This is a genomic window from Kiloniella spongiae (assembly GCF_001026905.1).
Taxonomy (GTDB): Bacteria; Pseudomonadota; Alphaproteobacteria; order Kiloniellales; family Kiloniellaceae; genus Kiloniella; species Kiloniella spongiae.
On record NZ_LAQL01000022.1, the window covers coordinates 1 to 46664 of the forward strand.

45 protein-coding genes and 1 pseudogene are annotated in these 46664 nt (G+C 43.6%); 25 read left to right on the forward strand and 21 right to left on the reverse strand.

Features of this window, described 5'->3' with window-relative positions:
• Positions 1-160: 160 nt before the first annotated feature.
• Genes WH96_RS19915 through WH96_RS19930 form a run of 4 tightly spaced genes read right to left on the reverse strand, consistent with a single transcriptional unit; the run spans position 161 to position 2781 of the window.
• A complete protein-coding gene (locus tag WH96_RS19915) occupies positions 161-1087 on the reverse strand; it encodes a methylenetetrahydrofolate reductase (protein WP_047766006.1) in 927 nt (308 codons plus the stop codon).
• Between the two features lie 45 nt (positions 1088-1132).
• Entirely contained in the window at positions 1133-1438 is a 306-nt protein-coding gene (locus WH96_RS19920; RefSeq protein WP_047766007.1) for a virulence factor, read from the reverse strand.
• A gap of 10 nt (positions 1439-1448) precedes the next feature.
• Positions 1449-2066 carry a DUF1638 domain-containing protein gene (locus tag WH96_RS19925; protein WP_047766008.1) on the reverse strand — a complete coding sequence of 206 codons (618 nt, stop codon included), beginning with the start codon at positions 2064-2066 and terminating at the stop codon, positions 1449-1451.
• A gap of 22 nt (positions 2067-2088) precedes the next feature.
• The gene (locus tag WH96_RS19930; RefSeq protein WP_047766009.1) at positions 2089-2781 is read right to left on the reverse strand and encodes a corrinoid protein; all 693 of its coding nucleotides are present in this window, start codon (positions 2779-2781) and stop codon (positions 2089-2091) included.
• Between the two features lie 379 nt (positions 2782-3160).
• Between WH96_RS19930 and WH96_RS21630 the strand changes: the two genes are divergently transcribed.
• Entirely contained in the window at positions 3161-5986 is a 2826-nt protein-coding gene (locus WH96_RS21630) for an ATP-binding protein (RefSeq protein ID WP_156176875.1), read from the forward strand.
• 13 nt (positions 5987-5999) lie between these two features.
• On the opposite strand, the gene WH96_RS19940 is transcribed toward WH96_RS21630, so the two are convergent.
• Positions 6000-6965: a DMT family transporter gene (locus tag WH96_RS19940; protein WP_047766010.1), complete on the reverse strand. Its 966-nt coding sequence runs from the start codon at positions 6963-6965 to the stop codon at positions 6000-6002.
• A gap of 113 nt (positions 6966-7078) precedes the next feature.
• On the opposite strand from WH96_RS19940, the gene WH96_RS19945 reads away from it, so the two are divergent.
• The gene (locus tag WH96_RS19945; protein ID WP_047766011.1) at positions 7079-8017 is read left to right on the forward strand and encodes a LysR substrate-binding domain-containing protein; all 939 of its coding nucleotides are present in this window, start codon (positions 7079-7081) and stop codon (positions 8015-8017) included.
• Between the two features lie 20 nt (positions 8018-8037).
• On the opposite strand, the gene WH96_RS19950 is transcribed toward WH96_RS19945, so the two are convergent.
• Together WH96_RS19950 and WH96_RS19955 are read right to left on the reverse strand one after the other, a co-directional pair.
• Positions 8038-8880, reverse strand: a complete 843-nt coding sequence (locus WH96_RS19950; protein WP_281175867.1) for a ferredoxin--NADP reductase — start codon at positions 8878-8880, stop codon at positions 8038-8040.
• Between the two features lie 448 nt (positions 8881-9328).
• On the reverse strand, positions 9329-10294 hold the full coding sequence (locus WH96_RS19955; RefSeq protein WP_047766012.1) for a glutathione S-transferase C-terminal domain-containing protein: 966 nt from the start codon (positions 10292-10294) through the stop codon (positions 9329-9331).
• 161 nt (positions 10295-10455) lie between these two features.
• Between WH96_RS19955 and WH96_RS19960 the strand changes: the two genes are divergently transcribed.
• Positions 10456-11361: a LysR substrate-binding domain-containing protein gene (locus tag WH96_RS19960; RefSeq protein WP_047766013.1), complete on the forward strand. Its 906-nt coding sequence runs from the start codon at positions 10456-10458 to the stop codon at positions 11359-11361.
• Positions 11362-11390: 29 nt separating this feature from the next.
• On the opposite strand, the gene WH96_RS19965 is transcribed toward WH96_RS19960, so the two are convergent.
• On the reverse strand, positions 11391-12095 hold the full coding sequence (locus tag WH96_RS19965; RefSeq protein WP_047766014.1) for a DUF899 domain-containing protein: 705 nt from the start codon (positions 12093-12095) through the stop codon (positions 11391-11393).
• 372 nt (positions 12096-12467) lie between these two features.
• Here WH96_RS19965 and WH96_RS19970 point away from each other — a divergent pair, with 372 nt between their 5' ends.
• The 4 genes from WH96_RS19970 to WH96_RS19985 all read left to right on the forward strand — a co-directional run bounded on the left by WH96_RS19970 (position 12468) and on the right by WH96_RS19985 (position 16399).
• Positions 12468-13028 (forward strand): YcgN family cysteine cluster protein, encoded by a 561-nt coding sequence (locus WH96_RS19970; RefSeq protein ID WP_342667259.1) that lies wholly within the window; start codon positions 12468-12470, stop codon positions 13026-13028.
• Positions 12943-13737: a hypothetical protein gene (locus WH96_RS19975; protein ID WP_162200179.1), complete on the forward strand. Its 795-nt coding sequence runs from the start codon at positions 12943-12945 to the stop codon at positions 13735-13737. Before WH96_RS19970 ends, WH96_RS19975 begins: the two co-directional genes overlap by 86 nt.
• A 268-nt stretch (positions 13738-14005) precedes the next feature.
• Complete coding sequence (locus WH96_RS19980) at positions 14006-15676, forward strand: formate--tetrahydrofolate ligase (protein ID WP_047766015.1); 1671 nt, start codon at positions 14006-14008, stop codon at positions 15674-15676.
• Positions 15677-15805: 129 nt separating this feature from the next.
• Positions 15806-16399, forward strand: coding sequence for a DUF1415 domain-containing protein (locus WH96_RS19985; protein WP_047766016.1), 594 nt, complete (start codon positions 15806-15808; stop codon positions 16397-16399).
• Between the two features lie 7 nt (positions 16400-16406).
• Here the strand turns inward: WH96_RS19985 and WH96_RS19990 are convergent, their stop codons facing one another.
• Genes WH96_RS19990 through WH96_RS20000 form a run of 3 tightly spaced genes read right to left on the reverse strand, consistent with a single transcriptional unit; the run spans position 16407 to position 20841 of the window.
• Positions 16407-18182 carry an SLC13 family permease gene (locus tag WH96_RS19990; RefSeq protein ID WP_047766017.1) on the reverse strand — a complete coding sequence of 592 codons (1776 nt, stop codon included), beginning with the start codon at positions 18180-18182 and terminating at the stop codon, positions 16407-16409.
• A gap of 56 nt (positions 18183-18238) precedes the next feature.
• Positions 18239-19543 carry a glycosyltransferase family 87 protein gene (locus WH96_RS19995; RefSeq protein ID WP_047766018.1) on the reverse strand — a complete coding sequence of 435 codons (1305 nt, stop codon included), beginning with the start codon at positions 19541-19543 and terminating at the stop codon, positions 18239-18241.
• Positions 19544-19545: 2 nt separating this feature from the next.
• Complete coding sequence (locus WH96_RS20000; RefSeq protein WP_156176876.1) at positions 19546-20841, reverse strand: glycosyltransferase family 87 protein; 1296 nt, start codon at positions 20839-20841, stop codon at positions 19546-19548.
• A gap of 302 nt (positions 20842-21143) precedes the next feature.
• On the opposite strand from WH96_RS20000, the gene WH96_RS20005 reads away from it, so the two are divergent.
• The gene (locus WH96_RS20005; protein WP_047766020.1) at positions 21144-21602 is read left to right on the forward strand and encodes a deoxycytidylate deaminase; all 459 of its coding nucleotides are present in this window, start codon (positions 21144-21146) and stop codon (positions 21600-21602) included.
• Positions 21603-21612: 10 nt separating this feature from the next.
• Positions 21613-21993 (forward strand): VOC family protein, encoded by a 381-nt coding sequence (locus tag WH96_RS20010; protein ID WP_047766021.1) that lies wholly within the window; start codon positions 21613-21615, stop codon positions 21991-21993.
• 10 nt (positions 21994-22003) lie between these two features.
• On the opposite strand, the gene hutI is transcribed toward WH96_RS20010, so the two are convergent.
• The 3 genes from hutI to WH96_RS20025 all read right to left on the reverse strand — a co-directional run bounded on the left by hutI (position 22004) and on the right by WH96_RS20025 (position 24530).
• On the reverse strand, positions 22004-23233 hold the full coding sequence (hutI, locus tag WH96_RS20015) for an imidazolonepropionase (protein ID WP_047766022.1): 1230 nt from the start codon (positions 23231-23233) through the stop codon (positions 22004-22006).
• A 229-nt stretch (positions 23234-23462) separates the two neighbouring features.
• The gene (locus WH96_RS20020; RefSeq protein WP_047766023.1) at positions 23463-23891 is read right to left on the reverse strand and encodes a DUF983 domain-containing protein; all 429 of its coding nucleotides are present in this window, start codon (positions 23889-23891) and stop codon (positions 23463-23465) included.
• 45 nt (positions 23892-23936) lie between these two features.
• On the reverse strand, positions 23937-24530 hold the full coding sequence (locus WH96_RS20025; protein WP_053006170.1) for a pentapeptide repeat-containing protein: 594 nt from the start codon (positions 24528-24530) through the stop codon (positions 23937-23939).
• Between the two features lie 398 nt (positions 24531-24928).
• Between WH96_RS20025 and WH96_RS20030 the strand changes: the two genes are divergently transcribed.
• Both WH96_RS20030 and WH96_RS20035 read left to right on the forward strand, forming a co-directional pair.
• Positions 24929-25354 (forward strand): response regulator, encoded by a 426-nt coding sequence (locus tag WH96_RS20030; RefSeq protein ID WP_156176877.1) that lies wholly within the window; start codon positions 24929-24931, stop codon positions 25352-25354.
• Positions 25355-25381: 27 nt separating this feature from the next.
• Positions 25382-25708, forward strand: a complete 327-nt coding sequence (locus tag WH96_RS20035; RefSeq protein ID WP_156176878.1) for a PilZ domain-containing protein — start codon at positions 25382-25384, stop codon at positions 25706-25708.
• 89 nt (positions 25709-25797) lie between these two features.
• On the opposite strand, the gene WH96_RS20040 is transcribed toward WH96_RS20035, so the two are convergent.
• Entirely contained in the window at positions 25798-26586 is a 789-nt protein-coding gene (locus WH96_RS20040; RefSeq protein WP_047766026.1) for an amino acid ABC transporter permease, read from the reverse strand.
• Between the two features lie 254 nt (positions 26587-26840).
• Between WH96_RS20040 and WH96_RS21635 the strand changes: the two genes are divergently transcribed.
• Positions 26841-27521: a cupin domain-containing protein gene (locus WH96_RS21635; RefSeq protein WP_053006171.1), complete on the forward strand. Its 681-nt coding sequence runs from the start codon at positions 26841-26843 to the stop codon at positions 27519-27521.
• A gap of 82 nt (positions 27522-27603) precedes the next feature.
• Here WH96_RS21635 and WH96_RS20050 read toward each other — a convergent pair whose 3' ends face one another.
• Positions 27604-28194 (reverse strand): sigma-70 family RNA polymerase sigma factor, encoded by a 591-nt coding sequence (locus WH96_RS20050; protein WP_053006172.1) that lies wholly within the window; start codon positions 28192-28194, stop codon positions 27604-27606.
• Between the two features lie 438 nt (positions 28195-28632).
• Here WH96_RS20050 and WH96_RS20055 point away from each other — a divergent pair, with 438 nt between their 5' ends.
• Positions 28633-29331: a DUF4126 domain-containing protein gene (locus WH96_RS20055; RefSeq protein WP_082130614.1), complete on the forward strand. Its 699-nt coding sequence runs from the start codon at positions 28633-28635 to the stop codon at positions 29329-29331.
• Position 29332: 1 nt separating this feature from the next.
• On the opposite strand, the gene WH96_RS20060 is transcribed toward WH96_RS20055, so the two are convergent.
• Positions 29333-30151, reverse strand: coding sequence for a phosphodiesterase (locus tag WH96_RS20060; RefSeq protein ID WP_047766027.1), 819 nt, complete (start codon positions 30149-30151; stop codon positions 29333-29335).
• A 33-nt stretch (positions 30152-30184) separates the two neighbouring features.
• Positions 30185-30826 carry a MarC family protein gene (locus WH96_RS20065; protein ID WP_053006173.1) on the reverse strand — a complete coding sequence of 214 codons (642 nt, stop codon included), beginning with the start codon at positions 30824-30826 and terminating at the stop codon, positions 30185-30187.
• A gap of 267 nt (positions 30827-31093) precedes the next feature.
• Between WH96_RS20065 and WH96_RS20070 the strand changes: the two genes are divergently transcribed.
• Both WH96_RS20070 and WH96_RS20075 read left to right on the forward strand, forming a co-directional pair.
• Positions 31094-31423, forward strand: coding sequence for a DOPA 4,5-dioxygenase family protein (locus WH96_RS20070; protein ID WP_047766028.1), 330 nt, complete (start codon positions 31094-31096; stop codon positions 31421-31423).
• A 139-nt stretch (positions 31424-31562) separates the two neighbouring features.
• Positions 31563-31784 carry a hypothetical protein gene (locus tag WH96_RS20075; protein ID WP_047766029.1) on the forward strand — a complete coding sequence of 74 codons (222 nt, stop codon included), beginning with the start codon at positions 31563-31565 and terminating at the stop codon, positions 31782-31784.
• A gap of 62 nt (positions 31785-31846) precedes the next feature.
• On the opposite strand, the gene WH96_RS20080 is transcribed toward WH96_RS20075, so the two are convergent.
• Positions 31847-32185: a hypothetical protein gene (locus tag WH96_RS20080; RefSeq protein WP_047766030.1), complete on the reverse strand. Its 339-nt coding sequence runs from the start codon at positions 32183-32185 to the stop codon at positions 31847-31849.
• Positions 32186-32335: 150 nt separating this feature from the next.
• Positions 32336-32890, reverse strand: a complete 555-nt coding sequence (locus tag WH96_RS20085; protein WP_053006174.1) for a GNAT family N-acetyltransferase — start codon at positions 32888-32890, stop codon at positions 32336-32338.
• A 434-nt stretch (positions 32891-33324) separates the two neighbouring features.
• Here WH96_RS20085 and WH96_RS20090 point away from each other — a divergent pair, with 434 nt between their 5' ends.
• The 8 genes from WH96_RS20090 to WH96_RS22800 all read left to right on the forward strand — a co-directional run bounded on the left by WH96_RS20090 (position 33325) and on the right by WH96_RS22800 (position 40437).
• On the forward strand, positions 33325-34632 hold the full coding sequence (locus tag WH96_RS20090) for an ABC transporter substrate-binding protein (RefSeq protein ID WP_053006175.1): 1308 nt from the start codon (positions 33325-33327) through the stop codon (positions 34630-34632).
• 72 nt (positions 34633-34704) lie between these two features.
• Positions 34705-35565 carry a carbohydrate ABC transporter permease gene (locus tag WH96_RS20095; RefSeq protein ID WP_047766031.1) on the forward strand — a complete coding sequence of 287 codons (861 nt, stop codon included), beginning with the start codon at positions 34705-34707 and terminating at the stop codon, positions 35563-35565.
• A gap of 2 nt (positions 35566-35567) precedes the next feature.
• On the forward strand, positions 35568-36398 hold the full coding sequence (locus WH96_RS20100) for a carbohydrate ABC transporter permease (RefSeq protein WP_047766032.1): 831 nt from the start codon (positions 35568-35570) through the stop codon (positions 36396-36398).
• 4 nt (positions 36399-36402) lie between these two features.
• The gene (locus WH96_RS20105; RefSeq protein WP_047766033.1) at positions 36403-37293 is read left to right on the forward strand and encodes a helix-turn-helix domain-containing protein; all 891 of its coding nucleotides are present in this window, start codon (positions 36403-36405) and stop codon (positions 37291-37293) included.
• Positions 37290-38714 carry a mannitol dehydrogenase family protein gene (locus WH96_RS20110; RefSeq protein WP_047766034.1) on the forward strand — a complete coding sequence of 475 codons (1425 nt, stop codon included), beginning with the start codon at positions 37290-37292 and terminating at the stop codon, positions 38712-38714. Before WH96_RS20105 ends, WH96_RS20110 begins: the two co-directional genes overlap by 4 nt.
• A complete protein-coding gene (locus tag WH96_RS20115; RefSeq protein ID WP_047766035.1) occupies positions 38702-39718 on the forward strand; it encodes an ABC transporter ATP-binding protein in 1017 nt (338 codons plus the stop codon). The genes WH96_RS20110 and WH96_RS20115 overlap by 13 nt, the downstream gene beginning before the upstream one ends.
• A gap of 326 nt (positions 39719-40044) precedes the next feature.
• On the forward strand, positions 40045-40257 hold the full coding sequence (locus WH96_RS20120) for a LexA family protein (protein WP_082130615.1): 213 nt from the start codon (positions 40045-40047) through the stop codon (positions 40255-40257).
• A 6-nt stretch (positions 40258-40263) separates the two neighbouring features.
• Positions 40264-40437, forward strand: coding sequence for a Y-family DNA polymerase (locus WH96_RS22800; RefSeq protein WP_281175868.1), 174 nt, complete (start codon positions 40264-40266; stop codon positions 40435-40437).
• A gap of 154 nt (positions 40438-40591) precedes the next feature.
• Here WH96_RS22800 and WH96_RS20130 read toward each other — a convergent pair whose 3' ends face one another.
• The gene (locus tag WH96_RS20130) at positions 40592-40819 is read right to left on the reverse strand and encodes a type II toxin-antitoxin system HicB family antitoxin (RefSeq protein WP_156176879.1); all 228 of its coding nucleotides are present in this window, start codon (positions 40817-40819) and stop codon (positions 40592-40594) included.
• Positions 40820-41534: 715 nt separating this feature from the next.
• On the opposite strand from WH96_RS20130, the gene WH96_RS20135 reads away from it, so the two are divergent.
• Both WH96_RS20135 and WH96_RS22705 read left to right on the forward strand, forming a co-directional pair.
• Positions 41535-42164, forward strand: coding sequence for a hypothetical protein (locus tag WH96_RS20135; RefSeq protein WP_156176880.1), 630 nt, complete (start codon positions 41535-41537; stop codon positions 42162-42164).
• Positions 42161-46664, forward strand: a pseudogene (locus tag WH96_RS22705) (hypothetical protein); the annotation flags it as partial. The gene WH96_RS20135 and the pseudogene WH96_RS22705, both read left to right, overlap by 4 nt.

Here is a 46664-nt window from a genome sequence, read left to right on the forward strand (position 1 = left end):
ACGGGTCATATCGGTGCGTCTCCGGTAAAGTAGGGCTTATTGACTAAGCCGTATGTTCTAAATTGTGTACAGGACTTATATCAGAATTGCTTCTGCCGAATAGTCCTTTCAGGTAACTATTCGGCTATAGAAGCGACAAAATCACAAAGTTTGAGCAATATTATCCGATATCGCGATTTATTTTGAAGCCTTTGCCTTTGGGATCAACAGTGAAGTCTCCGTCGGTAACAGCATAGCTCCATGCTGCCGACTTCTTCATGCCACCCAATGGATACATGTGAACTTTCTTAATGCCACAGGTCGGGTCTTCTGCGTGATAGCGGGCAAGGTCCATAACCAATTTGTCGGGGGCGTTAACCGTCATCAGTTTGGCGATGTTTTTTGCCTGACGAGTCAGAACGCGCATGGAGGACCCAATGCCACAAGCTTTTGCATGGTTCATCAATGTTTTTAGAGTTGCAAGGCCCGGTACGCCAAGGTGTATGGGAAGTTTGTTGCCTTCAGCTTGGATTTTTTTATCCCAGGCTATGATTGGTTCAGCTTCAAAGCAGAACTGTGTTGCGATGTACATGTAGGCATCGGTTTGCTCTTTGAAGGCATTTTTCCAGGCTATAGCTTCGCGCAAACCTGCTTCGTTGATGTCAGGGCTTCCTTCTGGATGACCCGCAACGCCAATTGATTTGATGCCGTATTTGTCAAAGAGGCCTGTTTCCATTAACTGCATAGAGCTTTCAAACTCGCCAAGCGGTTTATCAACGGCACCGCCAAGTGCAACAGCATGTTCAATACCAACTTCGCCTTGCAGGGTTTTGAGATATTCTTCAAAGTCGTTCCGAGAGCGAATAGAGCGTGCAGCAAAGTGTGGAAGGGGAATGAAACCTTCATCTTTGAGGCGTTTTGAAGTTGAAACCGTATCCGCAAAATCAGAGCCGGGCAGGAAGGTAACAGCAATTTCTGTCCCGGGGCGAAGATGCACACGATAATCGGGTGTCTTTGACGCTGATCCTGGTGTCGTTTCAATTGTAAAACCAGTCATGAAGTCGATGATTTGTTGTTTAACGACTTCTGGATTGAACTCTGTACTCATCTCATTAAACCTAAATGGGCGTTAGTCTTTAGCGTAACTGGCGACTTAACTATCGTTGGAAAGGCCGCCGTTTTGAACGAGGGCATCTAGTTTTTCATCGGTATATTCGTTTTCGATCTTTGTTGCCATAGCTTGTGCTTCGGCATCCAGATCATCCCCACAATCTGTGGGATCACTTCTGCGCCAGTGTTCCAAATATGAATCACTGTCTTTTAGTTTTGCTTTCATTGCTGCGCGGTCGATTGCTTTTTCAAAGCGTTCGTGCAGTTGAATTTTAGCGTTTTTACGCCCTGCTTTAACGATAATCTGAGCAGGGATATCCCGCCAATAAACAAGTGTTAACTTGGCCAATGTAAATCTCCTAGTTGATGGCAGACATAAAGCTGCTCAACTCGCCGTATCCCGTGAATTTGTAGTGATATTCCAAGCCAATTTTTTCGGCGGCCAGTTTTGCCAGCTTTTGAAGTCCCGGGTCTTCTGTCTGAGCCAGATACACGAGCTTTGTGTAGTTGCCGAAATACATGGGTAAAAGTTCAGGGTGTTTAGCGATACCCATTCCTTCCATGATCAAGGTATCGAAATGTCTAACGAGATAATCTGTTAGGTAAAAGCATGTGATGTCATCCTCATGCATTTGATCAAAGGCACCAAGGCCGGTGAAAAAAGCATAACAGTGAGCGCCATCAATACGTTTGACGCCTTCTTCTTCCAGAACTCTGTCCAGCTCGCCACCTGTGCCGCAATCGCCATAAACGACAACAATATTTCCGTAAACATCTTTGTTTTCTTGGATTTTGCTGCGTACGCCCTGCGGAATTTTGTCTGGCGTATTGTGCCAGATTGCCGGAAGACAGGTAATGTCGAGATGATTCCAGCTATTTAGTTTATTGAGGGCAATGATTTCTCTGGCAACGGCACCACAAGCGATAAGGAGAGTTTTGCTCTCCTTATCGTTGATGTGGGCGTTTATATCGGACATTGTCCTGAACTATTCAGCTTTATTAAGCTTGGTTGTGGCGACGTTGCATGGCTTCTTTTGCCATTTCAACGGCGACAGCAGCATCTCGGCAGTAATGATCTGCGCCAATAGCTTCACCAAAAGCTTCGTTGAGCGGCGCGCCGCCAACCATAACGACATAATCGTCACGAATGCCTTTTTCCTTCATGGTGTCGATAACGACTTTCATGTAAGGCATTGTGGTTGTCAAAAGCGCGGACATGCCCAAAATATCTGGTTTATGCTCTTCGAGTGCTTCAAGATAGTTTTCTACCGGATTGTTGATACCTAGATCAATTACTTCAAAGCCGGCACCTTCCATCATCATGGAAACAAGGTTTTTCCCGATGTCGTGGATGTCGCCTTTAACTGTACCGATAACCATTTTACCAAGTTTTGGTGCGCCTGTTTCAGCAAGTAGAGGACGTAAGATGCCCATGCCGCCTTTCATGGCGCCAGCAGCTAGTAGAACTTCTGGTACAAAAAGAATACCGTCGCGGAAATCTACGCCGACAATACGCATGCCTTCAACCAAAGCTTTGGTCAAAACATCATATGGAGCCCAGCCGCGTTCCAAAAGAATATTAACGCCTTCTAGAACTTCGTCTTTCAGACCATCATAAAGGTCATCATGCATTTGCAAGACAAGTTCGTCATCATCAAGCGCGCGAAGGTCTAGATCATCTTCTTCAGACATGTCCGTATTCTCTCATACCAAGGTTATATTCGTCGGGGGAGCGATTATGCGACGCCACATATTCTATTCGCAGGACCCCATCTATAACATACATATAACGGTAAAAATTCCACTTTGCATGTTCGATATGCGACGCTCATTTTTCCTTTGACGAAATAATGACAAACAATTGTTTGAAACGTCATGATATTGTAACTCAAATCATCGCATTTTTAACTATTTAATAAGTCTTGATCTATAAATGTGGTCCAGCCGAAAAGAGACCGCGTATTTAGAGGTGAAAAATGCGCGCGTATATCGCAGTACAAACATCGATGTTATGGATGCTGTTTTGTAACGGTATTTATAGTGTGGTTGCAGTTAGAGTGAGGTGGGGGTTGTGATCAAGGGCGACAGGGGACTGTCTGGAGGCAGTGACGATCTGGATGGCATAAAGCATAGGGGAGTTTCCAGAACCCTTTCGGTACGCAGGTTGCGTATTCGGGCAATTCAGCTGAACGTAGCTGCTTGTATTTTTTCCGCTCTGTTAATTGGTCTGTGGGTAAACAGTACTTATCAGGATGTTTCAAACGAGATTGACGATCAGGTTCATACGGCCTTAAATCGTATTGCTTCACCTTTAACGCTTTTTCTTAAAAATATTGATGATGAAATCCCTCTGCATAGCCGACGCTCGGGATTTAACAATGTGCAGCTTTTGTCTGTTCTGAATTCAAATGGGGATGTTATTCTTGGGGATGAGGCTATCCCTCTGCCCCCGGAATATAGCTTGCAGAAACTGATTGAAACTGTTGACGCGCGAAATGTGGCATCAATCAGCTTACCTTTTATGATACAGAATGAATGGTATGCAACAGTCTTACGCACGATAAAAAGCTCTGGTGTTGAGGGGAGGTCTTATGTCGCATCGACTTTCCGCGTTCATGATTTCATGGCGCGATGGGCGGTGCTGGGGTTACCCAAAAAATCTATGGTTTCTATCCAGACAGATGATGGCCGGTTATGGTTGGATGATACTTTTTCTAGAGATCTGATTGGGCGAGAGACACCTTATTTACTCTCTAATCTTGCCGCGAAAGGAGCTGAGCAGGGAAATGTCTCTGTTTGGGATCTGGATGGTGTTCAGCGGATTGTGATGGGGCAGGGGATTGATCATTTTGGACTGTCCGTCGTTATTGGAATTCCGGCTGATTATATCGAAGTTGTCTGGCGTGATCGTTATTCTGCATCGGTTGGCTTTGCATTGGGGGCCAGTCTGGTTCTAATCATCGCTCTTTATTTAGGAGGGCGAATTTTCGTAACAACCGCACAGCGTCGGGATGGTGCTGTGCTGGCGTTAAAAGATAGTGAACGCAGGTTTCGCGATATTGCGGGGGCGGCAACTGACTGGTTTTGGGAAATGGGACCTGATCTGCGCTTTACCTTTGTGTCCCAGCTTCAGGAGTGGAACCTGTTGGGTAAATCTTTTAGTGATGTTAAGGGGGATGGCCTGACTGATGAGAGCTTCTTGAAGGTTCTTAAATCCCGTTCTTCTTTTAGGGATCTGGAGCTTGTGGTGCCTGATCTTGCTGGTGTGTCCCGCATATTACGCTTAAGTGGCGTACCTGTTTTTGATAAAAAGGGCGAGTTCAGAGGTTACAGGGGCGCGGGGAGCGACATTACTGAGCGCATAAAAGAGCAAGAAAAGATGGCAACAGCTCACGCGCGGTTGTTCCGTGCGTTTGAAAGCTTTTCCGGTGCCGTAACTCTCTATGACGAAAATGACAAGCTAGTCGCCTTTAATCGCCGCTTTCAGGAAATTTTCTTCCCAGGACGCCCGATGGCAATTCGTGTGGGGATGACCTATGAAGACGTCTCAATTTCCTATGTGAATACCGGGCAGGACCCGCTGAGCGTTGAAAAGCGCGAAAGTTATATAAAAGCCATGATGTCACGCCGGGGGAAGCGGAACAGGGAGTTTCAGTTTGCTGAAGATTCCTGGTTGAAGATTACGGATCATAAAACACCGGAAAATGACCTTTTCACTGTTTATACTGATATTAGTGACTATAAAGCCCGTGAGGCAGAGCTTATGGACCTTAGCCGTGAGAATCATCGTTTGGCTGCGGCGGTAAGTTCTACGGATGCCGGGGTTATTATTGCTGATGCTCAGGATGAAAATCGTCCCATTATCTATACAAACCCTGCTTTTACGAAGTTAACGGGTTATACAAACAAGGAAATACCTTATCTTCATTCCGGTTTTTTACAAGGTGATGGTACTGATCCTCATGTCCGGGATGTTCTGGAGAAGAGCTTGAATGAAAATCGCCATGCCCGTGTTGATATGCTGAATTACCATCGGGATGGTCATACGCTTTGGAATCAAATTGACCTTAGTCCTATTTTTGATGATGAGGGGGAAATCCAGTATTTCGTGTGTGTGATGCAGGATATTACCGAGCAAAAGGAAGTTGAAAAAGAACTCACCGTTCTCAAAGAAAGCGCCGAGCTGGCAAATAGGGCTAAATCAGAGTTTATGGCCTTGATGAGCCATGAGTTGCGAACACCGTTAAATGCGATTTTAGGATTTTCTGAAATTCTTGCTGGTGAAATGTTCGGTCCACTCGGTAGTCCGCGATACAAAGACTATGCGCGGGATGTAAATGAGTCAGGTACGCATTTGCTTGAACTAATCAACGACATTCTGGATCTGTCGAAAGCAGAAGCCGGGAAAATTGAACTTCACGAAGAATATTTCGACATTAACAATGTTGTTCTGCGTTGTAATAAAATGCTGTCAGGCCGCGCCGAACAGGCAAGTTTGAGCGTATTGTTGCAGCTCGATTCCGGGCTGCCCGGTCTTTGTGGTGATGAGCGTCGCATCAAGCAAGTGCTGATCAATCTGATATCCAACGCAATCAAGTTTACTTTACCGGGTGGGGCGATAACTATTACAACACATATATCTGATCGCGGGTTAGAGTTGTCTGTTATGGATACAGGGATCGGCATGTCCGCAAGTGAAATCCCAAAAGCTCTGGCGCCGTTTGGTCAGGTTGATTCCAGCTTAAGTCGGAAGCATGAGGGGACTGGTTTGGGCTTGCCACTTTCCAAACGATTGACGGAATTGCACGGGGCTCAGTTCCTGATTGAGAGCGCGCCTAATGCGGGGACAACTGTAACTCTGGTCTTTCCTGTTGCGGCGCAAAGATTAACAGCTTAAAATTTGTGCCTGTTTATTCCAGTATTAGCGTGATAATCCCCGCAGTAATCAGTGCGATTCCAATAAGTTCTTTACGTGTAAGGCGTTCTTTAAAAAAGAGGTAGCCGATTATAAGGGTAAAGATAAGCTCGATCTGCCCTAAAGTTCTGACGTGTGCCGCGTTTTCTAACGTCATTGCTGCAAACCACCCCGCAGAGCCCAGCATACCTGTTAAGCCGATCCAGATAGCTGCTTTCCAACTTTGAAGAACTTTTAGGAATACTTTTGGGGCCGTACTTAGTATATAGGCACCCATTATAAGTGTTTGAAACCCGGTGACCCAAACTAAAGTGTAGGCAGACTGAATAGCAAATCTGCTATCGTCCAACGATAGGGATGCGGCACGATATGATACCGCGGATATTGCAAACAGCCCACCGGCTACAAGCCCAGGTAAAATACTTCTGTCTGTTGTGATGATGCGGGTTATTTGGGTTATCAATGCTGTAATGGTGGAATTTTGGGTTGAGGTTGAGCCGGAGATTGCTTGCTCCTTTTTTTTGTAGAGAGCAAATACGCCAACTAAGCTTATGATTATACCTGCTATCGCTTGAACAGTTAAACTGTCTCCTAAGAGGACAAAGCCAAACAAAGCAGTCTGGATGGCTTCTGTTTTGGTTAGGCTGGTTCCGACAGCAAAGTTTCTTTGTCCAAATAACCAGACAAGAACAAAGGTTGCCAGTATTTGGGCAATGCCGCCGATAGCACCATAGCTTAGGAACCATGTATTGATCGTTGGAAGTGCATTCGTACCAGCTGTATCAGGGCTTTGGACGTGAAGCAAAATGACAAGATATATCCAGGAAAAAGGCACGGCATAGAGAAAACGTGCGTAGGTCGCGCCAGTTGTATCCAGTCGCCCTTTGAGATGCTTTTGCAGAGCGGTTCGAATATTTTGAAAAAGCGCAGCGGCGATTGTGATAGGTATCCAAAGTTCCATAATATAATCTGACGTTAAATATTTTCTTATAATGGTTTTCTGTTATTGATAAGATGCCCTTGTTTTATCTAAAGCAAATTCGAATTTATGATGGATATATAAGAAAATCTAATATGAACGGCTATAATCCCCAATACCCTTTGCTTGCCATGCGTGTTTTTGAAGCTGTGGCTCGATTGGGCAGTGTATCCCAGGCTGCTTCCTCTTTGGGGGTGACCCAGCCAGCTGTTAGTCAGCAGCTGCGTAAGTTGGAATTATATGTTGGAGGCAGTTTAACAGAGCGTGTTGCTATGGGGATAGCATTAACGCCGCGCGGAGAAAGGCTTGCTGAACGCTTGAGCGCTGGATTTCGATTGTTGCAAGAAGGGATGGAGGAAGCATCCGGCAGGGGGCAGGTAACTCTTGCTGTGTTAAATAGTTTTGCTCAGCGCTGGCTCATACCCAGGATGTCTGATTTGCAGCAAAAACACCCCGAGATTGATTTGAGATTGGTTACGCGAGCGACTTTACCTGATCTGAGGCGTGCTGACGCTGACTTGGTGATTGCACCTGAGGTGCTGACAGGCAAGAAGGAAGCTACGGCAAAGGATGAGAAAATATTTTTTATGCCTGATGACGCGTGGATTGTTCTGGCGCCAGATTTACAAAAGAAAAATCCTATCAAAGAGGCTGCCGATATCTCAACCCATACATTAATCAGGGTAGAGGAGAGCCCTCGTGATCAGGACTGGCAATCCTGGATGTGTCAATCTGGGCTGGAAGATATTGAACCTGTCGCATGGCAAAGCTTTATGAACTCCAGCCATGCTCTGGAGGCTGCCGTGGCCGGTGTCGGTATCGCGATTGGTCATCGGGCTATGATTATGGATGCGGTAATCTCTGGACGCCTTGTCTTACCGCTCTCAATGTCTATCGGGAGTGATATGGCCTATTATCTGCGTGTGACGCAAAATTCTTCAGGGAATGCACAGTGCAGAATTGTTAAAGACTGGCTGTTGGTACAGGCGCATGAAGGCAAGAAAAAAGACGGTATTTTCACACCGCCTTTCTAATCAATCAAGATGGTTGATGCTTAACCTACGAAAGCTTTCTCAACGACGTATTCCCCTGGTTTGCTATTGGCACCTTCGCTGAGGCCCGCTTCTTCGCAGAGTTCGGCGCAGGATTTAAGCATTTCCATGGAACCGCAGATCATGACACGATCTGTTTCAGGGTTCAAAGCTGGTACTTCCAGGTCTGTTGTGATTTTCCCAGAGCGGAAGAGTTCGGGAATTCTGCCGCGGCGAATGAAATCTTCGCGCGTTACAGAGTTGTAGTATCTCAATTTTTCGGAAACCATCTCGCCAAGAAACTCGTGCTCATACAGGCTGGAAACGAGTTCTTCACCGTATTTTAGCTCTTCTTTATAGCGGCAGCTGTGGATCAGGATGACTTCTTCGAATTTGTCGTAAGTTTCGGGATCACGGATAACGCTGGCAAAAGGCGCAAGTCCTGTACCTGTTGACATCATATAGAGACGTTTGCCGGGAACCAGTGCATCAAGAACCAGCGTTCCTGTTGGCTTTTTACCCAACAGTACCATGTCGCCAGGCTTGATATTTTGCAGGCGTGATGTGAGCGGGCCGTTTGGAACCTTAATTGAATAAAGCTCGATTGTTTCGTCCCAGGCAGGGCTTGCAATGGAATAGGCACGCAGAAGTGGTTTGCCGTCAACCATAAGACCGATCATGACAAACTCACCTGTGCGGAAGCGGAATGCAGCAGGGCGCGTGATCTTGAACGAAAACAACGAGTCTGTATGATGGGTAACGGATAAAACAGTTTCGCCAGTTACCGATTTTGGTAACGGCTTTTCAGTGGTCGCCATGATATCGCCCGGTGTTGGATCCGCTATTGCCAATTGCTCAACAGTCATTAACTGCTCCTGCTTCCTTACTATGACAGCATGGCCTGTGAAAGCCATTGCTTCAAATTCATTCATCAGTGGCTGGGTTAACTAATGCCCATCCGTGAATAAGCACTTTCATATCTGCCTTAGGATTGAGGCATTTATTTGGTGCTTATTGGCGTGTCGACTGTTTTTGTCGATCACAACCTATAATCTCGCCTAAGGTGTCATGTAATTTTGGACGAGTATGTAGCATACATATAGTGTTTTGCATATTACATTTAAGTTTGATTTAACACAGTTCGCAGTAATATCAAGAATAATATCCTATAAAATTGTGTTATATTATTTGTATCTAGGTTAATTTATTGATTTAATTGTGAAAAAAACAACACTAAAAATAATGTTATTTTGTTCTTGCTCAGTGCGATAAATCGTAGCACTTGCGGGTTTTTTTGATGTAATCTGTGATTCGTTAGCTTCTGTTTGCCTTTAAAGTATCTCTTTCGTGTGGTGTCTCCCAATCAAGATCCGGCATAATAGGGATGATGTTATGAGGATTGTTCGTCGTATCATTTTGGTAACTGGCTGCAACGATTGTTGGAATGTCCACTATGCCAGAGATTGATCGGGTTTGGTAAAGATCTCTCGTGTAGGCCCATAAATTTGGATAGTCCACCAATCTTCTTTTTATGCATCTGTGCAGGGTGTAATAAACCAGATCAAACCTGAGCAGTGTTGTGAAGAGTTTCCAATCAGATGCTGTCTGATCGGGACCAAAAAGAAACCGCTTTTCCGTGAGTATCTGTTCCAACCTGTCCAGTGTGTGGAAGACAAGTGCAACTGCTTGATTATAAGCATTTTGGCTTTGGGCAAAACCTGCTTTGTATACGCCGTTACTCAACCCGCTATATATCCAGCTATCCGTGAGGGACATTTCTTTACTGAGTGAGGGTGGATAATAAGTCAAAGGATGTTGATCTTCTGTTTCGACCTTATCTAACGCATGCATGATTTGAGATGATTCATTGGAAATGATCTGTTGAGACAGGCTATCCCATAAAACAGGAACTGTTGAGCGGCCCGTATAGTCGGGATCGCTTAAGGTGTAGAGTTGATGTAGATGACATATTGCGAACTGCGATCCGGGTATATCCCATGTTGCGCCGCCGTTTATTGCATAGCCTTCCAAGCGGGGACCATGAGCGATGTGTAGGGGGATAAGGTTATCCAGTTTTTTAAGGCGACGCATTAGCATGGGTCTTTGTGACCATTGGCAACTGTTCGAGCCGATAAGCCAGTAACGGCCTGGAAAGGTGGCTATGTTTTCAATAACGTCTTTAGCTATTTCACCATTATATTTGCTGTCTGGGCGAATATATGCACCGTTATGAATGATGTCATCTTGGTCAGTCCATTCGCCTTTGTATAGCATGCCCATTTGATTTTCCTTATCTCTTAATATCTCATTGTATCTATTTGATATTAAATAATATGTTTGAATTTGTTTTGTGGGTTTTTCTTGATGTAACTATTCTTTTATCGGATTTTGAAAATTTTTACTGTTCACAAAATAGTTCCTTTTGGTCTATAAAATAATCCATGAAGAATTTACCTTTAAATGCCATACGGGCTTTTGCTGCTGTGTACGAGACAGGTGGTATAAGGCCAGCTGCGAGATTGCTTGAGATTACACATTCGTCGATCAGTAAACATGTTCAGGAACTAGAGGCCTGGATTGGTGTATCGTTGATTGATCGCGAACAGGGGGTGAGGACGATTAAGTTTACCCCTCAGGGGGAGGATATCGGGCGCGTTGCTCTGGAGAATCTCAATGATATGGCAAGTGCTGTTGAGGCTGTTCGGGAAAGTAAACAGGGGAATGCTGTCACGATTTCAACAACTCCGTCGTTTGCAGCGCGATGGTTGCTTCCAAGATTACAGGACTTTAATGCGACCTTTCCATGGATAGAGCTGTCTATTGTTGTTGACCAGAAATTAAATTTTGCTGCTGATCATGGGGCCGATCTTGCTATTCGAATGGGGCAGGGTCCATGGGATGGGTTGGAATGTACGCCGTTGATGGATGAACAGCTTTTCCCGGTGATGAGTACATCCTTATGGCTGAAGGTTGGCCGACCTACAGAGCTATCTGCCTTGGAGGAACTGCCTCTGTTGCATGATCGTGATCCGCAGGCAAGTTGGCAGCGCTGGCTTTCCGAGCAAGATAGTTTGGATTTTGATACGCGCTCTGGTCCGCGTTTTGCGTCGTCTGATTTGGTGCTGAGGGCAGCGGTACAAGGTTTGGGGGTTGCGCTGGCACGGGGACGTCTGGTCGAAGATGATCTGGCAACGGGGTTGCTTATTAAGCCGTTTGAAGGAAAAGAGGCAATGCTTGCTCAAGCTTATTGGTTGCTTCACCCCAAAGGTAAGAAGAAGTCGATTGCCATTGCAAAAGTCATAGAATGGTTAAGCATGATGTCCGAGCAGGAATTACACGGATCCTGAAAGGGTTCTGAATCCGTGATTGATTTCTGTTATTCATAGCGATCATGGTGTCTTACCCATGACATAGTGCCACCTTCCGGTGTTTCATTGCGTCCATAGGGTGTTAGATCAATGTAGTGGTATGTGCCATTGAGCATGTCCAGACCACGGCTATATGTCGAATAGCTGTGGTATATTTTTCCGTCTTCTCCTTTGACGAACACACTGATTCCGGGGGCATCGTTGATGGGAAAAGTGGTTTGTCTGTAGTTATAGGTAATTTCGTCGTCGGGCTTATGGTTGTCTCCAAAGCTGACGCCAAAATCTTCGCTAAAGGAACTTCTGTAGGAAGAGACAAAATTGAAAGACCAGTTAAGACGGGATTTGAATTTTGCAAGCTTCTCAATTGGTGCCCTTGCAATAGATACGAAGGCGATGTCTCGGGCTCTTAGGTGGCAATCAATGCCTTCAAAGTTATCCGCCCATAGGGAACAGCTTACGCACCCATTTTCCCATTCCGGGTCAAACATAAAGTGATAAACGATTAACTGTGTCGAGTTGCCAAAAAGATCGGAAAGACTTACCGGACCGTTTTCAGATTTAAAGGTATAGGCTTGGGTAACTTCGACCCAGGGAAGTTCCCTGCGCTTTGCATTTAATCTATCTCTTGCCTGAGTAAGCGCTTTTTCATCTTTGAGGAGTTTCTTGCGCTCAACCAACCAATCCTCTCGTGAAACAATTTTCTTGTGTAGCATAAATCAGCTCCTGAAATATTACTTAACTTATTGGTTAATTATTTGGGATTGATATTCGCTCGTCAAGCATAACTTAACCAATAGGTTAATTAGGTCGCCGTTTCGTATTCAATATCGTCTCAAGGCGTGATGCATAAGAACAGGGGGAGGACAAAAGGGAACAGGGTAAAGAGGAATAGAGTTCTAAATATCAAACACTACGCAACTAGCTGTCTCATCTTAACTGAGATCCTTATATGCGAGCATGAAAACAAACATATGTAAGTGTCATGGCGGCAAGTCCAAAACATTTTTAATTTACATAAGATTTGTTACTTTAAATTTAATTATCTAAATATGCGTAAAACAGTATGCCTTAATAGGGGCATGAGATTGTTACACCCGATAATTATAAAAAGCATGTTACGTCGTATGGTGAGAGAAAAAGAAGAGCAGCCTTTTTGGGAAACCAAAAAGTTAACGGAGATGACATCTAAGGAGTGGGAGAGCCTCTGTGATGGCTGCGGCAAGTGCTGTCTTGTGAAGTTGGAAGATGCTGATACGGAAGAGATTGTCGATACGGATGTTGTATGCAAACTTTTGGATCTTGGAACGTGCCAATGCAGTTTATATGAGACACGTCATCAATATGTGCCTGACTGTATCAAGGTTACAGCTGATAACATCGAAACATTGAGCTTCATGCCGCCGACCTGTGCTTATCGTTTGTTGCACGAGGGAGGAGAACTTCCCTGGTGGCATCCTTTAATTACAGGAAACCCCAATTCTGTTCATGAAGCCGGGGTATCTGCCTTGGATAAGGTCGTATCTGAAACAGACGTTGAGGACGCAGATCTGGAAGATCATATTGTGGAATGGCCTCAAGATCCCAGCCCTCCCGAACCTTGGGTTCATTATCCAAAGAACCAGCACGGGGACCTGCAAGGGGAATAGTACGCTGAAGCTTGATGATATTACGGACGATCTTTCGAATAGTGGTTTTGTGTTCAGGGGTATTTTCCATCCCGGGCCGGAAGATCAGGTGCCAGATTTATCCTCTGGGCAGTCAACTTTATCTGTAATTATGGTTGGCAATATTGGTTCCGGCGATTTTTGGGACTCTTTTAAGCGGTCGGATGAATTTCTGGATGCTGTCTCTGATCCTATGGATAACTGGACCAAACGAACTGTTGGACCAATAGCTGCAAAGGCCGGAGGGGAGGCGCTTTTCCCTTCTGATGGCCCGCCATATCATCCTTTTCAGAAGTGGGCTTCCCGGGCAGAAGCCTTGTTCTCAAGTCCAATCGGTCTTTTTATCAGTTCAGATTGGGGTACATGGCACGCGCTCCGCGCTGCGATTTTGCTTCCCGAAGCAATAGAGTTACCAGCCCCAAAATCGGAAGTATCCAGTCCTTGCCTGAGTTGTGAAGATCAACCCTGTCTGAAAATCTGCCCAGTTGATGCTTTTGGTGAGGAGCATGGATATGACTATTTGGCCTGCGCTGATCACGTGGCATCAAAAGCAGGGACATCATGTGCCACAAAGGGGTGCCTTGCACGCAGGGCTTGCCCGGTTGGGCAGCAACATACGCTTCGTTCAGAGCATGCTACTTTTCATATGTCAGCTTTTATTAATGAGCGGAAGCGAATGGGGGAGATTTAAAGATCCTAAGGAACAATAATTTTTAGCTTTAACGCTAAATATTTTTTTATTTCAGTGGTTTATGCTTATATTTCGATGTGTGTTTGATGAGTGAGTAGCAAGCGTGATTTGAAATCCATATGCTATGATAGTATATTACGAATGCTAAAACGGCCTGATTTCGGTGTTTCTTGGTGACGGAGTGACGCTCTTACGATATCTCCAAAAGAAAACCCCAGTTAATGTCTCTTGAAATTTTGTTACCGATACGTAGGGAGGGCTAAGCCCCATGGCCAAGAGTGATATTGAGATTGCCCGCGAGGCAAAGATGCAACCAATTACTCAGGTTGCCGAGAAAATTGGAATTCCTGCTGACCAGTTGCTTCAGTATGGTCCAAACAAAGCAAAACTGTCTTTTGATTTCATTAACTCCATTCAGGGAAACAAAGACGGTAAATTGATCCTGGTGACAGCGATCAACCCGACACCAGCTGGTGAAGGTAAAACAACAACGACCGTTGGTCTGGGTGACGGCCTTAACCGTATTGGTAAAAAGGCAATCATGGCACTTCGTGAGCCATCACTGGGTCCGTGTTTTGGTGTTAAAGGTGGTGCTGCTGGTGGCGGTTACGCCCAGGTTGTTCCAATGGAAGATATCAATCTACACTTCACAGGTGACTTCCACGCTATTGGTGTTGCGCACAACCTTCTGTCTGCTCTTTTGGACAACCATATCTATTGGGGTAACGAGCTGGGTATTGATTCCCGTCGTGTTCAGTGGAAACGTGTTGTTGACATGAATGACCGTGCATTGCGTGCGATTACCAACTCTATGGGCGGTGTTGCCAATGGCTATCCACGTCAGGATGGTTATGACATCGTAGTTGCATCCGAGATTATGGCAATCTTCTGTCTTTCCAAAGACCTGAACGACCTCTCTAACCGTCTTGGTGACATCATCGTTGCTTACACTCGTGAGAAAAAGCCAATATATGCACGTGATCTAAAAGGTCCTGGTGCGATGGCTGTTCTGTTGAAAGATGCTATTTCACCGAATCTGGTTCAGACGCTGGAAAACAATGCTGCCTTTATTCACGGTGGTCCTTTCGCGAACATTGCGCATGGTTGTAACTCTGTGATCGCGACAAAAACTGCTCTTAAACTTGCTGATTATGTTGTTACTGAAGCTGGTTTTGGTGCTGACCTCGGTGCCGAGAAGTTCTTTGATATCAAATGTCGTAAAGCCGGTCTGAAGCCGGATGCGGTTGTTATCGTTGCTACTGTTCGTGCGTTGAAAATGCACGGTGGTGTTGCGAAAGCGGATCTGGGTGACGAAAATGTTGATGCAGTGACCAAAGGTTCTGAGAACCTTGCGCGTCACATTGCCAACATCAAGAAATTCAAGGTTCCAGCTGTTGTTGCTATTAACCAGTTCATCACAGATACAGATGCTGAGATCGCTGCTATTTCTGCTGCTTGTGAAGCTTTGGGTGCAAAAGCAATCATAGCCAGTCACTGGGCAAATGGTGGTGCTGGTACTGAAGAGCTGGCGCACCACGTTGTTGAGCTTGCTGATTCTGGTGTTGCAGACTTTACACCGCTTTACCCTGATGAAATGCCGCTATGGGAAAAAATCGAAACCATCGCGACAGAAATCTATGGTGCAAGCGAAATCATCGCAGACGCTTCTGTGCGTAAGCAGATTGCTGAGCTTCAGGAAAACTACGGCCACTACCCAGTTTGTATGGCAAAAACACAGTACAGCTTCTCGACTGATCCTTCCCTTCTGGGGGCACCATCAGGTCACGCTGTTCCTGTTCGTGAAGTTCGCCTTTCAGCAGGTGCTGGCTTCATCGTGGTTGTTACTGGTGCGATCATGACAATGCCGGGGCTGCCACGTCAGCCTGCTGCGAACAACATCTATCTGAATGACGATGGGCAAATCGAAGGTCTGTTCTAAGCGATCAGAAATAAATATTAAAAGAGGCGGTCTTTATGGCCGCCTTTTTTGTAGCTGTCTTTTGGCCTTGATAACCATGTTTTCAGTTGTGACTAGGCAAGGCGTACGATTGGTTCTATAACTCCGGATATGTCTCAACTATATCCTTCTTATAAAATTGCTAATGCTCTGGAACTCACACGACTGTGGGTCGATGCAATGGTAATCGGACAAAACCTTTGCCCGTTTGCTGCCCCGGAACGAAGCCGTGGATCTGTTCGGTATGTGACTGTTGAAGAGGGAAAACTCTCCGCAGCGATGAATGGATTTCTAAGGGAGCTTTTATTTCTGCAACAAAGTTCTGAGGAAGAGGCTTCAACGTCGCTTATCGTTTTTCCAAAGGGATTTGACGATTTTGAAACCTTTCTAGATCTATTGGACACTGCTGAAGATGCTTTGATTCAGGCAGGTGTTGAGGGATTATTTCAGTTGGCCAGTTTTCACCCCAATTATCAGTTTGCGGATCTTCCCGTAGAAGACATCACTAATTGGACAAACAGGTCTCCTTTCCCCGTGCTTCATATCATTCGCGAAGGACAGATGGGTCGTGTGCTCGATAGCTACAAATCGCCGGATGAAATTCCAGAAAAAAACGTGGCTTTGATGCAGGAGTTAGGTGTTAAAGGGCTGATAGAACGTTTTCCTCCGTTTCAGGATTACATCAATCAGTACCCTAAGCTATAGCAAGTTACTATAGAGGCCAGAAGAATAGAATTGCTGGTACAGAGATAGTGACAACCAGTATCTCCAGGGGTAATCCCATTCGCCAATAATCGCCAAACCGATATCCGCCAGGTCCCATAATAATCGTATTATTCTTATGCCCGATTGGTGTCAGGAAGGCACAAGAGGCGGCGACAGCGACACCCATTAGAAAAGGATCAGGTGACGCGCCAATAGCATTGGCAACATCTAACCCTATGGGGGCGGCAATTAGGGCTGTTGCCACATTATTAAGAAAGTCTGATAGGGTCATGGTTACAACAATTAAAACGGTCAGAATAGCCCAATGAGGCCAACCTGCTGTTTGGGCGACGATTAATTCTGCGATGAGTTTGGTGCCGCCAGAATTCTCCAAGGCGATCCCGAGAGGTATTAGCGAGGCCAGAAGCACAATGACTTTCCATTCGACGCTTTCGTAAACTTCTCGTCCAGAAACTACACTGAGTGCGGCAAAGGCGATAACACAGCCAGCCAATGCGACGGGAAGATAGACCAAGCCAGCGACTGATAAAGCAATGGCGCCGAGGAACAGGCCTATCGCCAGTGAAGCTTTTTTACGTTGTATGACCGAATGCTGTTTTTCTGCAAGCGGAAGGACGCCAAGCCAGCTCATGACCTCTGTTAAGCGATCTTCAGGGCCGAGTAGAAGTAGCATGTCACCGCTTTCGATTTTTAGCTTTCGAACGCGTTCGCGAAAGCGTTTACCTTGTCTGGAAGCGCCTAGAAGGGTAACCCCGTGCCGCGAGAGAAGTCTCAGGCTATTACTTGATCTTCCTTCTATTCTTGCTCCTTCAGGTACAATGGCTTCGGCAAGCTTTAATGATGAACTGGTCAAACCGTGCTCATGCTTCTCTTTACCTGCAAAATCCAACTGTGCTCCGCCTAAAAAAGCTTCGATAGATTTGGGGTCACCCTCAAGAACCAGATGATCATCTTTTCGAATTTCTTCGTAACGTGCAAAACCCGGTAAACGCCTTCCGCGTCTAACCAACCCAAGTACAGTAATATCGTGCTCGTTGGCGAGGGGATATAGCTGGTTCATGGTAAGGCCAATAGATTTTGAGTCTTCGGGAACTTGTGCTTCGGCAACAAATAGATCTGTGTCTTCGTCGTTACGAATGCTTCCGACAGGTTCTCTTTGGGGGATGAGGCGCCAGCCAATTAAGGCAACAAACACAATACCTGCAAAGGCAACACATAAACCCACAGGGGCAAAGTCAAACATGCCATAGCCTTCACCAAGAACGCGTTCACGATACTGCGCGATGACAATATTCGGTGGTGTTCCTATTAGGGTGATCATGCCCCCTAAAATAGTTGCAAAAGACAATGGCATCAGGCTGAGGGCAACGGCTCGTTTTGCTTTTTCTGCGGCTTCCATATCCAAAGACATCAAAAGAGCCAGAGCAGCTACGTTATTGATGATAGCAGATAAAGCCGCGCCAACGACTGACATGATCCCGATGTGCAGGGGAAGGGGGCGATTAGAGGATAATACAACGCTTGAAATCAATTCGACAGCCCCTGAATTGATTAGGCCGCGAGAGACAATCAGGACGAGCGCAATAATGACCACAGCGGGGTGACCGAAGCCCGAAAATGCTTCGTCAGGTGTTACAAATCCCGCGACAACAGAAATAACAAGTGCTCCGAAAGCTACGAGATCATACCTGATCTTCCCCCAAATCAAGAGAACAAATACGGATCCAAAAAGGGCAAAGAGGAAAGTTTGATCTGTTGTCATCTTATAGGCCAAGTTAAGTTGAGTGATATGTTGAATGGATATCTAAATTGAAGGTATTATTGTATGTTTTTTGAACTTTGAATATCAGCTTTTCTTTGTGTCAAACTCTTGAAAACAGAAAAGCCAAATAAGAAAATTATGGGCGTTGAAAGTTGTAGAATGGGGGCAGAAATCTGGTATTTATCATACAGCAATATTTGAGCAATCGATATAAAACCGCTTAAAAAGCAAATCAGCCAGGTTAATGAAATGTAAGATAATATAACAGGAGCCTGGGTTCTTAGAGAGTCCTGGTAATTTAAGATAATTGCGGCTGGAAGTAATAGAAGCATCAGGTCGTAGTAAAATAGATGGGGGCTAATCAATATCCCCCATATAAAGGTTATCGCCATGGCAAGATCCCACCTTTGGATGTCTTCTTGCCATTCCATAGTACGCCAAAGTTTGTACAAAAGGAGGATAGTTGTGCCAGAAACCGCGTAGGTAGCTATGTTGGCGAGATCAGGCGCTATAGTATCCAATAAAAGAACAAAAAAACCGAAGAAAGAATGTACGCCCCAAGTCGGATAGCCATCTGATCGCAAGAAACCTGGTAGTTGAGGGCTGACTTCTATGTATGCCAACATTGCGTCTGGGGTAAATAAAAAGCCGATACCAATACACATTGCAAGTGATAATCCCCCGCCGAGTAGTGATTTCCAACGCCATTTAAAAAGAAGTATTAATGCCAAAGCTATTGCTAGTTGCGGCTTAAATGCGAGTAGTCCGAGATAACTGCCTGCTTTAAAATCATGACCTTTTCTTAAGGATTGAAAACACAGGACGTAGAGTAAAAGAATTATGGGAGTAGCTTGGCCGTACATAAACCATCCGAGAGTTGGATAGAATAGAAAGCAACAACCAAGGAGTTTTGAGGTAGAAAAGCGCTGTAAATATACGAGCTCCTGGCGCAGGATGTGTATGGAATAAACGAGGAGCGAAAAGTTAAAGATTTGCCAAAGAAAGAAGCCATATATGTATGGAAGTCTGGCAAAGGGGCTATAGAATATGGCCATGAAAGGCGGGTTTATAAACGGAGCGTACCCAGTAAATTCGGTGCTTATTAGAGAGTGCTGGAATTTCTCTTGATTAGGGAAAAATAGTCCAGATTCTATAAAATATGTTTGTTTAAGTATACCTTGGTTGAAAAAGGTACCTCCGGTATAAAAGGCCAAAAAATCACCACCAAGGACACTACCTGATGCAGTGATTAATCCTTGTGAATACAGAATGGTGAATAGGTAATAACCGATGGTTAAGGCAAGCATGATGAGTGGGACCCAAAGCATATGTTCCTTGATGTATTTGCCTTGCAAAGGCATTATCAAGTTTCATGTTTTGGGAGACACTTAGCTGGGGTCTCGGCGAGGGTTCCAGAAGGTGACATTACCACTTTATATAGAAGATACCCCCAGTATAAGATGACGGGAGTGATTATTTGGAAGGATATCTCAGGTAGCTTTATTAGCTTCATGATTTCTAACTGCGCTACCGAAATTTGACTGCCGAGGTAAGTAGATATGTATAGTACGATTATCCATAAAATGATCTGATTATTTTTAGAGTATATATAGTGAATGCGTTGCACTACGATTGATATAGGGAGAAGTAATAGCATTAGATCATAATAAAATAAATGGGGGCTGATAAGAATTCCCCAGCTAAAAGTCATTGCCATGGCTATATCCCACTGAGTTTTGTTCTCTAGCCATTTTGTGTTTTTCCAGAGTCGTAAAAGTAAACTTAACGTCCCTAATGTTAACGTAGCAGTCAAAATATTACTAATTGCTGGATTAAGGCTGTCGAACAAAAGTACGGAAAAACCAAAAAATGAACTAATTCCCCATGTTGGATAGTAGGTGGATCTAATGAAATCTGTAAGTGATGGGCTTATTTTCAGAAAAGCTTGCATTTCGTCGGGCATAAAGAGATAGCTATAACCAAGTATTAGCGATACAGATGTGATTCCACCAAGGAGAGATCGCCAACGCCATTTAATGAGCAGTACAAATGCTAAGCCAATAGCCAACTGTGGTTTGAAAGCTAGCATGCCAAGAAAAAAGCCAGCGCTAAACTCGTTCCCATTTCTTAGGTTTCTATAACAAAGGCAATACAGTACTAATACGATTGGAGTTGCTTGGCTGTACAAAAAACAAGCGATTGTAGGGAAAAATAAAAAACACCCCAAATATACCTTATAAGAAGGCAAGTTTTTAAACCATGTCAACTCACTCTTTATTATTTGTGATGCAATAAAGAGTGCTAGCAGGTTAAAGATAGTCCAGGCAATGTAAGCGGGAACATAATCAAGCCAGGAAAATGGAACATATATAAGGGCCGCAAAGGGTGGATTAACAAAAGGGCTATGAGCTAAAAGATCTGGTCCTATTAATTGTTGTTGAAAATCTAATTGATTAGGAAAATATATTTCTGGTGCCTGGCCGAACCCACTATGAAGATAGGCCAAATCATAAATAGTTTCCAAAGTATCATTAAGATAAAATACGCCACCTGTGTAAAATGCTAGAAAGTCGGCACCTAGGGGAACTTTGAAATAAGTTTGCAGCCCTGTGCCAGCTATAATACTGATTATATGAAATGTTAACGTGAGCACAGCCATGATCAGGCTGTAATTTAATGCTCTTTTTTTTAGGGCCAGCGTAAGCGGGTATTGGTAAAACAAAATAATGCCACGGTTGGAATATCTGATAGTTAGTAAATACGATGAATTGGTTAATTTATACTAAATCTGTATTGGCCAGTTGTGATAAGGATTTTCCAGAGAGAAGAGGGCTTTTATATCGTTTAAAAAGGATACACATTCTTATAGTTTTGGTCTTTCGTGATCGGTGGCAAAAATATTAAAGCTGTTGGCTAATTATTTTTGATAAAGCTCTGTCCATAAGCATAAAAGGAGAGGAAATGTCAGCAAAATGGGATACACGTTATTTAAAGTTAGCGCGTGAAGTCGCAACTTGGTCCAAGGATCGTTCTACACAGGTTGGGGCCGTAATTATTCTTGAGGATAATACGCCTGGGCCCTACGGTTTTAATGGTTTTCCCCGTGCTGTTGATGATGATGCTGATGAACGCCACGCGCGCCCGTTGAAATACGATTGGACAGAACATGCTGAACGCAATGCAATTTTTCATGCCGCGCGTGTTGGTGTCAGGTTAAGTGGTGCTTCTATTTATGTGACTCATTTTCCTTGCTCTGACTGTTCCAGAGCAATTATTCAAAGTGGTATTAAAGAAATTGTTGTGGATGCGAAAAGCAAAGATGACCCTGATTTTGCCGAGCGTTGGGGGGAAATCCAAACTCAGGAAGTTATGTTGAAAGAAGCATCTGTTAGCTGGCGTTTCGCTGTCGTTAGTTATTGAGTGAGGGGCGATGAAGAAGGTCACGGGAGTAAACCACATTACATTGGCTGTTAAAGACCTGAATAAGTCTGTCCTGTTTTATCGCGATGTTCTTGGGCTTGAGTTGAGAAAAAAATGGTCTGGCGGAGCTTATCTTGAAGCTGGATCTTTCTGGATTTGTCTCTCACATGATGCTGTTGCACGGGATACGCTGCACCCCGATTACACGCATATAGCTTTTAGCGTTGAAGAAAACGATTTTTTGCCCTTTTGCCAGCAACTCAAAGAGTTTGGTGTTGAAATCTGGAAAGAGAATAAAAGCGAAGGCGCTTCATTTTATTTTCTCGACCCGGACCATCACAAAATGGAATTACACGTGGGTGATCTGCAAAGTCGTTTGAAGGCCATGTGATTTCCTGTATTTATCTTTGAATGATTTGCCTTCCGTCTTTTATCAACTCTTGTAAAGGGTTGAAGCCCATATGATAGGAAAGCTCTGCGGGATGAGTGATACCCCAGATTGCCAGATCTGTGACCTTTCCAATTTCCATACTACCATGTGTCTTTTCAATACCCAGAGCTTGTGCGGCATGTAAGGTGACGCCACGCATGGTTTCGGTTGGTGTCATTTTAAAAAAGGTGCATGCCATATTCATTGCGAGCAAGAGAGAGCAGCAGGGGGATGAGCCGGGGTTCATGTCTGTTGCAACGGCCATCGGGACAGCATTTTTCCTGAAAAGGTCTATCGGTGGCTTTTTTGTTTCATTGAGAAAGTAAAAAGCGCAGGGAAGAATGACGGCAACAGAACCTGATTTTAACATTGCTTTGGCAGATTTTTCTGACACATATTCTAAGTGGTCCGCTGATTTTGCTCCATATTTTGCAGCCAAGGTTGCACCACCCAAGTCGCTAAGTTGTTCTGCATGAAGTTTTAGGTTAAATCCGAGATCTCCTGCTGCTTTAAACAGCTTTTCGATTTGCTTTGGAGAGAAGGCTATGCCTTCACAGAAACCATCAATTGCATCGGCAAGTCCAGATTTTTTAAGCTCCGGTAGTTTTTCTATTATACTGTCGATATAACCATCACCGTCATTTTGATATTCTTCAGGGATGGTGTGTGCGGCAAGGTACGTTGTAATAACATCCAGTGGTAAACTTTCACCAATTTTCCGGGCAACACGTAATTGTTTTGTTTCGTTTTCCCAATTTAAACCATAGCCAGATTTAATTTCGAGAACTGTGACGCCTTCTTCCTGTAGTGATTGAGCTCGTTTCAGGGCTTTATCAAATAACTCTTGTTCACTGGCTGCTCTTGTTGCTTTTACTGTTGATCTTATACCGCCGCCTGCGCGTGCAATTTCTTCGTAATTTGCGCCTTCGAGACGCATATTAAATTCATTAATGCGTTCACCACCGTGAACAATATGTGTATGACAATCGATTAAGCCGGGCGTTATCCATGATCCGTTAAGGTCGTTGATTTCTTTTGCCAACTTTTCTGATGCATCAGGAAGCTTGTTTGCTTCACCGATCCAAACGATTTTCCCGGCAGTACTTGCAATAGCTCCGTTATTGATTATTCCTAATCCATCGTCATTCTCTGCATCATTCATTGTACATAGATTGCAGTTGATCCAAAGGCTATCCCACATAACAAGCTCCGAGGTTTTAAGTCACAATGTATTGTATATACAACTTTGTTTGCTATGGTAAAGCTGAATTATAGTTAAGATTATCCTGAATGAATTTATGGGTAGTTTATATTTGTGCGTGATCTATATCGAATCTTTTAGTCAGAAATCGTTATCGACTTCTGACTAAAAGATAACGGAGGGTATTATATCTCATCAGCTATTGGTATGACAGGCAACCTAAGTCAGCTTACTCAGCGGCAGAAGGAAAACGCTTTTCGTCTTCGAACATGCGTAGGGCCCATAAGACGCCAAGAACACCGCCTTTTACAAAGGGTAGGATAGCCATTGTCAAGGCAAGGGTCAGAGCTGGCCAGATTGCTACATGAGTCAAAAGAGATGGCGAATAAAGCTGTTCTGTCCACATGACCCCTGGCACCACAATATGCCCCACGATTGTGATGGTGAAATAAGGGGGAATATCATCAGCCCGAATGTGACTCAGTTCTTCGTGGCAATGCGTGCACTCATCAATGACAGTCACATACTTTCGAAAGACTTTTCCTGTACCGCAATGCGGGCACTTTCTTCGTAGTCCACGCTTTAAGGCTTGGAATACTGATCTTTCTTCCGGTTCTTGTGCGGCGAATTTCTCAAGGTCTTTATTGTTTTCACTCATTACAACCGTTGTAAACTATGAAGCGCCCGCGTTAGCGGGCACAGACTATTTAGATTTACAGGAAAGTGCCTTGTGAAGGGCAGAGGGCGAAATGACGCACCCCATGAGATTGGCTCTCCACAGATCTGCACCATCAAGCCTTGCACCTGTAAGGATGGCACCGCGTAAATCTACATCACTTAAATCAGCGCCAGAAAGGTCAGCGTCTTTGAGGTTTGTTCCATGCAGGCTGGCCCGGACCAGATTAGCATTCGTAAGATCGGATCCACTAAGATCAGCGCCAGAAAAATCTGCACCAGCCATATCAGCGTTTTGTAACTTTGATCCAGGCATAACCATGTCAGAAAGATTCAAGTTATTCAGGTTTGCCCTGGCGCCTTGATTCGAATCTTGTATCCAGGCGTGATGGTCAGCAAGGACTCGTAAAAGGTCTCGGGCTTTTGCTGATTTTTCTCGTGCCATGTTTTCGTCAGCTTCGGATTGATCAACGATGTTTGTATCATCAGGCAATTGAGCCATCATGAACTGAACTCTTAATTGACGCTTGGCATCTTCAAGATCTTTAGCCTCAATTTCACCAGTTTCAACACGTGACATAGGGTCAGCTTGAATCTGGTAAGTATATCTTCTTAGGCTCATTTACCACTCCCTGCGAATTTTATTTTTAAGATCTTATCGGAAACGGAATGAACTTACGACAATTTCCTAAACAAAGTATGGACAGAATAAAAAAAGTCTTAAATTAAGCGTACGGATTCTGACTTTGTCGGGAAAGTTTTGTGAAAAGATATTTCATGGGAAAATTATTTTTTTTACAATATAAATTTTTCATTTGTTATTTTTAAGTATTTGAAAAATATAATAATATTATATTTACTCGTATAGTTGTTTTTCTTTTTTGCAATACTATTTGTCTGGAATGCGAACTATTCGGTAGGACAATTTTAATATTCTCAGTTCATAAGGTGAAGTCTCGATGGGAACATTTGGATTCTTTCATTTTCGGTTCCCCTGTTCAGCATATTGGAGGTCAGGTTTTGTCTTGGACAGCGGACGATTGGACGAAATTAAGTGTGGCTGTTGTCGATGATAGTAAGGCTGTGCGATCAATGATGAGGCTTATGCTTCTGTCGTTGGGTGTTGGCGAAGTTTTACTTTATGAAAACGTTAGTGAAGCGATGGATGGCATTGAAAAGAAAAAGCCTGACCTTGTGATTTCCGATTACTATATGGTACCGGAGACAGGGCTAGATTTGCTTAAGCGCTTACGCCAATCGACAGAAGAGTTCACGCGTGCTCTTCCGTTTTTGATGATGAGTGGTTACGAAAAAACTGACACGTCGCTATCAAGCGAAATTTCAGGCTATATGCCAAAACCGGTCACAGCGGATTTAGTTAAACATCATATTATGTCAGCCTGTGTTGACAGGACTGATAAAGAAAGTAAGTTTGGTCGCGCTTAAATAGCGTTTATTTTAAGGTGTTGTAAGTTGTATCAAGAAGTTCCGTCCGTATCTCTACAGCGATTGACTAATAGGCGTCATGCACCCCGCCATATGATTTCTTCGGGTATAAAAGTATGTTTAACCGCTTTTGATAGTAATTATGATTGTGAAGTCCTTGATCTTTCTTCTTGTGGTGCGCGTCTTCTTTTAGAAACGAAGCTACCAATAGGTAGCGAGGTTATCTTGTCCCATAATCACTGTGGTCGAGTTTTGGGCACGGTAAAGTGGAATTCGCCTCAGGAAATCGGTTTGGAATTGGGCCCCGGGGTGGGACGTTTGCTAACGCGCTGTAACGCTGCACAAGCTCAATAGAATTTCCCTGAGTTTTTATGCTGTAATGGCCTGAGTATCTCTTGGATATTCAGTTGCTTCCTGCTTTGAAGCGTTGATTTTAAACGCGTTTAACTTTTGGCAGCTTTTGGGTTCTGGATGCGTTCGTTTCTTTTTAGATAATTTTCCAGCTTTCGTACAAAGTAAGTTACGACTAATATGAGAAGCAGATATTCCAAAATAAGGAATGTATATATTTCCAGTGGGCGGTATTCGTTTACGACCAACTCTGTCGCGCGTCTTGTGAGTTCGCTGTAACCGATTACAGAAGCAAGCGAAGACATTTTTAACATGTAAACAAATTGATTCCCCAACGGAGGAATAATCTTTTTTATTGCTTGGGGAAGAATGATTAAACGCATTTTTTGGAAATAGGTCAGTCCCATACTTTCTGCCGCTTCGTGCTGTCCGATATCAATAGATTGAATACCTGCCCTGAATATTTCAGCCTGAAAAGGACTGTCACAAATTGCCAGAGCCAACACGCCTGCTGCAAATAAGCCTAAATCAATTCCTAGAACAACTGGCAGACCATAATAGGTCCATAAAATCATGACCAGTACGGGTATTGATCTGAAGACAGCGACATAAAACAGGTTTATAGCTCTCAAGTATTTGTTATTGGAGATACCGGGGAGGCTTATAAGCAGGCCTGTTGTCATTGAAAGCAGAATTGCAACAATTGACATTTCTATGGTGCCCAAAAGACCGCCAATGAGGAATTGAATATTGTTTTGTCCAGCCTGTTTTGTGGGATCAATAACATGCCATCCCCAAGTATAATCACCCCCACAACTGGAAAGCGCTAATAACAGAAATATAAAAACGACGTGTTTGCTGAGGAACTTTGGAGTATTCATTTTAGCGGGAAAGGCCTTTGCGGCATTGAGATTGATTTCTCTGGGGCTAGTTTAGGTACAAACACCAGGTTGAGTCAGTTTCAAACAGAGGCTGATTTGCCATAACCTGCCTTTGTGGCATAATATTTACTGTCTCTTTCAAATATAGACACATTATTGTGATCCAAAAGCATGAACGCGGCGTAATAATAACTCAAGCCTTAAAACAAGATAAACTGGCTTGGTTAATTTTTTAAGCATAGAGAACAAGAATAATGACAGGCATCAATTCCGGATCAGTATTTAGGGATGATATGTCGGCAGTAAGTAAGCCGCAGCATCACCCCTCTGAAGCACATTTGGTGGACTATGTCGCCGGTAGTGGTAGTTATAGCTGGGAACTCTTCATTGATGTGCACCTTTCTCTCTGTGCGGAATGCCGGGATCAGGTTGCAAAATTGCGGGCGCTTGGGGGGGCTTTGCTAGATCAGATTCCTCACGAAGATCTTCCTGAAGGTATGGAAGAGAGGGTTCTGGATCTTTTGGATTCTGCAGAAATTACCAGTTTTCCTGTCCCCAAACACGCCATGTTGCCTGATTTGCCTCGGTCTGTGACTGCACTGTTGCCAGGTGATCCTTCTAAACTTTCTTGGGATAGCGATGTGCTGACCGAAGGCGAAGCCCTATGCCTCGGATCCGTTAGCGAAAAAGAAAATGCTTCAGATGCCAGTTATCTATTCTTGCTCAAAATATCTGCCGGAGAACGCATATTTATAAATGGTGAGATTGCCGAATTTGGTTACTTGCTTGTACTTGATGGTGGTCTTTTAGGTGACGAATGTGATCTTTCTGTTGGTGATATAACAGGATTAGATCACGTACGTGAAAAGCATTATGCTATTGATGACCTGTCGCTAACCTATTGTCTTTTGTTACTGACCAAAGAGGCAGAATAGGCTGTATTTCTATAGACATTGTTTTAAACAGTCCCTGCCAACTCTCTTCTCTGACTTTCAACGGTTGTTTGTACCGCTAGGGTTAGATACTTGATCCCAGTATACGTCTTAGTTTGTTGATTGCTAACCTCAATCGGGATTTTACGGTTCCAAGAGGCAGGTTTTCATGATCCGCGATCTCCTTGTGCGTCATGTCTTCATAAAAAGCGAGCTCCAGCAAACTTGCCTGATCAGCAGGAAGACTTTCAATCGCTTCTTTTAGCAGGGCTTCAACTTCTTGATGTTCAATGTCTTGGTCTTGGCTAGGAGATTCATCTACTTGATTCTGAAGATGTAATTGGCCTTGTAGATAATTTTGATCAATAGGAACCAGTCTCTGTCTGCGATAGCGATCAATACGTCGGTTGCGTGCAATGGCAAAAACCCAACTAGAGACATAACTTTTTTCTGGATCATAGGATTCTGCCTGGCGCCATAGGGTAAGCATGACATCCTGAACTAGGCCTTCTGTGATGTTATTATCTGTGCCGAGCTTTCTCATGTATGACATGAGGCGAGGGGCAAAATGCCTGAAAAGTTTGACAAAAGCCTCGCGGTCTCTGGAATGGGCTACCAGAGCCATCAAATCGGCCTGTTGCTGAGCGCTTAGGCTATCTGTAACACCATCATCCAACGCTGATAACTCCCCTAGCGTGACCGATTTCTCGGACTGGGCCAGAAATATTGGATCAGAAATATTGGGTCAAAAAACTTTGGGATATCTGTTCATCCTGTGGCGTATGTTTTCGTTACATTACCCAATAAGTCGAAACAGGCCCCCATTGAATTCTGTAATTAAGGTTGGAACGTTTTGTTCCGTTAACTTCTCTCCTATCGATTTTTGGTCGTTTTTATGATTCTACACTTTTTGTAGTTTTGTAGTGTGGCGGAATTGAGGTCAGAAATAGATATTCCTGAATTGTAACAAAGATTATAAAAGATTTCGGAACAGAAATCTCTTGGTAAATTTACTGACTGTGCCGCTATATAGTATGACGTAATATAAATATAGTTCGTTAAGACGCTCAGAAAAATAACAATAATCTGAATTTAATTTATTATCGGAGTTAGAATGTCGCTTTTTGAAATATCAGTCTTGGCAATGGGCGTTGCGTGGGCGGGGGGGATTAACCTTTATGCGACCCTTGCAATTTTGGGAATTCTTGGCGCGAGCGGGCAGCTTGATTTACCTGATGGAATTATGGTCGTTGAACATCCTGCGGTTATTGTAATTGCCGTAATTTTTTATGTTATTGAATTCATTGCTGATAAAATTCCGGCAGTAGACTCCGTTTGGGATGGTCTACATACCTTTATCCGCATTCCTGCCGGGGCATTGATGGCGGCTGGTATGATGGGAGATGTTAGTACTGAGGCTCAAGCGCTAGCATTTGTTGGCGGTGGAGGATTGGCGACCATAAGCCATTCCATGAAGGCTGGAACACGCGCTATTATAAACACCTCGCCAGAACCCTTTACCAATATAGCAGCGTCTTTAGGTGAAGATGTTTTGGTTATTGCTGGTTTGGCAATGGCGTTGTTAAATCCTGCGGTCTTTGCTGCTTTTCTCGCGCTGTTCCTGATTTTAGCAATTTGGGTTGTGCCAAAGATCTTTCGCGGTATTCGTAAGGTCTTTCGATTTATATTTGGCAAGAAAGATGTTGAGAAAGATAGGGATCAAGCATTCGAGCAAATATTTCAAGCCACAGGGAAACTGAAAGACGAAAGCTTAGCGGGGAAGCCAAAAAAGATTGATCGTAATAACGATTAAATCAGTTAGCGGCTGGTGTGGGAACGCCTTCCGTCAGGCCATTTGGATAACTCCCAACAAAGCTGAGATGCGATACCAGACCTGTATCGCTGCCCCAGTGAAAAAGGCGAATACAAGCGGGTTCAAATCGGGGGGTGATGTCATCTACCGGCTTCATTTCCAGTCCGTAAGAGAAGGTTGCACTTGGTGTGACAAACAAAACTGTCTTAGCCCAATTGGCAACACTATCCCGATGCGTATGACCACAGGCGACGCCATGTATCTGATTATGATCTGCAACGATTTCGGCTAACTTTTTGCCGTTAAAACAGCGCATATTATCCTGATAAGGCAGGTTTAGTTTTGCTGGTGGGTGATGCATAAAAATGAGTGTTGGTCGTTCAGGACTCTCGGTTAGTTTATTGTTGAGCCAATCTAGGCGTTTATCACAAATCATGCCGTGATGTTGCCCGACTTCGAGTGTATCTAACATGATCAAGCGTAAAGGATATTGCTCGATGGTATATTGCAGAAACTCTCCACTACTTGGCAAATATCCATCCGCCTGAAAGAGCATGCGCAAACTCTCTCGGCTGTCATGGTTGCCGGGCATCACAAAATAAGGCAGTCCAATGGAATCCAAAAGTCTTTTTGCACGCTCGTAATCTTCTATATTGCCATGGTTTGAAATGTCGCCAGATACAACAACAAGGTCTGGCTGAGGGTTAAGGTTGGTTAGATGCTCTACCGTTTGTTTTAGGCGATCAAATAGATCAATTGGACCATTGTCAGTTTTAATAATACGACCGACATGAAAATCGGTAATCTGGGCAATTAGCATGGCAAAATTCTATGTTTAGGGTGCGTAAAGGCGCTAGCTTAAAAGTCCTCTTTTCAAACCGTCAAGAATGTATTGAATAGCGAGGGCGGCAAGGACAATACCAAGAACACGAGAGATAATGTGGGTTATTGTATCTCCGACAAATCGTTCCAGTTTTTCCGCCAGTAAGAAAAGAGTGAGGCAAAGGAGCAATACCCCGGCCAGAACCATTAAAACGGCGGATTGGGCGACAATATTTTCCTTGTTAGCGCTCATTAACAGCATGATCGAGGCGATCGCGCCTGGACCAGAAATTAAGGGGATTGCCAGCGGAAAAACCGCTATATCTTCATGAAGGTCAGAGCTTTTAAGTTCTTCTGCTTTATCTTCTCTTCGTTTTGCGCGCTTATCGAATACCATTTCCAAGGCGATCAGGAACAGCATGACGCCACCAGCAATGCGAAAAGCGGGAAGACCAACACCGAGAAGATCAAGAAAACGATCACCGAGAAGAGCGAAGAAAACAAGAATGACGCCGCCAATTAAAACACCTTTGAGCGCCATTTTTCTTTTGTGAGCGGCGTCAGCACCTTGTGTCAGGCCAATAAAAATTGGCAACAATCCAAGAGGATCTATAATGACAAAAAGGGAAACAAAAGCGGTGAGTGCAATGTCAAAAATAGCGGGTGTCAGCATAGGGTAGTCTCAAGTTTATGGTGTTTTCAATTCCTGAATAGCCTTATATCCTATAACAAATCTTTAAGCGATGAACTTTTCCAACAATGAAAGGTTCTTATCATAACAGGCTTAGTTGGTAGCTATTCCAGGTATAATATGAGCCATGGTGGACGATGATCTAGGGATTACGCTTTGGTTGTGGCGCAGTCATTTTTGTTAGGACTTTACTCTCTTCTCTTTGAATGGTTAAGTTTTCTGATAATGATATAGTAGAAAGATATGCCAATGATTTCTCCGCGTGACTATCATGTACATTTTTATTTTGATCAGGATACGGTCACCTTGGCACGGCAAGTTTGTGAGGCGGTCAAAGCCCGATTTTCCGTTTCTATGGGGCGGGTTCATGAAAAGAGTGTTGGACCGCATCCCAGATGGAGTTGCCAGTTGACCGTTATGCCTGAAATATTTGGAGAGGTTGTTAGCTGGGTTTCTTTAAATCGTGCCGGGTTGACCGTTTTTATTCATCCAAATACTGGTGATGATTTAAAAGATCATCAAGAGCATGCGATATGGATGGGGGAAATGTTGGAACTGGATCTATCTACCTTTCATTAGAAGGATAGTGCAAAGCCAGTCGATATTAAGATTTTTTGCAATGTTCTAAATGTGTTAACATATGGTCCACATTTAATCGGCTATGCTTTAGCCATTAAGTTATTTACTATTTGATATAAATATTATGGGATGGGATGGTATGAAAAAATGTAATAAATGCTTTTCCGAACGCGTTGTCCGTTATGAACTCAGCCGTAAAAATGTTGAAGAAACTGGTAGCTGGTATTTGGATAATGATATGAGCAAATACCAGCCCGAAGACGTCAAAGATGTTGAATCAGGCCATGTCTCCGTTGATTTGACGCTTCATGTTTGTCTTGGATGTAGCCATGTTCGTGGCACTGCTGCAAATCGAGAGTAAGGTCTGTTTACAGTCTAATTCTGTCGGCAGGGGAGGGTTTTATCCAGAGATTGGTTTAAAGATTAGTGATCTGATTTTTCCAGAAACTTATCACCAAGGCCGGTTTCATAAGCAACACCCTCTGTCGTCAGGGTGATGGGCTGACCAGCTTCTTTAACTAGTCCTTTGCGTGCTAAGGCAATCCAAACAGCAGGATTGTTAAAGCCGCTGGCATCTTTCGCGGATACGACAAATTCTCCGACGTGTACATGATCACCATGCGCGTGGGGGAGTTGAGACAGAGTAACGTCTCCGTTTGGATGCTGTACGGCTTGTCTTTCGTCGCGACCAATCACCTGAGCGAGAACAAGTGTGCGCAATTGCAACTTATTTAGTTTCAGTGGATTTTTCTTTGCGGCCATCAATTTATTCCTCAGAAGCAGAGTAATCCCTCTGCGTTGGATTTTCTATATTCGGTACTTTCATAGACTGCAAAGAACATATTGAAAAGACTAAGTTGGACTGTGATAGTGTTCGAGATATTTAAAGGGGAAATCTCTATCGGTATGATTCTATCGATTGAGAGAGTAAAGGTTTTGCCCTAGGAAATAAGGATCACAGTCCTCTGGTGCTGTTTCCAATCGCCCCTCGTATTTCATGCCCAACTTTTGCAGTACTTTGTTTGAGGCTGCATTATCAACGGCGACAATTCCCACTAATTTTTTCAGCTCGATTGTTTTAAAGGCGTAGTTCTTTAAGGCATTGGCAGCTTCCGTGGCAAGGCCGCGACCCCAATGTTCGGGCGCAATTGTGTAGTAAATTTCAATTTGGCTTTGATCCCAGTCGGCTGGCCCCAATCCACACCAACCAATCAACTGCTCTGTTTCTTTTGACAGGATTGCAAGGTTGAGTTTGTGAAGCTTTTCTTTTGTATTGCTTTTATGACAGCCAATCGACCAGATGATGATATTTTTTATCTCTTCGTCAGAGAGAGGATCATCAGGCAAGTACTCTAAAACTTTGGGATCAGACGCGATCCTTTGTAGAGAGGAAGCATCTTCCATTGCATAGGGACGTATAATCATCCGGTCTGTTTCAATTCGGCAATTTACAAAAATATCTGACATGCTTGAAGCTCTAATTACGGATCATAAGTCTTAATAGAGTATAAGTTTGAGCTTTAGAATGAAACACCTAATTTGATTAGGTTCTTGTTTGACTTTAAGAGAAACACGATCATTTAACTGACTCATCAATCCGCTCGCCAGCTATTGAATATCTCGCGTGCTATTGAATATTATGTCTTTTGAGGTAGCACTAGTCAGGAATATAACCTGCTAAATAGCAGGGTAATTCGAATGAGAAAATTTTCACGCTGTGCAGTTCCTTCATGGATGATAATTTTTTGAAATATACTTTTTGTACTGTAAAATTCATTTTAATGCTAAAATATGTATAAATAGTATCTTTTGTTGATCAAATGGTATTAGCAGCTTTGTTGCATCCTTTGCAGTATAGAAAATCAGCTTTTATCTTCAAACGTGATTTCTGGGAGGAACACATGAAGTATTTACGCACGACGGCAATGGGTATGATATTAAGTCTGTCAGCGATATCTTTTACAGTTGCAGATGAAATTACGATCGCAACGGTAAATAACGGTCACATGATCGAAATGCAAAAACTTACCCCTAAGTTCGAAGAAGCCAATCCTGGTATCACTGTGAAATGGGTCACATTAGACGAAGGTACGCTTCGGTCGCGTGTTACAACGGATATTACGACAAAGGGCGGTCAGTTTGATGTGATGACAATCGGTATGTACGAAGCACCGATTTGGGGCTCACGCGGCTGGTTGGAGGCATTGGAATTTGGTGCTGAGTATGATGTCGATGATATTTTACCTGCGATGCGCGGCGGCCTATCACATGACGGTAATTTATATGCAGCTCCATTTTACGGTGAATCATCAATGATTATGTACCGTAAGGATCTGTTAGATGCTGCGGGTATGACCATGCCTGATAATCCTTCATGGGGGCATGTAAAAGACGCCGCGGCAGCTATGACAGATCGCGATGCAGGTCAGTACGGTATTTGTTTACGCGGCAAGCCAGGTTGGGGCGATAACATGGCATTCCTAACAACCATGGCAAATAGCTTTGGTGGGAAATGGTTTAACGAAGATTGGACACCTGATCTGGATAGCCCGGCATGGAATCATGCTGTTAACTTTTATGTAGATATGCTTACAGCATATGGACCGCCGGGATCAGCGGGTAATTCGTTTAATGAAATCCTTGCTTTGACGAACGAAGGCAAGTGTGGAATGTGGATTGATGCAACAATCGCTGCGTCTTTCGTGACAAATCCAAGCCAGTCTAAAGTTGCGGATAAAATGGCATTCGCGCAATCACCACAAGCAGTCACAACACGTGGTGCGAATTGGTTATGGGCATGGGCTTTGGCTGTTCCTTCCGGAACCCAGAAAAAAGCTGATGCTATGAAGTTCATGGAATGGGCGACATCCAAAGAATACATTGAACTGGTTGCAGAAACTAATGGTTGGGCCGCAGTTCCAACGGGGACGCGCCAATCAACATACGACAATCCTAAATTCAAAGAAGCAGCAACTTTTGATGAGGCCGAACTAAAAGCGATTTTATCTGCAGATCCATCGAATTCAACGCAAGACAAAACACCATATATAGGTGTTCAATTCGCTGCTATTCCAGAGTTTCAGGCAATTGGTACAGCCGTTGGTCAACAAATGACTGCTGCGTTAGCTGGCGATATTTCTGTGGAAGAAGCTTTGGAAAATGCACAAGCGGCGGCAGACCGTGAAATGAGAAAAGCGGGTTATTACTAGTACGAGAGTAGCCGTATTAAATCGGGGTAGAGAAATCTACCCTTTTTTAACTCTCCTATCAGGATCATTTCCATGAATAGAACTCTGGTACGATTACTACAGGCACCCAGCATTATCGTTCTTTTAATGTGGATGATTGTGCCCTTGTCGATGACGATCTATTTCTCGCTTATTCGCTATAATCTTTTATACCCTGAGCGTACCGGATTTGTTGGACTTTCAAATTACGAGTTCTTTGTAACCGATGCAGCTTTTCCACCAGCTGTTTTGAACACATTAGTCTTGGTCGGCTCTGTCCTGTGTATTTCCGTTGTTTTGGGACTTGCGATTGCAATTTTGATTGATCGGCCATTTCGAGGGCGTGGCATTGTTCGTGTGATGCTTATCTCGCCTTTTTTTATCATGCCAACGGTCAATGCTTTGGTCTGGAAAAACATGATGATGAACCCGATCTATGGTCTGTTTGCCGTTATCGCTCATGCTGTAGGGGCAGAACCTATCGATTGGTTGACTGTATATCCGTTACTATCCGTCATCATTATTGTGAGTTGGCAATGGACGCCTTTTGCCATTCTTATTTTCATGACTTCCTTACAATCTCAAGATCAGGAACAAAAAGAAGCCGCGACATTAGATGGAGCAGGGTTTTGGGCGCAATTTTGGAATTTGACTTTGCCGCACCTCGCCCGCCCGATCGCGATTGTTCTGATGATACAGATGATTTTTCATTTATCGATTTTTGCAGAAATTTTTGTAACCACATCTGGCGGCCCAGGTACGGCAAGTACAAACATTGCCTATTTGATTTACGCACAAGCTCTATTGCAATTTGATGTTGGTGTTGCATCTGCGGGAGGCGTTTTTGCCGTGATATTAGCCAATATTGTCGCGATCTTTTTGATCCGTGCTGTTGGCAAGAATTTGATGGTGTAGTGATGACTGATAAACAAATTCTTGAATGGAAAAACCGGTTTGCTGTCGCGGGGGCGTGGTTGGTGGCGATCCTGTTCTTTTTTCCGATTTTTTGGATGGTTTTGACAAGCTTTAAAACCGAACTCCAGGCAATTGCAATCCCGCCATTATTGGTTTTTGAGCCAACATTGGATAATTATACTTTGATCCAAGAACGAACAGATTATACGCAATATGCTTGGTCCAGTGTGGTGACCAGCCTGGGTGGAACTGCTTTGGCGATGTTGATTGCGATCCCGTCTGCCTATGCAATGGCCTTTAGTCCAACCAGACGTACCAAGGATATTTTATTGTGGATGTTATCCACCAAAATGCTGCCCGCGGTTGGGGTTCTTTTGCCAATTTATCTTCTGTCACAAAAATTGGGGTTACTGGATACAAAAATTGTTCTGGTTGTTATTTATGCTCTGATAAATCTGCCGATTATTATGATGATCCTGTTTAATTATTTTAGGGAAATTCCAAAGGAAATATTAGAAGCTTCGCGAATGGATGGTACATCCACTTGGAACGAAATCACTCAGATTGTGATGCCTCTGGCATGGGGCGGAATTGCTTCTACGGCGCTTTTATCTGTTGTTTTGTGCTGGAACGAAGCGTTTTGGGCAATTAATTTAACTTCATCAGAAGCGGGAACCCTGGCAGCATTAGTTGCAAGTTTTTCCAGCCCGGAAGGTTTGTTTTGGTCGAAACTTTCTGCTGTTGCCACATTGGCATGTGCGCCCATTGTCGTTTTTGGATGGCTTTGCCAGAAACAGTTAGTCCAGGGCTTAACTTTTGGGGCGGTGAAGTAGCACCATGTCTATTATCCAACCTGAAATCGAAATTGTTGATCGTAGCCGCGAAAGTATTCGCTACTTGCAACATGGATGGCCCAGCGAATTATGTCGTTGGCATAGTCACCGGGAATACGAATTACATCTGATTACAGAGACCAGGGGTAAAGCGTTTGTTGGTGATTATATTGGCGATTTCAAGCCTGGTGCATTGTATCTTACAGGGCCGAACTTGCCGCATAACTGGATTACAGATGAGGTATGGGCACAAGAAGTTCCAATCCGGGATATGCTGGTCCAGTTCAGGCAGTCCAGTATGGATGCGATAATGACTGCCTTTCCAGAGTTCACAGAACTGAAACCCATGTTAGATCTTGCTCAATCCGGTATTGAATTTGTCGGTTTTGATCCAAAGACAGCGATTTTGCAGATGGAAAAGATACGAGAACTCAGAGGTGTCGAGCGTGTCGTGGCTTTGCTGCAATTCCTGGTTCTGATTAATAAAAACAGTAATAAAACTACTTTGTCGGTTTCTAAATTGATGCAGCCAGAGGGAGGTAAGAAAGCGCGTATTGGCAAAGTTATTGATTACATTGTTAATAATTTTGCGGATGAAATTTCAGTGAAAAAAGCCGCCGATATGACGTCGATGTCGCCAACGACATTTTCGCGTAATTTCCAATCTGTTACGGGGCATACCTTTGTTGAATTCGTAAATCGTATTCGTATTGGGCAAGCTTGCAGCATGCTTTATGCAACCAATGATCAGGTCTCAAGCATATGCTTTGATGTTGGTTTTCAAAACCTTGCAAACTTCAATCGACATTTTCTTAAAATGAAAAATATGACGCCTTCCGAATATCGCCAAATAGCGCAAAAAGAGTTGGCCCCACAGGTAAGGGAAATGCAATGACTGCATGTTCCTCTCAAGCTCTGTACGAAACGACCTATAACCCAGAGCTTTGTGATGTAGGTATTGTCCATCTTGGCTTTGGGGCTTTCCATCGTTCTCATCAAGCGCAATACATTGATGATTATATACAGGCTACGAATGATCTGCGTTGGGGAATTGCTGCAGTCAATATTCGTGGTGAAGACAGCGAAAGTTTCGCACAGCACAGTTTTGATGGATCAGGATATATTCTCAAATCGATATCTCCAGAAGGTGATGTGAAGTTCCGTCGTGTGAGATCTCATATTAAGTTTTGCGACTGGGCGCGATCAGCTGAAGAGGCTGAGCAGTTACTTATGCTGCCAAGCGTGACAATGATCACGATCACAGTGACAGAAAGTGGCTATTACCTGGATGACGAAGGGCGTCTGAATAGTGCGGATCCGATCATTGCGGATGAAATAGAAAATCAATCCCGGGGGGTGTCAGTCTATAACTATTTGATGCGTGCATTGGAACTCCGTCGCCATGCAGATGTTGGCGGCTTGAGCATCCTGTGTTGCGATAATATGCGTCAAAATGGCAAAATATTGGAACGTAATTTCTCGAGTTATTTACATTGTATGAAACGACATGATTTAGCTCAATGGGTTCAGAAGAACGTGACATTCCCATGTTCTATGGTCGATCGTATCACACCACGCAGCACGGAAGGTTTGGTGTCAGAAACGACCTCTTTATTTGGTGAACAATCTAACGTGCCGGTTATGGCAGAAGAATTTATACAATGGGCATTGGAAGATCGCTTTGCGAACACAATGCCGGATTTAGCGCGTGTTGGTGTTCAATTGGAATCTGATATTGACCACTTTGAAGAAACAAAAATACGTATTCTAAATGGAGGTCATACCTGTCTCGCGTATTTTGCTGCCTTGAAAGGGTTTAAAACCTTTGATCAAGCGATGGCTGATCCAGATCTGTTTGCTCATTTTAATGGCTATGAGCAACATGAAGTTTTGCCTGCGTTGCAAGTAAATACGCCCTTCGACAAAAATGATTACCTACAGGAAATTATCGCCCGTTTTAAGAATGCATCTATTAGCGATACGATCGAACGAATATGTGCTGATGGGTTTTTAAAATTTCCAATTTTTATACACCCTACTTTGCAAGGGGCGTTCGCCGCCCGACGGTTACCGTACTTTGGAATTGCCTCAATTGCGAGCTGGTACATTTTCTGCCGTCTGAATACAGAAGGTAAGCTTCGCATTCACTACAACGAGCCTAATTGGCATAAGCTTGAACCGCTCATACAGCCGGGTGCATTAGATGACTTTGTAACATCGCGCGCACTCTGGGGTGATATTCCAAATGATCATCCTGCATTTGTAGTGACCCTTAAAGATAAAATATATGAGATGGAGCGAGTATGGCTGGCGTAACGATTAATAATTTGCGTAAATCATATGGCGATGTTGAGGTGATGCACGGCATAGATTTACAAATAGATGATGGCGAATTTGTTGTTTTTGTCGGGCCATCAGGGTGTGGTAAATCGACGTTGCTACGAATGATTGCCGGGCTGGAAGACGTTACGTCTGGGACTGTGTCTATTGGTGATCAGGTTGTAAACTATGTTGCTCCCTCAAAGAGAGGCGTAGCAATGGTATTTCAAACATACGCTTTGTATCCACACATGAGTGTTTATAAAAATATGAGCTTTGGGTTAAAGCAGCAAAAAACGCCTGCTGCAGAAATTGATGAACGGGTGAGGGCGGCGGCAGAGATTTTGCAAATTACAGATTACTTGGATCGTAGTCCAAGGAATCTCTCTGGCGGTCAGCGTCAACGTGTTGCCATTGGACGTGCAATTGTTCGCGACCCGGAAGTGTTCTTGTTTGATGAACCCCTCTCTAACCTTGATGCTTCTTTACGGGTACAAACACGTTTAGAAATTGCTCGACTGCATGAACGTCTTGGGACAACGATGATTTACGTGACACATGATCAGGTAGAGGCGATGACCTTGGCTGATAAAATTGTTGTTTTACGTGATGGTGTTATTGAGCAGGTCGGGTCACCTATTGAGCTCTACACCAATCCAGCGAACCAGTTTGTCGCGTCGTTTATTGGAAGTCCAAAGATGAACTTCTTTGCATCGAATGACTTGGTAACAGACACACCCACGACACATATCACAGGCATTCGTCCTGAACACTTGATCCTTTCGGCTAAGGATGAGGCTGTTGTATCTGGAAAGCTTGAATTGATCGAACAACTGGGTGAATACGCACTGGCTTATTTGGTTTCCGGTACAGGAACCGAGTTTACAGCGAAGATGGAAGTCCCTCCGAGTACTTCAATTGGTCAAACGCTTCATTTCTCAGCAAAGCCCAATACGACGCATTTCTTTGATGCTGAATCGACAGTCCGAGTTATGAACTAATATCTAAATTATGTACGGCGGTGAGGTTGGAGTATTTTTATGTCATTATTTACTAACAGCAGCTCTATGGTCTTATATTAGCTTTGGTAATCAGGATAATTTAACTGTATCTAGCTAGGTAAGGGTCAGCAACAATCTGAGACGCAAAAATAATCTTGTTATTCAGGCACTTGGTTGGTTTTGAGAAGGTCTCCATCAATGATGAGTAGTTTTACGCCATGCTTAGTTACTGATCTGTGCGAGCTTAAATCGTCTGAGACAACATAAGTCATTCCTGCAGAAAGTGAAAAGTTCGTTCCGTCACTTAGCTCGCTAATAACGGGGGAATGCTTATTGTCGATCGATCAATAGAAGCAAGACATGGCAAGATTGTTATTGCTGTTGTTGACGGCCAATTGACGGTGAAGCGTCTGTATGATCGCGGCGGGAAAATTCAACTGTGTCCGGAAAATTCTAAATATCACCCGATCAAAATTTCGAAGGAGCAGGATCTGCAAATCTGGGGTGTGGTGACGAATGTGATCACCAAACTGGATTGACCTGCGATGAGGAACAATAGCTCTGGTAATATCCCTTCTCATGACAAATTCCTTGATCACCTTCAGTGGATTGCCTTGGTTGATGTAAATAACTTCTACGCCTCTTGCGAACGGGTTTTTCGTCCTGATCTGGAGGGCTTACCCATTGTTGTGCTGTCAAATAATGTACGTGAATTTTAAAAAAATGGACTGGATATGTTGTTTGAGAATCATATAATTAGAGAAAATGCCTAGTCCGTTTTTTTATCAGATTCTGTTGTGGAAAATAAGGTACTCAGTCCATTTTTATAGGGTGTGAACTCAGTTCACTAAATAAAAGGGAGTATCTTTCAACTTACTTACTGTGCCTTTGAAAAGGTTGATCCGGTTCCTTGCCTTCCTGTTCACAAAGTTCAAGGTAATCATCTACGGCTTCACGAAAAGCTGCCTCTAAGTCTTCAATATTAGAGGCTTCGTAGTTCACCAAAGAGCGAATAGATTTGATCTGGCCATGTAAGATTTTTTCCTCTTCATTAAATTGGACAGACCCTACATATCCCTTGTAGTTCATTATATTCTTCAAGTTGAACTCTCCCGTCTGAATAAATGTGTGATCCTATCAATAAAGATAAATCATGCATCAACAACTTCTATACGTCCCGGTTTTTCTTGATGCTGACGCGGTTTAATAACGATATCTACATCACTCATTGTTTCTTCCCTTGCGTGCCGGGATTACATTATTTGTACATATATAATCTGAAGCGTCATCCATTCGATAGTGCTATCCAGTTTCCATAATATAGGAAAATGGCCATTTGGCTTGAAATATGTAGTTTTGATGAAAGTATATCATGTTATCAATTGGATAGACTGGTAGCGTGGTTTTTGAGTTTTTATGTCCAAAAGCCTTATATGTAATTTTGAAAAAGCTGTATTTCAGAAGAGATTTATACGCCTCTTGTCGCTTGAAATGGCCTTGGAATAACTTCAATAAACGTGGGAAATCATTCAAACTCTGGGTTTGATAGTATGGAGGCATTTTTTGTGTTTGGATTGCGTTGTTTGTTTAGAAAATCTGTAAACAGAGAGAGTGTTACTACCGAGTGATTTGTCTGTACTCTTTCTTCGGTATGAAGATGATTGTTAATTTTCTGTTAACCCTGATTGACCATTGAGACATTATTGTGTCATGTATTTCTGTGTACACGTCATGGGTGCATACGGTTGTATGTAGCCAAGCGCAAGGTTAGTGATTTTATTAATAAATTTTTTTATTGATTCGGAAGATATTTGTTTTGAATAAAAAACATAAATTAATGTTGTCTAAAATATTAATCTCATCACCAATATTGAGTGCAATATTTTCGATTATTTTCTTTCATATTCTATCATCTCAATTTTTTTATAACACTGCTTTTTTTGAAGAAATAAAAGTGAGTTGGATAGAAATACTATCATTGCAAGATGAGGAATATAATAGAAATTTAAACATTATAAATGACTATATTTTATTTCATACATTGTGTCTTTTTTTTACATGTATTTTTATTGTTAGGTCATTTTTTTATGAGTGGCCGTTTATTAAAAGAAAATTTAAAGACAAATATACTTTGTCTCTCTTGAAATCAGTATGTTTTGGTAGTGGCAAAAAAAGTTCTATTTGGGGTTTAGTGAAATACCTCTCTCTAATTTATTTCGGCATTTTTGTTATGGCAATAGGCTCTGGAGCTATATTTTATGGAGGGGCGGATGATGTTTTTTACAATTTATTCGAAGTTTATCGCTTCTTTTATTACTTAGTGGTTTCGTTTTATATTTCGCTAATTTTCATATTACTAATTCCGTTTACTCCATTTATTTCAATATTAACAATAAACGAATTTATCCTTAAAGAGCGCTCGAAAAGTAGGGGGAATGGCGTATGAGTGAAAATAATACGACTCAGAAAGATCCTGCAGAAAATGCAATCAAAGCTCTTGAACGTACTGTTGGCGCTGTGGGAGTAGTTTCAGATGTTGTTCAAAATACAGCCGTTGTAGGTATTGCAACAAATTATAAACAAGCAGAAAATCTTTTAGGAAAGCAGAAAATTGCGAAAGTTAGCGAACTTCTCGAAACTAAAAACTTCGATGTACTTACAGATACAATTAGTACAAGTTCCAAATCGGCTCCTTTGGCAAAAATTGGACAAATTGCAGCAGGCGTTGGTAAAAAAGTTGGATTTATTGATGGCGCTTTTAAAATTCATTCTGTTTATAGAACAGCGAGTGAAACTGGAGATGTCTCAAAAACTGCGGCAAAAGCTGTGGTCGAAGCTGTTGATTTTGCAGCTGGATTAGGTGCTGTTGCTGCAGGAGCTAAAATTGGTGCAACAATTGGAACTTTAGGTGGCCCATTAGGGATAGTCATTGGTGGAGCTATTGGTGGTGTTGTTGGTGCCGTCGGATATTATTTTGCATCGGGTAGTGAAACATTTGACAATATCAAAGGTGGTGCAGAAAAAGCTTTAGATGATTTCTTTGATAAGTTTGGTGGAAATGAAAAGGGGGATAAAGACCCTCGGCCCGGTCAGCCTGATAATTCAAATGACGATACTTCAAATCCGCCAACTGGTACAGATGCTGATTCAGCCAATAATGATGATTTAGGGAATAGCCCAGATAATCTTGGCGGTGGGGATGACACTAAGAATCCTAATGATGGTGATTTTGGAGGATTCGATAAATCTGATGACCCACAGGGGCAAGGTTATAGCGATTACGGTGACTCTTATGATCCTGGTGCTGGTCATGTAGTTGATGTACCTAAGCCTGAACCTAAACCTGACAATATTCCGGATCGACCTTCTGACACCCCCCCGATAACAAATGAAGACAATGATGCCCAAAGTAATGATGGGCCTCAATTTGGCGGCTTTGACAGATCTAATGATCCTGATCGCGATGGCTATAGTGGTTATGGTGAAACCGATAGACAGGGCAATAACACTCCATCTGTTCCAATAGCGGTGGACCTCAATAATGATGGGAAAATTTCTTCTGTCAATTTGAGTGAGTCCAGTGTTTTCTTTGATGTAACGTCCGATGGTTACAAAGAAAACGTCAGTTGGGTTGGTCCCCAAGATGGCTTTATCGTTACGGACCTTAATCTTGACGGTAAAATTGTCGGTAATGAACTGCTAGTTGCTAACCAAACCGAAGAAGATGATACCGACCTAGAGGCACTCGCTACGGTATTCGATAGTAACAATGATGGTGTCCTTGATAATCAGGATACTGATTTTGACAAGGTTAAAATCTGGCAAGATCTCAATCAGGATGGTGAAGTTAACGAGGGAGAGCTTAAATCCCTCGCCGATTGGGATATAAAATCAATTGATTTAACGATTGATAAAACAGAACAAACAGTTGGCGATAATAAATTCCTTGGTACGACCTCGTTAACCAGATTTGACGGATCAACCTCGCTTGTTGCTGATCTTCTGCTCAAAGCGAGCGCGACAGGCGTAAAAATAGATAGCGATGATAAGGGTACAAGGATAGAAGCCACTGGAAAGCTATTCGCACAATATATTGCACGAGGTGGTGTGGAGACTAACCTGAATGCCACTGAACTTGATGTGGATGCGGTCTATGGCAAGGAATATTCAGATAGATTAAGAGCTGGTGATACGGAAAAGAATATACTGCTTTCTGGTGGAGCAGGTGATGACTTTTTAGAGGGCGGACGTGGTTCCGACTGGATTATTGGCGGCAGAGGTTCTGATGAATTATACGGTGGAGCAGGTGATGATAATCTGTTCATCGATGTCAGTGATACAAAAGTTGATGGCGGTGATGGATATGATACGGCTCTCGTTGAAGGAGCTGAGGGCGTCTCACTGGATCTTGCTGAAGCCAATATTGAATCGGCTATTGGTAATATTGGAAATGATGATTTCTCTTATGCAGGCGAAAAAGCTGTCATCCTTTCTGGAGGGGCTGGAGATGACAGGTTAACGTCTGGTGATGGTAATGACATTCTTGTCGGAGGACAGGGTGCAGATACTCTATCAAGCGGTAAAGGAGACGATCGGCTTTATATTGATGCTGAAGATCGTCAGGAAGATATTCGTGCTGGTGAAGGGGATGACTGGGTCTATGTCACAAATGGCCAAGCTGTAACGCTGGATTTAAATGTTATTGAAGTTGAAAATGCCGTTGGTAATGTCGGAGATGACACCTTTACCAATAGTGGATCAACAAACACGGCCATCGAAGGACGTGGTGGTGATGACACCATAACGGGCGGTTCCGGTCGCGATGTTATCGAAGGGGGTGCTGGTGCTGATACCCTGGATGGTGGCGCAGGATGGGATTATATATCTTACTATGCTTCTCGGGAAGGGGTGACGGTTAATCTGGCAGATCAAACCCTTTCTGGTGGTGATGCAGAGGGTGATTCCTTTACTAACTTTGAGGGTGTTATCGGGTCTGCCAACGGCGATACGTTTACGGGAAGTGATGCGGGTAACGCATTTTATGCGAATAGTGGTAATGATGTTATCGAAGGTATGGCGGGTCGTGATTATATAAACGGCGGCGCAGGTTCAGATACATCTTCTTATCGTTCATCAAATGCAGCTGTACAGGTTGATTTGAAAACCGGAACAGTATCTGGTGGTCATGCGACTGATGACCTTCTTGTTTCGATTGAAAACATTATTGGCTCGGCCCATGCGGATAATCTTGTTGGTGGCGATGAGGATAATATCCTCGAAGGTGGTGCCGGGGCCGATACTCTCGCTGGGGGGAAAGGTGATGATACTCTTTCTTATGATTCATCAAATGCGGGTGTTACTGTTGATTTGGAAACAGGCGCAGTTTCAGGTGGAGACGCCGAAGGCGATACCATTAGTGGATTTGAGAAAGTTCTTGGATCTCGCCACGGAGACAATTTAACCGCAAGAGAAAGTGGATCTACCCTATTTGGTCAAGATGGTGATGATATCCTTACCGGCCAAAGCGGAGATGATTATCTGCTTGGCGGCACAGGTGCAGATACCATTGATGGCGGTGCGGGTGTCGATACTGTCAGTTATGAAGGTTCTGAAGATGCTGTAACCGTTAACTTGGCTACTGGCACAGCAACGGGTGGTGATGCCGAGGGCGATACAGTAAGCAATATTGAAAACATCCATGGATCTTATGAAGACGATACACTGATCGGGGATGCTGGTGATAACATTATCAATGGAGATCTTGGTGCGGATGTTATCGATGGTGGCGCAGGTATTGATACTGCAAATTATGAAACCGCATTCTTTGGTGTTGATGTTGATTTAAAGCGCGGTGGAGGTCGCCAATACAAGGATGTAAATGCTGAGCTTGACCTGAATAAGCTCTCCGGAAATATCGTTATAAACCCGGATAACAAAAAGCAGGCGAACCATATGGGAACCGAGCTTTCTGTTGCCTATTCCAATGCTGTTGCAATTGCGGGTGGTTGGTTACTGGCGAATTTATCCATAGAACTTGGGAGTAATGAAAGTTCTGAAGGCGGTATTCTGTTTAGCGCTGTCCATGATTTATCTAACGGTGAGATCACACCAAGCCAGATACCTTATCTGAATATCGAGTTGATCAATGATCAGGCAGTGATCAGTTTTTACAGAGCTGACGGCAGTCTAGAAGCAGAGTTTAAAGAAGCCGTCGCAAGCTCTTCCTTTGTAACAGTTTCTCTGGCTTACGATAAAGATAGTGGCGCAACAATTATCGTTATCAATAACACAGCCATTCGTGGTTACGAATGGATTGCCGGACTAGACCTGCAGGTCGGGAGTTATGGTTCTAATGGAACCAAGGTCAATTTCCTCGAAAATCAGGGTGCCTTGGCGTACGAATTAGGATTGCTCGGTGATGAAGCCGTCAATGATACCTTAACAAATATTGAAAACCTTAAAGGATCCATATTTGGTGACCGTCTGGCCGGGGATGACGGGGATAACGTTATCGAAGGCAATGGCGGGAATGATGATCTAAAAGGTTATGCCGGGAACGATACGCTGGATGGAGGCACGGGTAGTGACGTGCTTTCCGGCGGGGATGACAACGATACCTTGCACGGGGGTGACGGCGATGATTCTCTCTACGGCGATGCTGGGGATGATACGCTGGATGGTGGCAGAGGCCATGATCTGCTGGAAGGCGGCGAGGGGATTGATAACCTCTCGGGCGGTGACGGCAATGACCTGCTCAAAGGCGAGCAGGGCAATGATACCCTCCATGGCGACCTGGGCAACGACCAACTAGACGGCGGCGACGGAAATGACACCCTCCACGGTGATACCAACGGCGTGCTGTTTACCCGCGATGACGATGGTAATCAAATCGGCGGATTTGGCGATGTTGTTGAACAGAATAATGGAGTTGTTGGTGGTATTATCA

Coding starts and splice junctions, on each gene's coding strand:
- WH96_RS19915 (WP_047766006.1), bottom strand. CDS start 1,087: ATGAGTACAGAGTTCAATCCAGAAGTCGTTAAACAACAAATCATCGAC.
- WH96_RS19925 (WP_047766008.1), bottom strand. CDS start 2,066: ATGTCCGATATAAACGCCCACATCAACGATAAGGAGAGCAAAACTCTC.
- WH96_RS19930 (WP_047766009.1), bottom strand. CDS start 2,781: ATGTCTGAAGAAGATGATCTAGACCTTCGCGCGCTTGATGATGACGAA.
- WH96_RS19940 (WP_047766010.1), bottom strand. CDS start 6,965: ATGGAACTTTGGATACCTATCACAATCGCCGCTGCGCTTTTTCAAAAT.
- WH96_RS19945 (WP_047766011.1), top strand. CDS start 7,079: ATGAACGGCTATAATCCCCAATACCCTTTGCTTGCCATGCGTGTTTTT.
- WH96_RS19950 (WP_281175867.1), bottom strand. CDS start 8,880: ATGACTGTTGAGCAATTGGCAATAGCGGATCCAACACCGGGCGATATC.
- WH96_RS19955 (WP_047766012.1), bottom strand. CDS start 10,294: ATGGGCATGCTATACAAAGGCGAATGGACTGACCAAGATGACATCATT.
- WH96_RS19960 (WP_047766013.1), top strand. CDS start 10,456: ATGAAGAATTTACCTTTAAATGCCATACGGGCTTTTGCTGCTGTGTAC.
- WH96_RS19965 (WP_047766014.1), bottom strand. CDS start 12,095: ATGCTACACAAGAAAATTGTTTCACGAGAGGATTGGTTGGTTGAGCGC.
- WH96_RS19980 (WP_047766015.1), top strand. CDS start 14,006: ATGGCCAAGAGTGATATTGAGATTGCCCGCGAGGCAAAGATGCAACCA.
- WH96_RS19985 (WP_047766016.1), top strand. CDS start 15,806: ATGTCTCAACTATATCCTTCTTATAAAATTGCTAATGCTCTGGAACTC.
- WH96_RS19990 (WP_047766017.1), bottom strand. CDS start 18,182: ATGACAACAGATCAAACTTTCCTCTTTGCCCTTTTTGGATCCGTATTT.
- WH96_RS19995 (WP_047766018.1), bottom strand. CDS start 19,543: ATGCCTTTGCAAGGCAAATACATCAAGGAACATATGCTTTGGGTCCCA.
- WH96_RS20000 (WP_156176876.1), bottom strand. CDS start 20,841: ATGGCTGTGCTCACGTTAACATTTCATATAATCAGTATTATAGCTGGC.
- WH96_RS20005 (WP_047766020.1), top strand. CDS start 21,144: ATGTCAGCAAAATGGGATACACGTTATTTAAAGTTAGCGCGTGAAGTC.
- WH96_RS20010 (WP_047766021.1), top strand. CDS start 21,613: ATGAAGAAGGTCACGGGAGTAAACCACATTACATTGGCTGTTAAAGAC.
- hutI (WP_047766022.1), bottom strand. CDS start 23,233: ATGTGGGATAGCCTTTGGATCAACTGCAATCTATGTACAATGAATGAT.
- WH96_RS20020 (WP_047766023.1), bottom strand. CDS start 23,891: ATGAGTGAAAACAATAAAGACCTTGAGAAATTCGCCGCACAAGAACCG.
- WH96_RS20025 (WP_053006170.1), bottom strand. CDS start 24,530: ATGAGCCTAAGAAGATATACTTACCAGATTCAAGCTGACCCTATGTCA.
- WH96_RS20040 (WP_047766026.1), bottom strand. CDS start 26,586: ATGAATACTCCAAAGTTCCTCAGCAAACACGTCGTTTTTATATTTCTG.
- WH96_RS21635 (WP_053006171.1), top strand. CDS start 26,841: ATGACAGGCATCAATTCCGGATCAGTATTTAGGGATGATATGTCGGCA.
- WH96_RS20055 (WP_082130614.1), top strand. CDS start 28,633: ATGTCGCTTTTTGAAATATCAGTCTTGGCAATGGGCGTTGCGTGGGCG.
- WH96_RS20060 (WP_047766027.1), bottom strand. CDS start 30,151: ATGCTAATTGCCCAGATTACCGATTTTCATGTCGGTCGTATTATTAAA.
- WH96_RS20065 (WP_053006173.1), bottom strand. CDS start 30,826: ATGCTGACACCCGCTATTTTTGACATTGCACTCACCGCTTTTGTTTCC.
- WH96_RS20070 (WP_047766028.1), top strand. CDS start 31,094: ATGATTTCTCCGCGTGACTATCATGTACATTTTTATTTTGATCAGGAT.
- WH96_RS20075 (WP_047766029.1), top strand. CDS start 31,563: ATGAAAAAATGTAATAAATGCTTTTCCGAACGCGTTGTCCGTTATGAA.
- WH96_RS20080 (WP_047766030.1), bottom strand. CDS start 32,185: ATGGCCGCAAAGAAAAATCCACTGAAACTAAATAAGTTGCAATTGCGC.
- WH96_RS20085 (WP_053006174.1), bottom strand. CDS start 32,890: ATGTCAGATATTTTTGTAAATTGCCGAATTGAAACAGACCGGATGATT.
- WH96_RS20090 (WP_053006175.1), top strand. CDS start 33,325: ATGAAGTATTTACGCACGACGGCAATGGGTATGATATTAAGTCTGTCA.
- WH96_RS20095 (WP_047766031.1), top strand. CDS start 34,705: ATGAATAGAACTCTGGTACGATTACTACAGGCACCCAGCATTATCGTT.
- WH96_RS20100 (WP_047766032.1), top strand. CDS start 35,568: ATGACTGATAAACAAATTCTTGAATGGAAAAACCGGTTTGCTGTCGCG.
- WH96_RS20105 (WP_047766033.1), top strand. CDS start 36,403: ATGTCTATTATCCAACCTGAAATCGAAATTGTTGATCGTAGCCGCGAA.
- WH96_RS20110 (WP_047766034.1), top strand. CDS start 37,290: ATGACTGCATGTTCCTCTCAAGCTCTGTACGAAACGACCTATAACCCA.
- WH96_RS20115 (WP_047766035.1), top strand. CDS start 38,702: ATGGCTGGCGTAACGATTAATAATTTGCGTAAATCATATGGCGATGTT.
- WH96_RS20120 (WP_082130615.1), top strand. CDS start 40,045: ATGCTTATTGTCGATCGATCAATAGAAGCAAGACATGGCAAGATTGTT.
- WH96_RS22800 (WP_281175868.1), top strand. CDS start 40,264: ATGAGGAACAATAGCTCTGGTAATATCCCTTCTCATGACAAATTCCTT.